The sequence below is a fragment of the Curvibacter cyanobacteriorum genome, assembly GCF_028649475.1.
Lineage (GTDB): Bacteria > Pseudomonadota > Gammaproteobacteria > Burkholderiales > Burkholderiaceae_C > Curvibacter > Curvibacter cyanobacteriorum.
This window is the reverse complement of the sequence record NZ_JAQSIP010000016.1, coordinates 1-53,694: the sequence shown is the minus strand read 5'-3', so window position 1 is coordinate 53,694 and position 53,694 is coordinate 1. Positions and strand designations below refer to the sequence as shown.

The 53,694-nt window shown below is 67.3% G+C and carries 44 protein-coding genes and 1 tRNA gene; 15 read left to right on the top strand and 30 right to left on the bottom strand.

Annotated elements, in window-relative coordinates; translation table 11 throughout:
• Position 1 precedes the first annotated feature (1 nt).
• From PSQ40_RS21295 to PSQ40_RS21275, 5 genes are all read right to left on the bottom strand, one after another.
• Complete coding sequence (locus tag PSQ40_RS21295; RefSeq protein WP_273953916.1) at positions 2-463, bottom strand: helix-turn-helix transcriptional regulator; 462 nt, start codon at positions 461-463, stop codon at positions 2-4.
• A gap of 349 nt (positions 464-812) precedes the next feature.
• Positions 813-2,021 (bottom strand): tyrosine-type recombinase/integrase, encoded by a 1,209-nt coding sequence (locus PSQ40_RS21290; RefSeq protein ID WP_273953915.1) that lies wholly within the window; start codon positions 2,019-2,021, stop codon positions 813-815.
• A 415-nt stretch (positions 2,022-2,436) separates the two neighbouring features.
• Complete coding sequence (locus PSQ40_RS21285; protein ID WP_273953914.1) at positions 2,437-3,195, bottom strand: 3-hydroxyacyl-CoA dehydrogenase; 759 nt, start codon at positions 3,193-3,195, stop codon at positions 2,437-2,439.
• Positions 3,196-3,322: 127 nt separating this feature from the next.
• The gene (locus PSQ40_RS21280; RefSeq protein WP_273953918.1) at positions 3,323-4,360 is read right to left on the bottom strand and encodes an extracellular solute-binding protein; all 1,038 of its coding nucleotides are present in this window, start codon (positions 4,358-4,360) and stop codon (positions 3,323-3,325) included.
• Between the two features lie 271 nt (positions 4,361-4,631).
• Positions 4,632-6,248 (bottom strand): ABC transporter permease, encoded by a 1,617-nt coding sequence (locus PSQ40_RS21275; RefSeq protein WP_273953913.1) that lies wholly within the window; start codon positions 6,246-6,248, stop codon positions 4,632-4,634.
• A gap of 136 nt (positions 6,249-6,384) precedes the next feature.
• Between PSQ40_RS21275 and PSQ40_RS21270 the strand changes: the two genes are divergently transcribed.
• Together PSQ40_RS21270 and PSQ40_RS21265 are read left to right on the top strand one after the other, a co-directional pair.
• Positions 6,385-7,458 carry an ABC transporter ATP-binding protein gene (locus PSQ40_RS21270; protein WP_273953912.1) on the top strand — a complete coding sequence of 358 codons (1,074 nt, stop codon included), beginning with the start codon at positions 6,385-6,387 and terminating at the stop codon, positions 7,456-7,458.
• Positions 7,459-7,489: 31 nt separating this feature from the next.
• Entirely contained in the window at positions 7,490-8,470 is a 981-nt protein-coding gene (locus PSQ40_RS21265; protein WP_273953911.1) for a patatin-like phospholipase family protein, read from the top strand.
• 188 nt (positions 8,471-8,658) lie between these two features.
• On the opposite strand, the gene fahA is transcribed toward PSQ40_RS21265, so the two are convergent.
• From fahA to PSQ40_RS21245, 4 genes are read right to left on the bottom strand one after another with little or no spacing between them, the layout of a single operon-like run.
• Entirely contained in the window at positions 8,659-9,981 is a 1,323-nt protein-coding gene (fahA, locus tag PSQ40_RS21260) for a fumarylacetoacetase (protein WP_273953910.1), read from the bottom strand.
• Positions 9,978-10,514: a VOC family protein gene (locus PSQ40_RS21255; RefSeq protein WP_273953909.1), complete on the bottom strand. Its 537-nt coding sequence runs from the start codon at positions 10,512-10,514 to the stop codon at positions 9,978-9,980. Before PSQ40_RS21255 ends, fahA begins: the two co-directional genes overlap by 4 nt.
• Positions 10,515-10,551: 37 nt before the next feature.
• Positions 10,552-12,897 carry a cytochrome P450/oxidoreductase gene (locus tag PSQ40_RS21250; RefSeq protein ID WP_273953908.1) on the bottom strand — a complete coding sequence of 782 codons (2,346 nt, stop codon included), beginning with the start codon at positions 12,895-12,897 and terminating at the stop codon, positions 10,552-10,554.
• A gap of 52 nt (positions 12,898-12,949) precedes the next feature.
• Positions 12,950-13,768 carry an IclR family transcriptional regulator gene (locus PSQ40_RS21245; protein ID WP_273953907.1) on the bottom strand — a complete coding sequence of 273 codons (819 nt, stop codon included), beginning with the start codon at positions 13,766-13,768 and terminating at the stop codon, positions 12,950-12,952.
• Positions 13,769-13,870: 102 nt separating this feature from the next.
• Between PSQ40_RS21245 and PSQ40_RS21240 the strand changes: the two genes are divergently transcribed.
• Entirely contained in the window at positions 13,871-14,848 is a 978-nt protein-coding gene (locus PSQ40_RS21240; protein WP_273953906.1) for a Bug family tripartite tricarboxylate transporter substrate binding protein, read from the top strand.
• 247 nt (positions 14,849-15,095) lie between these two features.
• Here PSQ40_RS21240 and PSQ40_RS21235 read toward each other — a convergent pair whose 3' ends face one another.
• Positions 15,096-15,650 (bottom strand): phasin family protein, encoded by a 555-nt coding sequence (locus PSQ40_RS21235; RefSeq protein WP_273953905.1) that lies wholly within the window; start codon positions 15,648-15,650, stop codon positions 15,096-15,098.
• 182 nt (positions 15,651-15,832) lie between these two features.
• On the opposite strand from PSQ40_RS21235, the gene PSQ40_RS21230 reads away from it, so the two are divergent.
• A complete protein-coding gene (locus tag PSQ40_RS21230) occupies positions 15,833-16,774 on the top strand; it encodes a histone deacetylase family protein (RefSeq protein WP_273953903.1) in 942 nt (313 codons plus the stop codon).
• A 130-nt stretch (positions 16,775-16,904) separates the two neighbouring features.
• On the opposite strand, the gene katG is transcribed toward PSQ40_RS21230, so the two are convergent.
• The 5 genes from katG to PSQ40_RS21205 form a co-directional block, all read right to left on the bottom strand.
• The gene (katG, locus tag PSQ40_RS21225) at positions 16,905-19,118 is read right to left on the bottom strand and encodes a catalase/peroxidase HPI (protein ID WP_273953902.1); all 2,214 of its coding nucleotides are present in this window, start codon (positions 19,116-19,118) and stop codon (positions 16,905-16,907) included.
• A gap of 747 nt (positions 19,119-19,865) precedes the next feature.
• The gene (locus PSQ40_RS21220; protein WP_273953901.1) at positions 19,866-21,008 is read right to left on the bottom strand and encodes a DUF1624 domain-containing protein; all 1,143 of its coding nucleotides are present in this window, start codon (positions 21,006-21,008) and stop codon (positions 19,866-19,868) included.
• Between the two features lie 8 nt (positions 21,009-21,016).
• Positions 21,017-23,089, bottom strand: a complete 2,073-nt coding sequence (locus PSQ40_RS21215) for a TonB-dependent receptor (RefSeq protein ID WP_273953900.1) — start codon at positions 23,087-23,089, stop codon at positions 21,017-21,019.
• A 132-nt stretch (positions 23,090-23,221) separates the two neighbouring features.
• The gene (locus PSQ40_RS21210) at positions 23,222-23,605 is read right to left on the bottom strand and encodes a hypothetical protein (protein ID WP_273953899.1); all 384 of its coding nucleotides are present in this window, start codon (positions 23,603-23,605) and stop codon (positions 23,222-23,224) included.
• 113 nt (positions 23,606-23,718) lie between these two features.
• The gene (locus PSQ40_RS21205) at positions 23,719-24,309 is read right to left on the bottom strand and encodes a histidine phosphatase family protein (protein ID WP_273953898.1); all 591 of its coding nucleotides are present in this window, start codon (positions 24,307-24,309) and stop codon (positions 23,719-23,721) included.
• 275 nt (positions 24,310-24,584) lie between these two features.
• Between PSQ40_RS21205 and PSQ40_RS21200 the strand changes: the two genes are divergently transcribed.
• Entirely contained in the window at positions 24,585-25,934 is a 1,350-nt protein-coding gene (locus PSQ40_RS21200) for a sensor domain-containing protein (protein ID WP_273953896.1), read from the top strand.
• Positions 25,935-26,169: 235 nt separating this feature from the next.
• Here PSQ40_RS21200 and PSQ40_RS21195 read toward each other — a convergent pair.
• Positions 26,170-26,254: transfer RNA gene (locus PSQ40_RS21195), tRNA-Leu, on the bottom strand.
• Positions 26,255-26,292: 38 nt separating this feature from the next.
• Here PSQ40_RS21195 and cysM point away from each other — a divergent pair.
• The 3 genes from cysM (at position 26,293) to PSQ40_RS21180 (ending at position 28,186) form a co-directional block, all read left to right on the top strand.
• Entirely contained in the window at positions 26,293-27,195 is a 903-nt protein-coding gene (gene cysM, locus PSQ40_RS21190; RefSeq protein WP_273953895.1) for a cysteine synthase CysM, read from the top strand.
• Positions 27,196-27,353: 158 nt separating this feature from the next.
• On the top strand, positions 27,354-27,887 hold the full coding sequence (locus tag PSQ40_RS21185) for an NUDIX domain-containing protein (RefSeq protein ID WP_273953894.1): 534 nt from the start codon (positions 27,354-27,356) through the stop codon (positions 27,885-27,887).
• Between the two features lie 71 nt (positions 27,888-27,958).
• Positions 27,959-28,186, top strand: a complete 228-nt coding sequence (locus tag PSQ40_RS21180; protein ID WP_273953893.1) for a sulfurtransferase TusA family protein — start codon at positions 27,959-27,961, stop codon at positions 28,184-28,186.
• Between the two features lie 149 nt (positions 28,187-28,335).
• On the opposite strand, the gene galU is transcribed toward PSQ40_RS21180, so the two are convergent.
• The 3 genes from galU to PSQ40_RS21165 form a co-directional block, all read right to left on the bottom strand.
• On the bottom strand, positions 28,336-29,226 hold the full coding sequence (gene galU, locus PSQ40_RS21175) for a UTP--glucose-1-phosphate uridylyltransferase GalU (RefSeq protein ID WP_273953892.1): 891 nt from the start codon (positions 29,224-29,226) through the stop codon (positions 28,336-28,338).
• A 1-nt stretch (position 29,227) separates the two neighbouring features.
• Entirely contained in the window at positions 29,228-32,185 is a 2,958-nt protein-coding gene (locus PSQ40_RS21170) for a valine--tRNA ligase (RefSeq protein WP_273953891.1), read from the bottom strand.
• Between the two features lie 145 nt (positions 32,186-32,330).
• Positions 32,331-32,981 carry a VOC family protein gene (locus PSQ40_RS21165; protein WP_273953889.1) on the bottom strand — a complete coding sequence of 217 codons (651 nt, stop codon included), beginning with the start codon at positions 32,979-32,981 and terminating at the stop codon, positions 32,331-32,333.
• Positions 32,982-33,264: 283 nt separating this feature from the next.
• Here PSQ40_RS21165 and PSQ40_RS21160 point away from each other — a divergent pair, with 283 nt between their 5' ends.
• The gene (locus tag PSQ40_RS21160; protein WP_273953888.1) at positions 33,265-34,359 is read left to right on the top strand and encodes an adenylate/guanylate cyclase domain-containing protein; all 1,095 of its coding nucleotides are present in this window, start codon (positions 33,265-33,267) and stop codon (positions 34,357-34,359) included.
• A gap of 55 nt (positions 34,360-34,414) precedes the next feature.
• Here PSQ40_RS21160 and PSQ40_RS21155 read toward each other — a convergent pair whose 3' ends face one another.
• Positions 34,415-35,038 carry an FMN-binding negative transcriptional regulator gene (locus PSQ40_RS21155; RefSeq protein WP_273953887.1) on the bottom strand — a complete coding sequence of 208 codons (624 nt, stop codon included), beginning with the start codon at positions 35,036-35,038 and terminating at the stop codon, positions 34,415-34,417.
• Between the two features lie 87 nt (positions 35,039-35,125).
• Between PSQ40_RS21155 and pdxR the strand changes: the two genes are divergently transcribed.
• On the top strand, positions 35,126-36,709 hold the full coding sequence (gene pdxR, locus PSQ40_RS21150; RefSeq protein ID WP_273953917.1) for a MocR-like pyridoxine biosynthesis transcription factor PdxR: 1,584 nt from the start codon (positions 35,126-35,128) through the stop codon (positions 36,707-36,709).
• A 167-nt stretch (positions 36,710-36,876) separates the two neighbouring features.
• Here the strand turns inward: pdxR and PSQ40_RS21145 are convergent, their stop codons facing one another.
• From PSQ40_RS21145 to hemC, 7 genes are all read right to left on the bottom strand, one after another.
• Complete coding sequence (locus PSQ40_RS21145; RefSeq protein WP_273953886.1) at positions 36,877-37,452, bottom strand: YceI family protein; 576 nt, start codon at positions 37,450-37,452, stop codon at positions 36,877-36,879.
• 74 nt (positions 37,453-37,526) lie between these two features.
• Entirely contained in the window at positions 37,527-38,105 is a 579-nt protein-coding gene (locus tag PSQ40_RS21140) for a YceI family protein (protein ID WP_273953885.1), read from the bottom strand.
• A gap of 81 nt (positions 38,106-38,186) precedes the next feature.
• On the bottom strand, positions 38,187-38,762 hold the full coding sequence (locus PSQ40_RS21135) for a cytochrome b (RefSeq protein ID WP_273953884.1): 576 nt from the start codon (positions 38,760-38,762) through the stop codon (positions 38,187-38,189).
• A 168-nt stretch (positions 38,763-38,930) separates the two neighbouring features.
• Positions 38,931-40,211 carry a heme biosynthesis protein HemY gene (locus PSQ40_RS21130; RefSeq protein ID WP_273953883.1) on the bottom strand — a complete coding sequence of 427 codons (1,281 nt, stop codon included), beginning with the start codon at positions 40,209-40,211 and terminating at the stop codon, positions 38,931-38,933.
• Positions 40,212-40,224: 13 nt separating this feature from the next.
• Positions 40,225-41,364, bottom strand: coding sequence for a uroporphyrinogen-III C-methyltransferase (locus tag PSQ40_RS21125; protein ID WP_273953882.1), 1,140 nt, complete (start codon positions 41,362-41,364; stop codon positions 40,225-40,227).
• On the bottom strand, positions 41,361-42,245 hold the full coding sequence (locus PSQ40_RS21120; RefSeq protein WP_273953881.1) for a uroporphyrinogen-III synthase: 885 nt from the start codon (positions 42,243-42,245) through the stop codon (positions 41,361-41,363). The genes PSQ40_RS21125 and PSQ40_RS21120 overlap by 4 nt, the downstream gene beginning before the upstream one ends.
• 74 nt (positions 42,246-42,319) lie before the next feature.
• Positions 42,320-43,255, bottom strand: a complete 936-nt coding sequence (gene hemC / locus PSQ40_RS21115; RefSeq protein WP_273953880.1) for a hydroxymethylbilane synthase — start codon at positions 43,253-43,255, stop codon at positions 42,320-42,322.
• Between the two features lie 125 nt (positions 43,256-43,380).
• On the opposite strand from hemC, the gene ppc reads away from it, so the two are divergent.
• A complete protein-coding gene (ppc, locus tag PSQ40_RS21110; RefSeq protein WP_273953879.1) occupies positions 43,381-46,203 on the top strand; it encodes a phosphoenolpyruvate carboxylase in 2,823 nt (940 codons plus the stop codon).
• 88 nt (positions 46,204-46,291) lie between these two features.
• Entirely contained in the window at positions 46,292-48,685 is a 2,394-nt protein-coding gene (gene yccS, locus PSQ40_RS21105; RefSeq protein WP_273953878.1) for a YccS family putative transporter, read from the top strand.
• 124 nt (positions 48,686-48,809) lie between these two features.
• On the opposite strand, the gene PSQ40_RS21100 is transcribed toward yccS, so the two are convergent.
• Together PSQ40_RS21100 and PSQ40_RS21095 are read right to left on the bottom strand one after the other, a co-directional pair.
• Positions 48,810-49,784 carry a Bug family tripartite tricarboxylate transporter substrate binding protein gene (locus PSQ40_RS21100; RefSeq protein WP_273953877.1) on the bottom strand — a complete coding sequence of 325 codons (975 nt, stop codon included), beginning with the start codon at positions 49,782-49,784 and terminating at the stop codon, positions 48,810-48,812.
• 220 nt (positions 49,785-50,004) lie between these two features.
• On the bottom strand, positions 50,005-51,021 hold the full coding sequence (locus PSQ40_RS21095) for a 1-aminocyclopropane-1-carboxylate deaminase (protein ID WP_273953876.1): 1,017 nt from the start codon (positions 51,019-51,021) through the stop codon (positions 50,005-50,007).
• A gap of 204 nt (positions 51,022-51,225) precedes the next feature.
• Between PSQ40_RS21095 and PSQ40_RS21090 the strand changes: the two genes are divergently transcribed.
• The 3 genes from PSQ40_RS21090 (at position 51,226) to PSQ40_RS21080 (ending at position 53,089) form a co-directional block, all read left to right on the top strand.
• Positions 51,226-51,735: an Lrp/AsnC family transcriptional regulator gene (locus PSQ40_RS21090; RefSeq protein ID WP_273953875.1), complete on the top strand. Its 510-nt coding sequence runs from the start codon at positions 51,226-51,228 to the stop codon at positions 51,733-51,735.
• A gap of 107 nt (positions 51,736-51,842) precedes the next feature.
• Positions 51,843-52,556 carry a hypothetical protein gene (locus PSQ40_RS21085; RefSeq protein ID WP_273953874.1) on the top strand — a complete coding sequence of 238 codons (714 nt, stop codon included), beginning with the start codon at positions 51,843-51,845 and terminating at the stop codon, positions 52,554-52,556.
• On the top strand, positions 52,553-53,089 hold the full coding sequence (locus tag PSQ40_RS21080; protein WP_273953872.1) for a FlgO family outer membrane protein: 537 nt from the start codon (positions 52,553-52,555) through the stop codon (positions 53,087-53,089). Before PSQ40_RS21085 ends, PSQ40_RS21080 begins: the two co-directional genes overlap by 4 nt.
• A 394-nt stretch (positions 53,090-53,483) precedes the next feature.
• On the opposite strand, the gene PSQ40_RS21075 is transcribed toward PSQ40_RS21080, so the two are convergent.
• The coding region (locus PSQ40_RS21075) for a FlhC family transcriptional regulator (RefSeq protein ID WP_273953871.1) at positions 53,484-53,694 on the bottom strand (211 nt) is incomplete at its 5' end.

Sequence of the window (53,694 nt, the reverse complement as noted above, 5' to 3'; positions counted from 1 at the left end):
GCTACCGACTCAAGGAGGCCGCCGCGCGGCTGGCCATCACGCCCGACCCGGCATAATCACCATGTCCTGCCTGGAGCAGTTTGACTGGCCAACTGTGGAGCAGTTTGGGGTGGCCATCGGGGGCATCGCAGGCCCCTTGCGAGTTCTGGCTTGGCTTGCCTGCCAAGGCACTCATCAGAACGTTGAAGGGGTCACTGGCGAGTTGAGCCAGCTTTTCAGCCTGCTCGGCGCGGTGTTGTACGACCTGATCGGCAATGAATTTTTCGATTTCAGATGCCAGCCAGTAATTCGTTCGGCCTCCGCAGATTTTGATGGGGTGAGGGAATTTTCCGTCGCGCATCAGATCGGCGCGGCGAGTCTTGCGCACGCCAGTCAGCTTTTGAACCTCGGCATCGCGCAAGAGGCGATCATTTTTCAGAGTCAGGGCGTTTTGAACATCTACTTTCAGTGTGTTGATGGACATGGATCATCTCCAAAAGAGAGCCACGACCCACGGGTAAAGACAAATAAACGTCTCGGGCAATGGTTCCTGTTTCAGAGGGGTTTGACCAAATCATCTACACACAGAGAAGCCCGGTTTGCTCGGCTTTCTTTGTGCATGGTCGCCTGCTCGTTGGTGGCGACTGATGCACCTCTTTATTGCCAAGGAACTTGGCTCAAGAGGGGTGGCGGAGGTGACGAGGGAGCTGTGCGTCACACCCGACAGTTCATCCGAACTGTAGAACTGCTGTACCCGCTACTTGCAGTTCATGGACGAAATTCTATAGCACAGTTTTGGTCAAGGGCAATCGGCGGTCGATCCCGGCGGATGTCTAACCGGACATGCAGAAGTTGGCCCACAAGGTCATCAGTTCTCGGCGCTTTTCAAGGTAGTCACCGCGCTGGTAGGCGGCTTCCGTTTTGTCTTGCAGTGCATGCGCCAGCGCAGCCTCCGCCACTTCACGGGGAAAGTCGGTTTTTTCCGCCACGAAGTCGCGGAAGGTGCTTCTGAAGCCGTGCGGAACAATGTCGGTGCGGCCCATGTGTTTCAACCGCATCAACATGATGGCCTCCGATGGATGCTTGCCCCAGGTCTGGCCGTTGAAGACGTACTTCGACGGCGTGGGGTGTGCATCGTTGATGGCCTTCATGTAGCGCAGAATTTCCATCGCTGGCTCTGACAGCGGAACACGGTGTGGGCGTGATGCCTTCATGCGTTCAGCCGGAATGCACCACAGGCGTTCCTCCATGTCGATTTCCGACCATTCTGCGGCTCGCGTCTCGGTCGTTCTCGTGGCGGTCAGGATCAAGAAGCGCAACACCCATGCCCCTCGACCTGAGGTGTTTTCCAGCAGGCGCATGAAGGCAGGTAGCTCCAAATACGGCAGTGCAGGATGATGCTTCACCTTGCGCACAGCAGCCCGCTTGGGGAAGATTTCGCTGAGGTAGCCTGACCATCGTGCCGGGTTGTCGCCAGTTCGATAGCCATGTACGGTAGCCCATGCCAAAACCTTCTCGATGCGAGACCGGACTCGCTCAGCGGTTTCATTCTTGTCGAGCCAGATCGGGTCGATGATCTTCGTGACGTGTGCCACTTTGATGTTCTGTACCGCCAAGTCTCCGATAGTGGGGTAGGCATAGGTTTCCAGCGTTGCCGACCACTGGGCTGTGTGCTTTGCGGACTTCCAGCCTGCTTCGTGGCTGCGAATGAACTCTGCTGCGCACTCCTTGAAGGTTTTGCTCAGGGCTTGCTCTGCCTTCTTGTGGTCGCGTTCGGCCAGTGGGTCAATGCCGTCATCCAGCAGCACGCGAATCTTGCGTGCCCGCTTGGTGGCTTCGTCGAAGGAGATGCGATGCACGGGGCCAAGTCCCATGACGCGGGTCTTGTTGTTCAGGGTGTAGCGATAACACCAGGACTTCACCCCCTTGGGCGTGACTTGCAACAGGAACTCAGCGCCGTTGATGCGGTAGAGCTTGCGGGACGTGCCACAGGCGGCCTGGTCGATTTGGTCTTGGATAGTTTTGGGGTTCTTGGCTTTCATGGGGTCGATTGAACTCACAATTCGACTCACAGAAAACCTTGCTACAATAGCGGAAGTTTCCGGCGGAAAGCGGCTGGCTCAATGAGCTAACCCGTTGTCAGCATTAGGCTTTTGGCCGTTGCTGGCGGCTACCGGGCTGCGACGCTTCTCGCGTCCACTCCGCCAAATAAAACGGCTCACAGAGTTTTCTGTGGGCCGTTTTTCTTTGTCCGCTCGCAGGCGCTGAATGGCCCACTGACTGGCCCGTTTCGGTGCCGACACCTTCACCCGTTTGGCCCTGAGTTCGCTCGGGGTGGGCTGAGCCCCCTGTTCACCCGGACTCCCTGGGCCTGGCGGGCACAAAAAAGCCAGTGCAGGGCACTGGCGGGTGGGGCAGGGCCGGCAACTCAGGCCGGCCCCGATGGGGGCGCGATGCTCAGCGCGGTGCCAGTCGGATGGCGCCGTCGAGGCGAATCACTTCGCCATTGAGCATGTCGTTCTCGATGATGTGTTGGGCCAGGCGGGCATAGTCGTTGGGCGTGCCCAGGCGCGACGGGAAGGGCACGCTGGCGGCCAGCGCATCCTGCACTTCTTGCGGCATGCCAAACAGCATCGGGGTGCCAAAGATACCAGGGGCGATCGTCATGTTGCGGATGCCGTTGCGCGCCAGGTCGCGCGCAATGGGCAGGGTCATGCCCACCACGCCGCCCTTGGACGCGCTGTAGGCCGCCTGACCGATCTGGCCGTCGTAGGCAGCCACCGAGGCGGTGGAGATCAGCACGCCGCGTTCGCCCGTGGCTTCGGGTTCGTTCTTGCACATGGCATCGGCCGCCAGGCGGATCATGTTGAAGGTGCCCACCAGGTTGACCATGATGGTCTTGCTGTAGACGGCCAGCGCGTGCGGGCCGTTCTTGCCGACCGTCTTTTCAGCCGGGGCGATGCCGGCGCAGTTGATCAGGCCCACCAGTTTGCCCAGCGACACGGCTTTGGCCACCACGGCTTGGCCGTCGGCTTCCTGGCTCACATCGCACTTCACAAACGCGCCGCCCAGTTCACGCGCCACGGCTTCGCCTTTTTCGGCTTGCATGTCAGCGATCACGACGGTGGCACCGTTGGCTGCCAGCATGCGGGCCGTGCCTTCGCCCAGGCCCGAAGCGCCGCCGGTGACGATGAAAACGCGGTCTTTGATTTGCATGGTGTCTCCTGTGTATGACGTTTACGTAAACGTCAATTATGGCAGTGGAGTTGCGCTCACCGCAAGCGTGAAAAAAGGCCTCGCGCTGTGCAGCGGGAGGCCTGGGTGGCGGGGCAGGGGGGGGCGCTCAGCGGAAGCCGACGCGGTCCAGCATCTGCTGCACCTTGATCTGGTTCATGCCCACGGCGCTGATCGGGATCAGTTCGCTTTTGAAGCTGCCGCCGGTCATGGCCTTGAGCGCGGGGTTGTCGAACTGCACGCCCTTGGCCACCGGCCACTCGTTGTTGCCGTTGGCAAAGTGGTTCTGGGCTTCGGGGCTGATCAGGTACTCCAGAAAACGCACGGCGTTGGCCTGGTTCTTGGCGTAGCGGGCCACCGCGCCACCAGCCACGTTGACGTGGGTGCCTTCACCGGCCTGGTTGGGGAACACCACGCCCAGTTTGTCGACCATCGCGCGGTCGTCGGGGTTGTTCGAGCGCATCAGGCGCGCCAGGTAGTAGGAGTTGGTCACCGCCACCGCGCATTCGCCCGAGGCCACGCCCTTGATCTGGTCGGTGTCGCCCCCCTTGGGGCTGCGCGCGAGGTTGTCGTTCAGGCCCTTGAGCCAGGCTTCGGTTTTGACCGGGCCCAGGTGCTCGACCATGGCGCCAAACAGGCTCAGGTTGTAGGGGTGCGAACCCGAGCGAATGCAGATGCGGCCTTTGTTGACCGGGTCCGCCAGCTTTTCGTAGGTGTCCACCTCCGAGGCCTTCACGCGCTGCTTGTCGTACACCACGATGCGGGCGCGGGTCGACAGGCCGAACCAGGCGGTGGCCCCCTTGTCGTCGGGCTTGGCGCGCAGTTGCGGCGGGATGGCGCCGGTCAGCACCTTGGACTGGATCGGTTGGAACAGACCGTCGACTTCAGCGCGCCATAGCCGCGCCGCGTCGACCAGCAGGATCACGTCGGCGGGCGAGGCCTGACCCTCGGTCTTGAGCCGGGCAAGGATGCCTGCGTCATCGGCATCCACGCGCTGGATGCGGATGCCCGTGGCCTTGGTGAAGTTGCTGTAGAGCGCTTCGTCGCTGGGGTAGTGGCGCGCCGAATAAAGGTTCAGCACCTGGTCTTGCGAGAACCCCGGGACCGCGTTCAGCAAGGCCCAGGACAAGGCAACAGTCTTCAGCACAGTTTTCACAGCATTCCTTTGGCAGCGCCACTTGTCTCAACTTAAAAAATCAGTATATCAATGAATGCGAATCATTCTTGTGATCATGGGCATCTCCCGGTGGTGCCGCAAGACGTGCGGAGCATGCAGGATGTGCGCTCGCAGGTGCTCGGCCACACGGGCGATGCAAGTGGTGGTCCTGGCGGGGCCAAGGTGCTGGTGTGGCCCCCCTATCGCTGCGAGCTGCCAGAGCGCGTGGCGCCGGCGGGGGCAGGTCTGTGGGTGGGCCGGCTCAGTCGCCCTGGCGCCGCAGCGTGCGGCTCAGCAGCAGCACAGGCCCCAGGCCCACCAGCACCAAAGCCAGGCTGGGCAGGGCGGCTTCGCCGAGGCGCTCGTCGCGCGCCAGCTGGTAGGCCACGACGGCCAGGGTGTCGGAGTTGAACGGCCGCAGCACCAGTGTGGTGGGCAGTTCTTTCATGACGTCGACAAACACCAGCAGCAAGGCCGCGGCGGCCGAGCGCTTGAGCAGGGGCGCATGCACCCGCCTCAGCAGGCCCCAACCGCGCACGCCCAGCAGGCGGGCCGACTCGTCGAGGCTGGGCGGGATGCGGGTGTAGCCGCTCTGCACCGTCTGCAAGGCCACCGAGGTGAAGCGCACCAGGTACGCCAACACCAAGCCCAGCACCGTGGCACTGAGCCAGTAGCCTGCCTGCGACGCCGGCCAGCGTTGCTGCAACCAGCCAAAAGGCAGCAGCAGCCCCACCACCACCACCGCGCCGGGGATGGCGTAGCCCAGCCCGACCAACTGCGTCACCGCGCGCGAGGCCCGGTCCGGTCGCTGGCGTTGCACGAACGCCAAGCTCAATGCCAGCCCGACGGCCAGGCCGGCGCTGAGCAGGCCGAGTTGCAGGCTGTTCAGCGACCAGGCCCAGAAACGTGCCCACGGCAGCTCGGTCGGTTCGGCCAGCAGCGGCCGCAGCATGAACAGCACCGGCAGCACAAAGCCCAGCAGCACAGGGGCGCCGCAGACCAGCCAGGCCAGCGCCAGGCCGGGGCCTTTGAGCGTGGTGGGGCGGGTGGCGACCGCGTCCTGCCGGTCCGGCTTGTTTTGGCTGAAGCGCAGGTGGCGCCGTGCCCGCCGCTCCAGCCCCAGCAACACCAGCACCACCAGCAGCAGGCAAGCGGCCAGTTGGCCGGCGGCGACCCGGTCGTCCATGGCCAGCCAGGCTTTGTAAATGCCGGCGGTGAAGGTCTGGATGCCGAAGTAGCTCGACACCCCGTAATCGGCCAGCGTCTCCATCAGCGCCAGGGCCACCCCGGCGGCAATGGCTGGCCGGGCCATGGGCAGGGCAATGACACGGATGCGGCGCGACAGCGGTGCGCCCAGCAGGCGCGCGGCCTCCATCAGCTGACTGGCGCGTTCGCTGAGCGCGGCCCGTGTCAGCAGGTAGACGTAGGGGTAGAGCGCCAGCGTGAACACCAGCGCCGCACCGCCCAGGCTGCGGATCTCTGGCAGCACGCGCCCCTGCAAGCCCAGGTGCTGGCGCAGGGCGGTCTGCAAAGGGCCACTGAACTGCAGGAAGTCGGTGTAGGCGTACGCCACCACGTAGGCCGGCATGGCCAGCGGCAGCAGCAAGGCCCATTCGAACCAGCGTCGGCCCTTGAACTCGAACAGGCTCACCGCCGTGGCCGTGCCCAGCCCCACCCCACTGACCCCGAGGCCCACCATCAGGCACAGCGCCAGCGAGGTCCAGGCATAGTCCGGCAGCACCGTGCGGGCCATCTCGGCCAGGATCTGGCTGCTTTGCGCTGAACCGTGCAGGCAGAACCACAGCACCGACACGATGGGCAGACACAGCAGGGTCGCCAGCAACAGCAGCAAGACAGCGCGTGACCAGGATCGGAGCATGAAGTGGGGTCGGTGAAGGAAGCGCGCATTGTAAGAGGGGGGCCATGGCCCACCGGCCGGCGGGGCGTTGCAAACGCTCCGCTGCGCTCCCTGCGTGGCCTGGGGGGGCATTCGGGGCTCTCTACAATCCAGGTCTATGTTTTTAGAGCTGTCTCAGCTGGATGTTCGTTACCCCGGTCGCCCGCGTGCCGCCGTGGCCCAGGTGTCGCTGGGGCTGCGCGCCGGGGACATCGGCGTCTTGTTGGGCCCGTCGGGCTGCGGCAAGACGTCCTTGCTGCGCGCTGTCGCAGGGCTGGAGCCGGTGGCGGCCGGCACCATCCGCTTGTCCAAGCGCGTGGTCAGTGCCGTCGGCGCCGTGGTGCCCCCGGAGCAGCGCCGCATGGGCATGGTGTTCCAGGATTACGCCTTGTTTCCGCACCTGAGCATCGCCGACAACGTTGGCTTTGGCCTGGCCGCACTGTCGCGGGAGGCCCGCAGCAGCCGGGTGCGCGAGGTGCTGGACCTGGTTGGCCTGGACGGCGCCCAGGCCCGCTTCCCGCACGAGTTGTCGGGGGGCCAGCAACAGCGCGTGGCCTTGGCCCGCGCGTTGGCGCCCAAGCCCGACCTGCTGCTGCTGGACGAGCCGTTTTCCAACCTGGACGTCGAGCTGCGCGAGCGCCTGGCGCACGAGGTGCGCGGCATCCTCAAGCAGGCCGGGGCCACCGCGCTGATGGTCACCCACGACCAGCTGGAGGCCTTTGCCATCGGCGATGTGATCGGGGTCATGCAAGAGGGGGCGCTGCACCAATGGGACGACGCCTACACCCTGTACCACCGGCCCGCGACGCGCTTTGTCGCCGACTTCATCGGCCACGGTGTGCTCTTGCCCGCCAGCCTCAGTGGCAGTGGGGCCGCATTGCGCGTGCACACCCCTCTGGGTGACCTGGAGGACCTGAGCGAGTGCCCGCTACCCACCGCGTACCCGGGCGGGCTGTGCGATGTGCTGTTCCGCGCCGATGACATCGTGCACGACGACGCCTCCCAGGTGAAGGCGCGCATCCTGCGCAAGGCCTTCCGGGGTTCTGAGTTTCTCTACACCCTGAGCCTGGCCACTGGCGAGACGGTGCTGGCCCATGTGCCCAGCCACCACGACCACGCGGTGGGCGAATGGGTGGGCATCCGCCCCGAGATGGACCACGTGGTCACGTTTGCCCGGTTGCCGGCCGCCTGAGGGGGCCGCGCCTTTTTTGTTCAGATTCACCATGCGTTTTTTTTCCTCTCGGTCTGACCGGGCGTCCCGCGGTGCGCGCTGGGGCGCCGGCTTGGCTTTGGCCCTGTTTCTGCAAGCCTGCGGCACGCCGCCCCCCCTGACCCCCAGCACCGGCGGCGCGGTGGCCACCTCGGGGGCGGGGAGTGCTGCGACGGGTTCGACCGCCGCCACGCCGGCCCCGGTGCCGGCACCGCGTCCGCCGCTGAAGATCGGCCTCGCCCTGGGGGGCGGTGCCGCGCGGGGCTTTGCCCACATTGGCGTGATCCAGGTGCTTGAAGAGGCCGGCATCAAGCCCGACTTCGTGGTGGGCACGTCGGCGGGCAGTGTGGTCGCTGCGCTGTACGCCAGCGGCAAGACCGGTGCCCAGCTGCAGCAGGTGGCCGAGACCATGGAAGAGGCCGCCATCACCGACTGGACCCTGCCCATCTTCAGCCGCGGCATGCTCAAGGGCGAGGCCCTGGGCCGCTATGTGAACAACCTGGTCGCCAACCGCCTGATCGAGGACATGCGCCTGCCGCTGGGCGTGGTGGCCACCGACTTGCAGAACGGCCAAGGCGTGTTGTTCCAGCGTGGCAACACCGGCACGGCGGTGCGCGCATCGAGCGCGGTGCCCTCGGTGTTCCAGCCGGTCAGCATCGCGGGCCGCGACTACGTTGACGGTGGCTTGGTGTCGCCGGTGCCGGTGCGCTTTGCGCGCCAGATGGGGGCCACCTATGTGGTCGCGGTGGACATTTCGAGCCCGCCCGAGGGCAACTCAGCCAACGACTCGCTGCAGATCCTGTTGCAGACTTTTGCCATCATGTCCAAGAGCATCAACGCCTGGGAGCTCAAAGAGGCGGAATTGGTCATCAAGCCCGCTTTGCCGGGCATCAAGAGCGCTGATTTCGGCGCCCGCCGCCGCTCCATCGAGGCGGGCCGGGTGGCCATGCTGCAAGCCCTGCCCACGCTCAAGGCCGCTTTGGCCACGCGTTGAATGCGCCCGCCCACCCGCCCCCGCTCACGGCGGGCGCGCCTGCGCGCGCGGGGCTGAGGGCGGCCCCAAGGTGGGGCGCAGGCCCCGTGGCCGGCCTCAGGCCCTGGGGGCACGCACCGCGGCGTGTGTGGCGTGGTGCGTGGTGCGTGGTGCGTGAGGCCTGCCGAGGGTCTGCCCCCGGTCTGATGTCAGAGCGCGCGCGCCGGCAGGATGCTGCCTTCGCAGGCGCCAAAGCCGATGCGTGCCGCGCCGGGTTTTTCGCACCAGCCGCGCAGCACCACGCTGTCACCGTCTTCCAGGTAAACGCGTTGCTCGCCTTGGGGCAGGGTGATCGCTTGCTTGCCGCCCTGGGTCAGCTCGATCAGCGCGCCCGCCTGGTCCAGCGTGGGGCCCGACAGGGTGCCGCTGCCCAGCAGGTCGCCGGCTTGCAGGTTGCAGCCATTGACGGTGTGGTGCGTCACCATCTGGGCCAGCGTCCAATAGGCGTGGCGGTAGCTGGTGCGGCAGATGCTGGTGGGCGGCAGGCCCGCGTCCCGCATCGCCGGGGTCTGCAGGCCCACGTCGAGCTGGATGTCCAGTGCGCCCTCGGCGCGGTTGGCTGCCGAGTCCAGGTAGGCCAGCGGTTGCGGGTCACCGGCAGGGCGCTCGAAGGCGGTGCGGTAGGGGGCCAGGGCCTCGAGCGTCACGATCCATGGCGAGATCGTGGTCGCGAAGTTCTTGGACAGGAAGGGCCCCAGGGGCTGGTATTCCCAGCCCTGGATGTCGCGCGCCGACCAGTCGTTGAGCAGGCACAGGCCAAACACGTGCTGCTCGGCGTCGGTGATGTCGATCGGCTCGCCCAGCGCATTGCCCTGGCCCAGGAAGATGCCCAGCTCCAGCTCGATGTCCAGCCGCTTGCAGGGACCAAAGACCGGCTCGGACGCGCCGGGCGGCAGGGTCTGACCCACCGGGCGGCGGAAGCGCTGGCCCGACACCCCGATGCTCGAGACGCGGCCGTGGTAGCCGATCGGCACCCACTTGTAGTTGGGCAGCAAGGGGTTGTCCGGGCGGAACTGACGGCCGATGTTGGTGGCGTGGTGCACCGAGGTGTAGAAGTCGGTGTAGTCGCCGATGCGGGCCGGCACGGTGAACTCGGCCTGTGCTTGCGGCACCAGGCAGGTCGCCACGGTGGCGGCCTCGGCGGCGCCTTCGCGCAGCAGGCGCGACAGCGCCAGCCGCAGCGCGCTCCAGGCCGGTGCGCCCAGGGCCATCAAGGCGTTCAAGCTGTCTTGCGCACCGGCTTGCAGGGCCGTGCCCGCGTCACCGCTGACCAGCCCGGTGCGGGCCAACGCGGCGAGGTCGATGATCTGGTCGCCCAGGGCCACGCCACCCCGATAGGCCTCTTGGCTACCGGTGCGGCGGAACACTGCAAACGGCAGGTTCTGGATCGGGAAGTCGCTTTGCGGCGCCTGGGCCGATGCCAGCCAGCTGCGCAGCGCGGGGTCGTGGGTTTCGTTCAGCAGGGTGCTCATGCCTGGAACTCCGACGCGTGCATCCAGGCCGCGTGCTGGGGGGCGCGCTTGGTACGGCTCCACTCTTCCAGCATCTCCCACTTGACCGCTGCAGCCTTGCTCAGCAGCTCGGGCGTGCTGGTGTCGGCGGCCAGTTCGAGCCGGTGGCCGTTGGGGTCAAAGAAGTAAATCGACTTGAACAGGGTGTGGTCGGTGACCCCCACCACCTCGATGCCGTCGGCTTGCAGGCGCGCCTTGATGCGCTCCAGCGTGACCACCGAGTCGACCTGGAAGGCGATGTGCTGCACCCAGTCCGGGGTGTTCACGTCGCGGCCCATCTCGGGTTGCTTGGGCAGCTCGAAGAAGGCCAGCACATTGCCGCCGCCGGCGTCGAGGAAGATGTGCATGTACGGGTCCGGGGCCTTGGTCGAGGGCACCTGGTTCTCGGCAAACGCCAGCTGGAAATCCATTTCGAGGTACTTGGTGTACCACGTCACGGTTTCCTTGGCGTCTTTGCAGCGGTAGGCCACATGGTGGATTTTTTCGATCAGCATGTTCGTCTCCTGAGTCGGGGGGTCGAGGGTTGAAAGTTCAGAGGGCCAGCACAATGCGCTGGCCGACGGCGCGCGAGCAGCAGGCCATCATCCGTTGGTTGGCTTGGCGTTCGCTCTTGGTCAGCACCTTGTCGCGGTGGTCGATGTCACCGCTGAGCACGTTCACCTCGCAGGTGCCGCACAGGCCTTCGCCGCAGTCGCAGGGCACGTCGACGCCAGCCGCTTGCAGGGCCTGCAGCAGCGTCTGGTGCCGCGGCACTTCGACGCGCAGGCCGGAGTCCTGCAGCTCGGCCACAAAGGCGTGTTCTTTCTCGGGGTCCAGGGCGGTGGCTTCGGCGCTGAAGTGCTCGAAGCGCAGGGTGCCCTCATGCCAGTGCTCGGCCAGGGCCTCAAGCTGGGCGATCAGCCGGTCGGGGCCGCAGGCGTACACCCGCGTGTCGGCGTCCACCGCGCTCAGCAGCTGGGCCAGGTCCATGCGTTGGCCCTCGGCCTTGATGTGCAGGCGCAGGCGGTCGGCGTGGTCGCGCTGGACGCGGGACAGCCAGGCCATGTGCTGGCGGGAGCGGCCCGCGTAGTGCAGCTCATAGGACAGGCCCAGCGATCGCAGGCGGTCGGCCATCGCCAGGATGGGCGTGATGCCGATGCCGGCCGCCACCAAGATGTGCCGGCCGGCACTCTCGTCGAGGCGGAACAGGTTCTTGGGGCCGGCCAGCTGCAGCGTGTCACCGACCTGCAGCGTGTCGCAGAAATAGCGCGAGCCGCCGCGGCCCTCGGCCTCGCGCTGCACCACCACCTCGTAGCAGCCCGGGTGCTCGGTGCCGCCGCACAGCGAGTACTTGCGGCGAAAGCCCCCCGCGATCAGGTCGACGTGCGAACCCGCCGTCCAGTGGGGCAGGCGGCCCGGGCCCACCGGGGCCAGCACGAAGCGGTGCAGTTGCTCGCCTTCGGTGTGTTTGGCCAGCACCCGCACCGTGCGCGCCAGACCGTCCTTGGGCGGCGGGCCGACCTGAAAGTCCGCCAGCGGCGTGAGGGTTGCACCGGCCTGGCGCTCGGGGTTGTGTTGCGGTTCCCACTCGACCCACAGCGCCGACGGGCCACGGAAGGAGGTGTTGGACAAGAAGTCGAAGGTCTGCGGCTGCACCAGGCGCAGGTGCGGCAGGCGGCGCACAAACTCCTCCAGGAACACGCGCATCTGCATGCGCCCGATGTTCTTGCCCATGCACTGGTGGGCCCCGTAGCCAAAAGTCAGGTGCTCGACGGCGTTCTCGCGGTACAGGTCCACGCGGTCCGGGTCTTCAAAGTGGGTCGGATCGAAGTTGGCCGAGGCCTGCACCAGCAGCAGCTTGCCGTCTTGCGGGATGGTGACGCCGCCCAATTGGGTTTCACGCGTGGCGCGCCGGCGCCACGCCACGATGGAGCCCGCGACGCGCAGGCATTCCTCGACCGCGTTGGGGATCAGGGCCGGCTGGGCGCAGATGGCTTCCCAGCTTTCGCGCTGGGTCAGCAAGGTCATGAAGGCGTTGGCCGTGGCATTCGAGGTGGTCTCATGCGCCGCGGCCAGGATGGCCATCATCATCGAGCGCAGGTAGGACAGTGTCACCACCTCCGGGTGCAGGTGGTGCTGGCGGATGCTTTCGTACATCCAGCCTTCGCCATCGGGCTGGGCCATCATCCCGTCAAGGATGTTTTGCGCGGTCTGCCAGAAGCGGCCCACGTTGTGGGCGATGGCCTGTTGCTCCTCGGGCGTGGGGCGGCCCCAGGTGTTGAGGGTGTGGGCGACGGCAAACTGGCGCAGTTGCTCGGCGCCCTCGTCGGGCACACCCAAAAAGTGCAGCGCGATGGTCAGCGGGATCTCATAGAACATCTCCGCCACCAGGTCGGCCCGCCCTTTGTCGATGAAGCGGTCCATGTACTGGCGAGCCAACTGGCGGATGGCGGGCTCGTAGCGCATCAGGCGCTCGGGCAGGAAGGCGTCGGTCAGCAGGCGGCGGCGGGCCATGTGCTCGGGCTCGTCCTCGTTGACCATGGTGCGGTTCATGGCAAAGCCGTAGCCCTGCAGGATGGCCATCACCTCGGGCGAGGCGGGCGTGATCTTCTCCAGCGCAATCGAGGGCGAAAACAGCAGGTTGTCGCGGAACACCGCCTTCACGTCCTCGTAGCGCGTCACCACCCAGTAGCCCAGTTCGGGGCTGTAGAAGACCGGCTCCTCTTCACGGGCCCAGCGCAGCGTGGCCGCAGGGTCTTGCTGGTAGCTGGGGGCAAAGGGGTCAAAGGCCGCCGCCCGGGCGCTCACGGGGCAGCCCGTGGGGCTCAGGGCGGGGGCCGGGGTCGCCGAGGTGAACGGGCAGCGACCTGCGGTGGTGGCGGTGCTGGGTGACGTCATGTTGATCTCCATTGCGTAAATGTATTACGCAAATAGAAATCGCAAATACGTACTATTCCCTAGCGCTCACGGCCTGGTGGCCCATGGCGCGGCTGATGACACGGGCCTCGTGCAGCAAGGCGGGGCAGATGGCCCCGTCGGGGTGCAGGTCAAAACCGCCTGTGGCACCCAAGGTGGCCAAGGTGGCGCAGACCTTGCCCGTGGCGTCAAAGATGGGCGCCGCCAGGGCGCTGATGCCGCGCAGCATGGCGTCCTGCACCACGGCGTAGCCGCGTGCCCGCACCTGCTGGCGCAGCAATTCGATGGGGCGGGGACCGCTGAGCTGGGCGCGGCGCTCGGCGCTGGCCTGGCTGAACTCCTGCTCGGCCATCTCCATCACCAGCCGGTCGTCCGAGAAACCCAGGAACACCCGGCCCGCGGCCGACCACAGCGTCGGCATGACCGAGCCGGCCCGCATGTTCACCGTGACGGGCAGTGTGGGCTCTTCGATGCGCAGCACCGTGGGCCCCTTGTTGCCCATGACGGCCAAGAAGGCGGTCACCTCCAGCGATTCGCGCAGCCGCACCAGCGACGCTTCACCGAGGCGGATCGGGTCGCACTGGCGCAGGGCCGCGAGCCCGATCGAGATCGCCTCCTGCGCCAGGTAGTAATGCTGGTTGACCGGCGACTGGTCCACAAAGCCTTGCTGGCACAGGCTGGCCAGGTAGCGGTGCACCTTGGCCGGACTCTCCTCGACTTCGGCCGCGGTGGCGGTCAGGCTGGCGGCGCCCCCCAGGCGCGCCAGGGCCTTGAGGATGCTCAAGCCCATTTCGGCGGATTGAACCCGCTGGCGACGGTCGGCAGGGCGGGCGGTGGGTGAGGTGTCGTTCATGGGAGGAGCGCGGTTTCTAAGGGAAAACGTGAATCTTTGTTTTTACGCATAGCGTATTAACATCACGCCAATATACCCAATTGATTGGATGGTGAGAACATGATGAAAACACGACGTCTGGTGGCCAGTTTGCTGGCAGTGCCCGCCTTGTTGGCCTGGGCCTTGCCGGTCAGCGCCCAAAGCTACCCGGCCAAGCCCATTCGCTGGCTGGTGCCTTACCCAGCGGGCGGCGGCTCTGATTTTCTAGCGCGCACCGTCGGGCAGCAACTCTCGACGCAAATCGCCCAGCCGGTGCTGGTGGACAACAAGCCCGGCGGCAACACCGCGATCGCTGCCACCGAGCTGGCCCGCTCCACCGCTGACGGCTACACCATCCTGTCGGCCGACAACGGCACCATGGTGTTCAACTCGGCGCTGTATTCCAAGCTGTCGTACAACCCGAGCAAGGACTTGCTGCCAGTCACGCTGATGGGCAAGTTCCCGATGATCCTGGTGGCCAGCCCGGCATCGGACATCAAGGACGCCAAGGACCTGATCGCCCAGGCCAAGGCCAAGCCCGGCAGCATCAACTTTGCCTCGGCCGGTGCGGGCAGCCCGCACCACCTGGCCATGGAACTGCTCAAGGTCGATGCCGGCATCTTCATGACCCACATCCCTTACCGCGGCGCCGCGCCGGCCCTGACCGACCTGGCCGGTGGCCAGATCCCCGTCATGATGGTCGACCTGGCTGCCGGTGGTGCCTTCATCAAGGCGGGCAAGGTGCGCCCGCTGGCGGTGGCCAGCGCCAAGCGCCTGCCCCAGTTGCCCGAGGTGCCCACCTTCGCTGAACTGGGCTACAAGAACGTCGAGGCCTCGGCCCAGGTGGGCATCGTGGCCCCGGCTGGCACGCCGGCCGATGTGGTGGCGGCCCTGCAAAAGCAGGTGGCCGGCGCCATCAACCAGCCAGCAGTGAAGCAAAAGCTGATTGAGTTCGGCATCGAGCCGGTCGCCAGCACGCCGCAGCAGTACGCCGACCTGATCCGCACCGAGACCGTGCGTTGGCACAAGCTGATCAAAGACCAGCGCATTTCGCTGGACTGAGGGGCGCCCCTGCGGCGTTCAAGCCACGGGGCCTGCGGGCCCCGTTTTTTTTGGCGCGGGCGCCGGCTCGCCACTTGCAGACCAGCGCCCCGGCCAAAAAAAAGCCCAGTCAGTGACTGGGCTTGAAAGGATCCCTGAGCCAGAGGCGTCGAAAGGATCCAGGAGACAAGGGGTCAGGTGCGTCAGCCCCACGGGACTGGGCACCCCACCCGGACACCATGGGCGCCGGGTGTTGAGATCGGACCGATCAGCGCTTCTTGGCGGCGCTGGTGGTGGTCTTGGCGGCGTTCACGGCGCTGGCCGCGACGGCGTTGAAGTTGGCTTCAGCCACGTCGGTGGCTTGCTTGACCGCCTTTTGCACCGATTCGAAAGCATTGTTGGCGGCGGTCACGGCGCTCTTGATGGCGGCCACGGCAGTTTCAGAACCGGCGGGGGCGTTCTTGGCAGCGCTTTCCACCAGGGTGGCCACGGTCTTTTGCACTTCGGCGGTCTTGCCTTCAACGGCCTTGCCGAATTCGGCGCTGGTGCCCGAAGCGATGTCGTACAGGTGGCGGCTGTAGGCGGCTGTCTTTTCAGCCAGGGGCTGGAACAGGCCGGCTTGCAGAGCCAGCAGCTCTTGGGCGTCCTTGACGCTCAGCACGGCCTGGGTGTGGCTGGCGGCTTCTTGCAGGGCGGCGCGCGAGGCGGTCACATTCAGTTCGACCAGCTTTTCCAGGCCTTCGAAGGCCTTGGTGGTCAGACCAAACAGGGTTTCAACATTGGCTTTGTGGGCGGCCAGAACTTGCTCGGGGGTCAGCGACATGGTGGACTCCTAAAAAATGAAGGTGAACTGAGAACGTCTCTGCTCTGAACCGATCAAGTCATGTTGCAGTGCAGCATGGGTGAAGTATGCGCCGCCTTTTGGGGCTTGGCAAGTGTTTTTTGTTGCAGTGCAGCAAAACCCGGCGCCGCACCTGCCTGAGGCCCATCCGCCACAATTTGCCGATGCAGGCTTTTTACGCAGATCACTTTGTCTTGCCCTTGCCCTCGGGGCATCGGTTCCCGATGCAGAAGTACCGCCTGTTGCGCGACCGACTGCTGGCCGAATTGCCCCAGGTGCAGCTGCTGGAAGCCCCGCGCGCCAGCGACGGCGAGCTGGCCCTGGCCCATGCCCCGGCCTATGTCGAGGCGATTCAAAACGGCACCCTGGAGCCCGCCCACCAGCGTGAGATCGGTTTCCCCTGGAGCCCTGCGATGGCCGAGCGTTCTCGGCGCTCGGTCGGCGCCACGGTGGCGGCCTGCCGGGCCGCTTGGCGGGACGGGGTTGCCGCCAATCTGGCGGGCGGCACGCACCACGCGAGCGCCGACCGTGGTGGCGGGTTTTGTGTGTTCAACGACCTCGCGGTGGCCGCGCGCCTGATGCAGGCCGAGGCCTTTCGGACCCAGCGCCGGGCGCTCAAGGTGCTGATCGTTGACCTGGACGTGCACCAGGGCAATGGCACGGCCAGCATCTTCGCGCGCGACGACTCGGTGTTCACCCTGTCCCTGCACGGCGAAAAGAACTTTCCGTTCCGCAAAGTGCCGGGCGACCTCGATGTGGACCTGCCCGATGGCTGCACCGACGACGCGTACCTGCACGCGCTGGAGTTGGCGCTGGAGGCGGTTGAACAGCGCTTCGCGCCCGATTTTGTGCTCTACCTCGCCGGGGCCGATCCGCACGAGGGCGACCGCCTGGGCCGCCTCAAGCTCAGTGACGATGGCCTGGAGGCGCGCGACCGCCGGGTCCTTGACTGGGCCTGGCAACGGGGCTTGCCGCTGGCGTTTGCCATGGGCGGTGGCTACGGGCATGACCTCAGCAGCACGGTGCGGGTGCAGTTCAACACCTACCGCGTGGCCGCGGATTACCACGCCCGCTGGCAGGCCCGCCTGGCTGCGCGCGTGGCCTGAGCCGGGCACAGAAAGCAAAAAGCGCGACCTCCAGACTGGGAGGCCGCGCTGACCCCCGCACGGGGGCGGGGCGAGGAGGGGGCGATGGGGTGAGGCGCGGTGAGCTCGGTGGGGGCGCCTCAGGCCAGCATCACTTCTTCAGGTCGAAGCGGTCCAGGTTCATGACCTTGGTCCAGGCGGCCACAAAGTCACGCACCAGCTTGGCTTCGGCGCCGTGTTGGGCGTAGACCTCGGCCAGCGCACGCAGCTGCGAGTTGGAGCCGAACACCAGGTCCACCCGGGTGCCCGTGCGCAGCACGGCACCGGTCTGGCGGTCGCGGCCTTCGTAGACCAGGGCGTCGCTGGCGCTGGGCTTCCAGGCGGTGCGCATGTCGAGCAGGTTGACGAAGAAGTCATTGCTCAGCGTGCCGACGCGTTGGGTCCAGACACCGTGCTGGCTGCCGTTGGTGTTGGCACCCAGGACCCGCAGGCCGCCCACCAGCACCGTCATTTCGGGGGCGCTGAGGGTCAACAGCTGGGCCTTGTCCACGAGTTGCTCTTCCGGCGACACCTTGTAGGCCTGCTTCTGGTAGTTGCGGAAGCCATCGGCCACCGGTTCCAGCACCGAGAAGGACTCGGCATCGGTCTGTTCGGCCGTGGCATCGGTTCGACCCGGCGTGAACGGCACCTCGATGGCCTGACCCGCGGCTTGGGCGGCGGCCTCGACCGCTGCGCTGCCTGCCAGCACGATCAGGTCGGCCAGCGACACCTTCTTGCCACCGCTGGCGGCGGCGTTGAAGGCTTGTTGGATCGATTCGAGGGTCGACAACACCTTGGCCAGCTGGGCCGGTTGGTTGGCTTCCCAGTCTTTTTGCGGTGCCAGGCGGATGCGGGCCCCGTTGGCGCCGCCGCGCTTGTCCGAGCCACGGAAGGTCGAGGCTGAGGCCCAGGCCGTGGACACCAGTTCACTGATCGTCAGGCCCGAGGCCAGCACCTGCGACTTGAGCGCCGCGATGTCCTGGGCGTCGATCAGCGGGTGGTTCACCGCCGGGATCGGGTCTTGCCAGATCAGGTCTTCGGCCGGGACTTCGGGGCCAAGGTAGCGCACCTTGGGGCCCATGTCGCGGTGGGTCAGCTTGAACCAGGCGCGGGCGAAAGCGTCGGCAAAGGCCTGCGGGTCCTGGTGGAAGCGGCGCGAGATCTTTTCGTAGGTCGGGTCGAAGCGCAGCGACAGGTCGGCCGTGGTCATCATGGGCGCGTGCTTCTTGCTCGGGTCGTGCGCGTCCGGGATCATGTGCTCGGGCTTGACGTTCTTGGCCACCCATTGGTGCGCACCGGCCGGGCTCTTGGTCAGCTCCCATTCGTAGCCGAACAGGGTGTCGAAGTAGCCGTTGTCCCAGGTCGTGGGGTTGGGTTTCCAGGCCCCTTCGATGCCGCTGGTGGTGGTGTCCCCGCCCTTGCCTGTGCCGAACTGGTTGATCCAGCCCAGGCCTTGGGTTTCGATGGGCGCACCTTCCGGTTCAGGGCCAACCAGCTTGGGGTCGCCAGCGCCGTGGGCCTTGCCGAAGGTGTGGCCACCGGCCACCAGGGCCACGGTTTCTTCGTCGTTCATGGCCATGCGGGCGAAGGTTTCGCGCACATCGCGGCCCGAGGCAACGGGGTCGGGGTTGCCGTCCGGGCCTTCGGGGTTCACGTAGATCAGGCCCATCTGCACGGCCGCGAGCGGGTTGGCCAGCTCACGGTCGCCCGAGTAGCGGCTGTTAGGTTTGTCGCTGGTGGCCAGCCATTCTTTTTCGCCGCCCCAGTAGATGTCTTCTTCGGGCTGCCAGATGTCGGCGCGGCCGCCACCAAAGCCAAAGGTCTTGAAACCCATGGTTTCCATGGCCACGTTGCCGGCCAGCACCATGAGGTCGGCCCACGACAGGGCGTTGCCGTACTTTTGCTTGATCGGCCAGAGCAGGCGGCGGGCCTTGTCGAGGTTGCCGTTGTCGGGCCAGCTGTTCAGCGGGGCGAAGCGTTGGTTGCCGGTGCCGGCACCGCCACGGCCATCGGCCGTGCGGTAGGTGCCGGCGCTGTGCCAGGCCATGCGGATGAACAGACCACCGTAGTGGCCCCAGTCGGCGGGCCACCAGTCTTGCGAGTCGGTCATCAGGGCGGCGAGGTCCTGCTTGAGGGCGGCGAGGTCAATCTTCTCGAATTCGCTGGCGTAGTCGAAGTCGGCGCCCAGCGGGTTGGAGGCCGGTGCGTGCTGGTGCAAGATGCCCAGGTTCAGTTGGTTGGGCCACCAGTCCCGGTTGGACTGAGCTCCCTGGGTGGCACGCGCGCCCTGACCGGCTGCGAAAGGGCATTTGGGTTCGTTGGACATGGCTTTCTCCTGTTGAGGTTGAACATCACTTCGCTGGCGAAGTGCGGGTAAGGCAATTACCCATCAAGACACTGGTCGCTTGCTGCGGGCTGCATCAAGGCATGGGGTGAATGATACGGACTGCTTTGCGCAAAAGCACGTGAATGGGCCTCAAATCCGATGGGTTCTGCCAATCACTCAAATAGGAGATTCCAATCCGCCAAGAAAATGTGATTCAAATTGCATTTTGATGAAACTTTTTTGTAAAAGTTGGTGGCTGTCGCGACAGGCCCCCCCCGCTGCCTGCCGTGCGGCCCCGGCGCAGCCTGTGGCCGCCGGATGGGGGGAGCCGCCTTGCCTGGCTTGGGCTCTTGCGCGGCTGGCCTTTGGGTGGTGGCCTCGCCAAGCCGCCGTGTCTGGAGCTGGGGGGCGCCGCCCGGTGGGGGGCTGGGGGGCTGGGCTGAATATTTTCAAAGACCGCGATTGATAATTTCTATGGCGGTGTTTTGAAAATCAAAAACTGTCTTTATTTCGACGTCTGCAGGCGTTTGCTGGTTTATTTTGGAGCGGCTGGCAGGGGTTTGTCCTGATTTTCAAATGAATATCAGGTGGGCGCCTGGTCAAACTGGCTGGGGGCCTCGGGTGCCCACCCGGGCACGGTCCCCGGTGGGCCCCGGGGCCAGGGCCCGGGCCGTCGGCAGCGCATGGGCCGTTGACGGGGGGGCGGGCCTGCGCGGCCGGGTCTATTGACACCGGCCGCAGCCCGTTTCAGAAGTAGCTCAGCCAGCGGGCCTGGCTGCGCTGTTTGAGCTGGGCCAGGGCCCGGCAGGGGCCGGCCATCAGCCACAGCACCCCCGCGGCCAGTGCCCAGACCTGCCACACCGCGTCCAGGCCAAAGCGGCCCGCGTGGTGGGTGCCAAAGACCCATGCCATCCACTGGTAGAGGGCCTGCAACAGGTACAGGTGGCCGAGGTAGAAGAACAGGGGCACGGCGCCGATGCGGTCCAGCCAGGCCCCGGCTTTCAGGCGTTCCAGGCCAGCCAGGGCCAGCCAACCGAGCCCCAAGGTCAGCAAGATGAACTGCAGCGACGGGGGGTACTTGGTCAGGTTCAGGAAGGAGCGGACCGACTCCAGCAGCGTGGCACCTGCGACCCAGGGGTGGTCGCCATAGCGGTTGACCAGGCGCAGCACTGCGAAGGTCAGCAGGGCCCCCACGCCGCCCCACACCAGCCACCGTTGCCGCCAGGCCGCGGCGACGCCGGGGCGGTAGAGCGGCCCCATCAGGTAACCCGCCAGCATGATGCCGATCCACGGCAGCACGGGGTAGGAAGTGCGCAAGGTCAGGCTGGGGCTCAGCTCGATCAGGCTGCGGTCGTGCAGGATGGCCCAGGGGATGAAGCCAGCTTCTTGCGGCGTGAACTGCAGCGGGTCCAGCAGGTTGTGCCCCGCCATGATCAGCACGGCCAGGGCCGCCTGCACCGGCCGCGGCAGCCACAGCAACGCCGACAGGGCCAGCATCGACAGGCCAATGGCCCAGATGACCTGCAAGTAGAGCTTGGGCGGGCTCAGGCTGAGGCTCCAGGCAAAGTTCACCACCGTCAACTCGAGGGCGATCAGGATCAGGCCTCGCTGGGCCAGGAACACCGCCGTGTCCCGCCGGGTGCGGCCGTTCTTTTGGCCGTAGAGCCAGGCCCCGAGGCCCGTCAGCAGCACAAACACCGGGGCGCAGAAGTGGCTGCTCAGGCGCGTGAAGAACAGCTCGACCGAGGTGGAGTTGAGCACCATCGGGTCGCTGACCTGTTGGTGCAGGAAGAAATACTCGCGCACATGGTCCACCAGCATGAGGGCCATGACAGCCCCCCGCAGGCGGTCGATGCTGCTGAGTCGAACGCGGGTCACGTCAGGGGGCATGCGGGGCCTCACATCTTCAGGTTGAGGGCGATGAACGCCGTGCGACCGGCCCCGGGCGACGCCATGGGCTGGGCGCTGCCGGCGGGCCAGAAGAAGTTGTCGTACCAGACATAGGCCTGGCGGCGGTCGGCCAGGTTCTTGATCTGGAAGTCCACACTCACCTGCGGCGACACGGTGTAGCGCGCGCTGGCGTCGAAGGTCAGCAAGGCGCCGAACTTGCCCTGGGCATTGAGGTCGTCAATGAAGTAGTCGCTCTGGGCGCGCCCTTGCAGGCCCAGGCGCAGCTTTTCATGGGCTTGGTACTCGAGGCCGGCCGTGCTGATGCGGCGCGGCGTGGCAAACACCTCTTTGCCGGCCAGCGACACGCCTGCCGCGGTGAAGGCGCTCACCACCCGGGCCTCTTGCAGCGAGTGCGAGGCCCAGACCTTGAGCTGCGGGCCCAGGCGCGTGCCCGCCTGCAGGTCCAGGCCCTTGCGCAGCGTCTGGCCCAGGCCTACCGTGGTGCCGGTGCTGGGCATGTTGGCGACCTCGTTGGTGGCCTCTTGTCGCCACAGGGCCACCCGCAGGTCGGTGTGCGGTGCGGGCTTGAACTTGACCCCCAGCTCGGTGCCAGTGTTCATGGACGGCGCAAACTGGGCTTGAGCGCTGCTGGTCAGGTAGGCCGGCGCCCGCGAACCCGTCAGCACCTGGAAGGTGCGGCCCCAGTTGGCGTACAGGCTGGTTTCGGGGTTGAGGCTGTAGACCAGGCTGAACTTGGGCTGCTGGATCCAGCCGTAGCCCTGCAAGCGGCCGCGCACGCCGCTGGTGCGGATCAGGGTGTCACCGCTGAACTGGTCCAGGCGCAGGCCGGGCACCAGCTTGAGTTTGTCGGTGGCCTGCACGATGGCCTGCACATAGCCGCCCACGTTGTTCAGCGTGTACTGGTCGTCGTTCGACGTGGTGGTGGGCTGGCTGAAGTTGGTGGGGATCGCGTAGGCGTAACGGTAGCGCTGGTAGAGGTTCTTTTGGCGCTCCACATTGAGGCCACCGTCCACCACCAGGCCCGCCTGGCCGCGCCAGGTCAGGGTGCCCATCCAGCCGGTCTGGTTCTCGTCCCAGAAGCGGCGCTGGCGCGGCAGGTTGTTCAGGCTGGCGGCCGGGCTGGCCGTGAAGGTGACGCGGCGGTCGTCGCTGTAGTGGTTGAAGTACAGCTTCTGGCTGGCCAGCCATTGCGGCGTGATCTGCCAGTCCAGGTGGGCGCTGAGGTGCTTCATGTCGCGCGAGTCCCCGTCGTTGGCGTTGTGGGCGCCCGATTGCTGGGGGTTTTGGGCCCACTGGGCCAGCGTCAAGAAGCCGGGCTCCTGTGCCTGGTTCGAGTACAGGCGCGCCACGATGCCGGCTTTGATGGTCTGGTCGGGCGAGGTGATGAACCACTTGCCACCCAGCGTGTACTTTTGGTAAGCCGAGTGGTCGCGGTAGCCATTCGAGTCCTGCTTGGCGATGAAGTAGTTTTGCGCAAAGCCCTGGGTTTCACGGCCCAGCGCCCACTGCACTTCGCGGGTGGCATGGCTGCCGTAGCTGATGCGGCTGTCGTTGTAGTGGCCGCCCTGGCGGGTGGCGAAATTGATGTTGCCACCGATGTTGTGCAGGCCATAGCGCGGGTCGTTGGTGCCGCGCACCACCTCGATGTAGTCCAGCTCCAGCGGGAAGATCATGTCAATGAAGCGCTGGTTGCCGCTGTTGACGTTGCTGGGGATGCCATCGATCAGCACCTTGATCCCGTTGATGTAGCCCTCGCCATTGAAGGCCCGGAAGGTCGGCTTGCCGGACTCGGCGCCCATGCGGGTTTCGGTCAGCTGGATGCCGGGCAGTTGGCCCAGCAGCTCCCAGCTGTTGTTGACGTTCTGGTCTTCGATCTTGTCGGCGCCCAGCAGGTCGACCGAGGTCAGCAGGCTGCTGGGGGGCAGGGCGCCTTCGGTCCCTGAGCTCACTTTGACCTCGCCCAAGGTGATCAGCGAATCACCCGCCGCGTGGGCCGGGCTTTGCAGGCAGGACAAGGTCGAGGCCACCGCGAGGGGCCACAGGTTTTGTTTGAACAACACACGTTTCTCCAGGGGCGCGGCTGCGCCCCAATGCTCTGTTGGAATGCCGGCGCCAGCCTGCTGGCTGCACCCATGGCAGGCAGGCCAGCGCCAAGCCCGCGTGCCGGGCACGCGGGACTGAAAATCAAGGGGTCAGAGGGAGAAAGCGGCAGGGGGAGCGCGCGGCGCGGGCCGCAGCCAGGCCACTTGGGCGGCAGGCTGTGCCGGGGGCGTCGCAGCCACCGCTTGGGGCCGTGGCTGCAGGCTCGGCAGGCGCACGGGCGCTTCGGGCAGGCTCAGGTGCTGGCTGCCCAGGTGGGCGCAGACCAGGCAAAAGCCCACTTCGGCGTCGCTGGGCGCGTGTTCCTCAGCGCTGCCCGGATCGGCCAGGGTGGCCGGGGTGGCGAGGGCGCTGCTGCCCACCAGCACCGGCAAGCCGTGCCGGTGCGACAGGTCGTGCGCCAATGGCAAGACGGCCGTGCCAAGCGAAGCCAGCCACAGCAGCCAGGCAAATCGAAGAATCCACGGACGGCGCATGGCGAGAGTTTAACGGAGCCAATGCGAAGAATTCGCAACAGATTCGGGTGGCGTCAACCCCGTCTGTCGCGCGTTTCGGCCGTCGGGGCGGCGGCAGCGCGGCCTCGGGCGCCTCAGCGCAAGGGCAGGACTTGGTGGTCCAGGCTTTGCCCCTGGGCATTGACCCGGGCCAGCACCATCTCGCCCGAGCGCACCGAGGCGCCCGTGAACGCCCGGATGTTGACGTCGTGGGTGACCAGGATCAGCGCTTGGGTTCCTTTGCGGGCCAGGCGTTCAGCGATCAGCCGTTGCAGTGCGGCAGTCTGGGCGCCGGCTTGCTCGGGTTGGTCAAAGAACGAGGCCAGGGCCGGGGTGTTGAGTGGTGTCCCCAGGCCCAGTCGCTCGGCGGTTTGCAGGCAGCGGCACCACGGGCTGCTGTGCACTTCGGCCTGCTGCACTCCCTGCTGGCGCAGCCACTGGCCGGTGCGCGTGGCTTGCGCCTTGCCCTCGTCGTTGAGCACACGCTGGGTTTCGCAGCGGCCCAGCACATAGCCCGTGGGGTCGCCAATGCCAGGCGCGTAGGCATGGCGCATCAGCAGGACATGGTCGGCCGAGGCCAGGCGTTGGGACAGGTCGTTGGCCTGGGCGGAGCCGCCCCAGGCCAGCAGGGCGATCAGACCGCAGCGGGTCAGCCAGGTGAGGAGGAACCGTGAAAAGAAGATCATGGTGGGTGGGGGCTGTGGTGTTGGGTGCGTCGGGTGCGACAGGGGCGGAGTGAAAGGGGCGGTGTCAAAGGGGCTGTGTCAAAGGGGCGGTGCACATGGTGCGCCGGGTCGGCCGAAGCGGTGAGCCCCCAGGCGCAAGGTCGGGCCCGCCTCAGGGGTTTGCTTGACAGTTCGGGGCTGGGAGCTGCGCTGAGTCCTCGGCAGTGACGCAAAATTCAGCTACGCTAGGCGCACGATTCAAGTCACAGTGCGCGAGGCACACAGCACAGCCTTTCATGGACAAAATTGCCGATCTGTTGCTTGACGCGATCTGCGTGGTCGACGCCCAGGGCGTCTTTGAGTACATCAGTCCAGCGGGGGAGCGTATTTTTGGTTACCCGCCCGAGGAGATGATCGGGCGCCGCATGACCGATTTCGTCGCCCCGTTCGACCTGGAGCGCACCCTGCGCGCGGCCCAGCGCGTGATGGACGGTCAGCCCCACCTCCACTTTGAGAACTGCTACGTTCGAAAGGATGGCCAGCTGGTGCACCTGATGTGGTCGGCCCGTCGCACGGACCCCGGTCAGAAGCGTGTGGCCGTGGCGCGCGACGTCAGCGCCCTGAAGCAGGCCGAGGCCTCGCAGGCGGCCTTGTTCGCCATCTCGGAAGCCGCCCATGCCAGCAGCGATGTGGACGAGCTGATTGCCAAGGTGCACTCCATCGTGGGCACCTTGATGCCGGTGCAGCATTTCTCGGTCTGGGTTCAGGACACGCCGCAGGGGCCTCCCCGGCTGGCCTACCAGGTGCGCGACGGCCAGCACCCGGCGCTGGACGACCCCCTCGAAGCCCAGGCCGATCAACGCCTGTACGAGGCCATTCCGGCCGCCGGGGCGCCTTTGATGTTGACGCCCGACGACCTCGCGCAGCAGCCCGACGCCACGCGGTTGGCGTTTCGGGCCGACTGGGCTGCGTGGTTGGGGGTGCCACTGAACACCCCACGGGGCCGCGTGGGGGCCTTGGTGCTCAAGCGTTACCAGGGCGACGCCCCCTGGTCCAACAAGCACCTCACGCTGCTGCAGTACGTGTCGACCCAGATCGCCATGGCGATTGAGCGCACCGCGCTGTACGCGCGCTTGCAGCAGATGGCGCAGTTCGACGCCCTCACGGGGTTGCCCAACCGCTACCTGCTGGACGACCGCTTGCGGCGCGCCCTGGCCCGGGCCGAGCGTGCGCAAGGGCGGGTCTCGTTGTTGTTTCTGGACCTGGACCGCTTCAAGCAGGTCAACGACCGCCTGGGACACGCCGTGGGCGACCGCCTGTTGCAGACCGTGGCACAGCGCCTGCGTGACGCCGTGCGGGAGACCGACACCGTGGCGCGCCTGGGCGGGGACGAGTTCGTGGTCCTGCTCGAGTCTGTGCAGACCCCGGACAACGTGCAGGCCGTGCTCGAGAAGGTCCAGGCCGCCTTGCAGCAGCCCGCGCTGATCGATGGCCACGCCCTGCAGATCGTGCCAAGCATCGGCGTGGCCCACTACCCCGACGATGGTCTGAGCCCGGACCAGTTGCTGCGCCGCGCCGACGACGCCATGTACGCGGTCAAGCGCGGGGCCCGCATCGCTTTCTTTGACCCGCCGCTGGCGCCCTGAGGGGGCGGCTGGGTTCGGCCGCCCCGGTGACCCGGTGCGAGCGGTGGGCTCGGTGAGTGGTGGTGGTGGGAACCATCAGGTGGGGGCCACGGCGGGGGGGGAGACCTGCACGCAGACAAAAAATAACCGCCTCGGAGGCGGTTGTCTTGCTGGCTGGCAGCGCATCACGGTGAACGGATGCGGAACGTCTTTTTGCTCTTACCTATCAATCGAACGTGAGTCGTTGATTTGTAAGTGGTGCCCGGGGCCGGAATCGAACCGGCACGCCTTGCGGCGGGGGATTTTGAGTCCCCTGCGTCTACCAATTTCACCACCCGGGCAAAAAACGCTAGACCGAAATTATGGCACAGTGTTGGGCATGAAATACCCAACCATTGAAGACGCCGTCGGAAAAACGCCCTTGATCGCGCTTCAGCGCATCGGGGTCGCTGACAACCAGCGACGCGGCAACGTGGTCTTGGCCAAGCTGGAGGGCAACAACCCGGCCGGTTCGGTCAAGGACCGACCCGCTTTGTCGATGATCCGCCGTGCCGAAGAACGCGGCGACATCAAGCCTGGCGACACGCTGATCGAGGCCACCTCGGGCAACACCGGCATTGCGCTGGCCATGGCCGCTGCCATCCGGGGGTACCGCATGGTTTTGATCATGCCCGAGGACCTGTCCATCGAGCGCGCCCAGACCATGAAGGCCTTCGGGGCCGAATTGCTGCTGACCCCCAAGAGCGGCGGCATGGAATACGCCCGCGACCTGGCCGAGCAGATGCAAAAGGAAGGCAAGGGCCGCGTGCTGGATCAGTTTGGCAACGCCGACAACCCCCGCATCCACTACGAGACCACGGGGCCGGAGCTGTGGGAGCAGACCGGGGGCCGCATCACCCACTTTGTGAGCGCCATGGGCACCACGGGCACCATCACGGGCGTGGCGCGTTACCTGAAGGAAAAGAACTCCGCCGTGCGCATCATCGGTGCACAACCGAGTGAGGGGTCGCGCATTCCTGGCATCCGCAAGTGGCCCGAGGCTTACCTGCCCAGCATTTACGACGCCAGCCTGGTGGACCAGTTGGTGTACGTGTCGCAAGACGATGCCGAGGAAAGCTGCCGCCGACTGGCCCGTGAGGAAGGCATCTTTGCCGGCATCTCGGCCGCTGGCGCTTGCTGGGTCGCGCAGGAGATTGCGCGAACCTGCGAAAACGCCACCATCGCGTTTGTCGTGTGCGACCGCGGTGACCGTTACCTGTCGACTGGGGTGTTTCCGGCCTGACCGGGCGCGCCTGGCGCACCGGGCCCTGGCGAGCCGGGCCCCGCAGAGGGGCTGGCGTGTCGGGCCGGGCAGGGGGGCGTGGCGTGTACCGCGCTGCCCCCGCTGGGGCACACGGCGGTCTTTGTTGAATCCCCAACCCTTGCCCCAGGAGTGCAAGCATGAGCGCCCATTTTCGTTTTTGTCCTCAGTGCGCCAGTGCGCTGTCCGAGACCACTCAGATGGAAGACGGGGGCGAGAAGACCCGACTGCGCTGCCTGGTCTGTCAGTGGACGCACTGGAACAACCCGACCCCGGTGCTGGCTGCCATCATCGAGTACCGTGGGCAGGTGCTGCTGGCGCGCAATGCGGCTTGGTCGGGGCGCATGTTCGCGCTGATCACCGGCTTCATGGAGGCCGGCGAATCGCCTGAAGAAGGCATCGCGCGCGAGATCAAAGAAGAAACCAACCTCGACACCCTGTCGCTCAACCTGGTGGGGGTGCATGCCTTTCAGCGCATGAACCAGGTGCTGATCACCTACCACGCGGTGGCCGACGGTGACATTCGCCTCTCGCCCGAGCTGGTGGAGTACAAGTTGATGAACCCCGAAGACGTGATGTGCTGGCCGGCGGGCACGGGCCTGGCGCTGGCCCAGTGGCTGCGGGGCCGTGGCATCGAGCCGCGCTTCATGGAATTTCCGCGGCGCGAGGACTGAGCAGCGCCCGCAGGGGCCGCTGCGTTGGCTGGCGTCCTGCGTAGAATCGCAGCAGACGCGAGGAAATCCAGATGGACATTCAAAAAGAAATCGACACCCGGGGCCTGAACTGCCCCTTGCCCATCCTGAAGGCCAAGAAGGCCCTGACGGACATGATGAGCGGCCAGTTGCTCAAGGTGGTGGCCACCGACCCGGGTTCGTTGCGCGATTTTCAGGCCTTTGCCAAGCAGACCGGCAATGAGCTGGTCGAGCAAGAAACGCTCGGCACCGACTTCATCCATGTGCTGCGCCGCCGCTGAGGTCTGAGGTCGCCGCGCAAGCGGGGCCGCCCGATGCCCTGTGCGTGGGCCCGCCGTGGTGCACGACCATGGGCACTAAAAAGCCGTCCGAGAGGACGGCTTTTTTCATGGGGCCGCCCACGCGCACGCGGCGCGCAGGGGCTGTCGCCTCACAGGCTCAGGGTCTTGAGGTAGCTGCGGAAGCCCGCGCCCACTTCGGGGTGTTGCAGGGCCAGTTCCACCGTGGCTTCCAGGAAGCCTTCCTTGCTGCCGCAGTCGTAGCGCTTGCCTTCGTACTGCCAGGCGTAGACCGACTCGCTGGCCATGAGGCGGGCAATCGCGTCGGTGAGCTGGATCTCGCCGCCCGCGCCCTTGGGCTGGGTGCGCAGCATGTCGAAGATGGCCGGGGTCAGCACGTAGCGGCCTGCCACGCCCATGCGCGACGGTGCCACTTCAGGCATCGGCTTCTCGACGATGTGGCTGACCTTGAGCGTGCGCTCACCGGCCGGTTCGCCCACCACGATGCCGTAGCGGCGCACATGTTCCTTGGGCACTTCCTGCACGGCCAGGATCGAGGCGCCGAGCTTGGAGAACTGCTCGGTCATCTGCGCCATGATGGCCTGGCCCCCTTGCGGTGCGGCCATCAGGTCGTCGGCCAGCAGCACGGCAAAGGGCTCGTCGCCCACCAGGTGGGACGCGCACAGCACGGCGTGGCCCAGGCCCAGCGAACGCGGTTGGCGCACGTAGGAGAAGGACATGCCCGCGGGTTGCAGCGAACGCACCAGGGCCAGCATTTCGAGCTTCTGTGCGGCTTCGAGCTCGGCTTCGAGTTCGTAGGCGGTGTCGAAGTGGTCTTCGATGGCGCGCTTGCTGCGGCCCGTCACAAAGATCATGTGCTCGATGCCGGCCGCGTGGGCCTCTTCGACGGCGTACTGGATCAGGGGCTTGTCGACCACCGGCAGCATTTCCTTCGGGCTGGCCTTGGTGGCCGGCAGGAAACGCGTGCCGAGGCCCGCCACCGGAAACACCGCCTTGCGCACGGCTTGAATCGTTTTACTCATTTCAGCTCATCCTCCGTAATTGATCTTGAATCCCGGCCAGCTTGGTGGAGAAGTCAGCCACGCGCTTCTTCTCCTGTTCGATCACGGCCGGCGGGGCCTTGGCCACAAAGGCCTCGTTGGACAGTTTGCCGTTCGCCTTCGCGATTTCACCTTCCAGGCGAGCGGCCTCTTTGCTCAGGCGGGCTTTTTCAGCCGCGACATCGATTTCGACAAACAGGCACACGCGGGCTTGGCCCACCACCGCCACCGGGGCGGCTTGGGCGGCGGTGGCCCAGGCGGCCTCGTCGTCGAACAGCTTGACTTCGCTGAGCTTGGCCAGTGCTTGCAGTATTTGTGCCGACTGTTGCAGGAATGTGGCTTCGTCGGCGTTGTTGGCCAGGGCCAACAGCGGCAGGCGGGTGGCGGGCGACACGCCCAGTTCGCCGCGCAGGTTGCGGCAGGCGTCCACCAGGTCCTTCAGGCGCGCCACGTAGGCGATGGCCTCGGGGTCGATTTTGGCCGGTTGGGCCTCGGGGTAGCGGGCCACGCTGATCGATTCACCCGGCAGGCCGGCCACCGGGGCCACGGTCTGCCACAGCTCTTCGGTGATGAAGGGGATGATCGGGTGCGCCAGGCGCAGGATGGCTTCGAGCGTGCGGATCAGAGTGCGGCGGGTACCACGCTGCTGGGCTTCGTTGCCGGTCTGGATCTGCACCTTGGCGATCTCCAGGTACCAGTCGCAGAACTCGTTCCAGACGAAGTCGTAGAGGCGGTTGGCCACGTTGTCGAGGCGGTAGTCCTCGAAGCCCTTGGCGATGTCTGCCTCGACCTGCTGCAGCACCGAGCTGATCCAGCGGTCGGCCTGGCTGAAGTGCATGTAGCCATGGGCCTTGCCGCCCACCGAGCAGTCGGCCTTGGTGTGTTCCATCAGGCCGCAGTCCTGGCCTTCGCAGTTCATCAGCACGAAGCGGGTGGCGTTCCAGAGCTTGTTGCAGAAGTTGCGGTAGCCCTCGCAGCGCTTGCTGTCGAAGTTGATGCTGCGGCCCAGCGAGGCCAGCGCCGCAAAGGTGAAGCGCAGGGCGTCGGCACCGTAGGCGGGAATGCCTTCGGGGAACTCTCTTTGCGTGTTCTTGCGCACCTGCGGGGCGGTTTCGGGCTTGCGCAGGCCGGTGGTGCGCTTGTCCAGCAGGGGCTCGAGCGAAATGCCGTCGATCAGGTCCACCGGGTCCAGCACATTGCCCTCGGACTTGCTCATCTTCTTGCCCTGCGCGTCGCGCACCAGACCGTGGATGTAGACGTGTTTGAACGGTACACGGCCCGTGAAGTGGGTGGTCATCATGATCATCCGGGCGACCCAGAAGAAGATGATGTCGTAGCCTGTGACCAGCACGCTGCTGGGCAGGTACAGGTTGAAGTCGTCTTCGGCCGCGCCGGTCTGCTGGGGCCAGCCCATGGTGCTGAAGGGCACCAGTGCCGACGAGTACCAGGTGTCGAGCACGTCTTCATCGCGGCGCAAGGTCTTGCCCGGGGCCTTGGCCTGGGCTTCGGCTTCGTTGCGGGCCACGATCACGTTGCCGTCTTCGTCGTACCAGGCCGGGATCTGGTGACCCCACCACAGCTGGCGGCTGATGCACCAGTCCTGGATGTTGTTCATCCACTGGTTGTAGGTGTTGACCCAGTTCTCGGGCACGAACTTGACCTCGCCGCTGGCCACGGCGTCGATGGCCTTCTGGGCGATCGAGCGGGTGTCGAGTGCCGGATCGGACCCGGTGCCAGCCCCCTCGGGGGGCTGCGAACCACACGCCGTGGGCAGCGTGGGGGCCTTGTTCATGGCGACAAACCATTGGTCGGTCAGCATGGGCTCGATCACCTGGCCGGTGCGGGTGCAGCGCGGCACCATCAGCTTGTGCTTCTTCACCTCAACCAGGGCACCAGCGGCTTCCAGGTCGGCCACCACGGCCTTGCGCGCCACGAAGCGGTCCAGGCCCTGGTATTTGGCGGGGGCGTTGTCGTTGATCTTGGCTTCCAGCGTCAGCACGCAGATCATGGGCAGGCCGTGGCGTTGGCCCACGGCGTAGTCGTTCTGGTCGTGGGCGGGCGTGACCTTGACCACACCGGTGCCGAACTCGCGGTCCACGTAGTCATCGGCAATCACCGGGATCTCTCGGTCGGTCAACGGCAGCTTGACCTTCTTGCCGATCAGCGCGGTGTAGCGCTCGTCCTCGGGGTGCACCATCACGGCCACGTCGCCCAGCAGGGTCTCGGGGCGGGTGGTGGCCACGGTCAGGCTGCCCGAGCCGTCGGCCAGCGGGTAGGCGATGTGCCACAGGCTGCCGTCTTCTTCTTCGCTTTCGACTTCCAGGTCGGACACGGCCGACATCAGCACCGGGTCCCAGTTGACCAGGCGCTTGCCGCGGTAGATCAGGCCTTGCTCATACAGGCGCACAAAGGTCTCGGTCACCACGCTGGACAGCTTGTCGTCCATGGTGAAGTACTCACGGCTCCAGTCCACGCTGTCGCCCATGCGGCGCATCTGGGTGGTGATGGTGTTGCCGGACTTTTCTTTCCACTCCCAGACCTTGCTGACGAAGTTCTTGCGGCCCAGGTCGTGGCGGCTGAGCTTTTGCTCTTGCAGCTGGCGCTCCACCACGATCTGCGTGGCGATGCCGGCGTGGTCGGTGCCGGGCACCCAGACCGTGTTGTGGCCCTTCATGCGGTGGTAACGCGTGAGGCTGTCCATGATGGTCTGGTTGAAGGCGTGGCCCATGTGCAGCGTGCCGGTCACATTGGGCGGCGGCAGCTGAATGGCGAAGGAGGGCGCTTGCGCGTCGGGCACGCCCGTGCCGCGCACGCCGGCCTTGCCGTAGCCGCGCTGCTCCCACAGAGGGCCCCAGCGCTGTTCGATGGCGGCAGGTTCAAACGACTTGGAGAGGCTGTTCAGGCCGGGCTGGGGCGCGGCGTTGTCCGGGGTGTTGCTCATGGGCTGGGAAATGAAAACGGCACCCTGAGGTGCCGTCTGGTGACTGTTGCAGGATGGCGCCGATTTTAGCGGCCCCGGGCTGGGCTTCGGCCTGCGGCGTTAGAAAGCGCCGGGGGCCGACGATGCCGCGCGGTGCCGTTCCGCCTCAGGTCGGGCCCGGTCCGTACTCCGGGCGGTCGTTGTGCTGAGGCTTCAGCGGGGCGGCCAACTGGCCGGCGGCCCGTTCCTGGCGCCATTGTTCTTTGCGGGCGGTCCACTCGCGCAGGCGCTGGTGTGCGGTGGTGCTTTCACGCGCCATGTCGGCGTCGTTGGCCAGTTGGGCGCTGAGTTCGAGGCGGATGCCGTTGGGGTCGAAGAAGTAGATGCTCTTGAAGATGTGGTGGTCGGTCACGCCCAGCACCTCGACGCCATGGGCTTGCAGGCGGGCCTTGGTGTTCTCGAGCTCCTGCACCGTGTTGACCCGGAACGCGATGTGGTTGACCCACAGCGGGGTGTTGGGCGAGGGCTCGGGCTTGACGTCGTCGCCGAGGTCGAAGAAGGCGATGAACGAGCCGTCCTGCAAGCGAAAGAAGAAGTGTGTGTAAGGGCAGTACTCGCCCGTGCTGGGCACGTAGTCGCTTTGGATGATGTGGTAGAGCGGCAGGCCCAGGATGTCTTCGTAGAAGTGGCGCGTTTCCTCGGCGTCACGTGCTTTGTAGGCGTAGTGGTGCAGCTGCTGGATGGGGGCCGGGGCGGGCAGGTTCGGCAGGCGGGTCGGGTGGGGGGCTTGGGTCGCTTGGGGGGAGGGCGTGGCCATGGTGTCGGTGTCTCCGAAAAAGGGGCCTGGGCGAGGCGGTGTGGGTTTGTTGATTTAACTATTCGTAATTTGTTTACTTTATCGTAATTGCGCGGGGGTGCCAAGGGCGTGTCTGCGGGGGCCGAGAGCAGGACGCTGGTTCCGCTCCTTGTGGCCCGGCAGCGCCTGCGGCCGGCAGGGGTTTGCAGGCGGGGCCCCGGGGCTCCGATAATGGGCAAAATGAAACCGCGAGACCCGTGTGTCTCGATCGACTCCAGATGCATCCGACGCCCCAGAACCCGGCATGACCCCTTTGAACCCCCCGTTCCCATCTGCACCCGCTGACCTGGACCAGCGCCTGCAGGCCTTGCTCTTGCGCGAAACCGGGCAGGCCTTGTCGCCCTCGGCCCTGAACGAATTGCTGGCCCTGACGGGGCACCTGGTGTCGGGGGTGGGCGCGCCGGCGGTGGCGCAGCGCGAGGTCACGGTGCTGCTGGCCGATTTGCGCGGCTTCACGGCGCTCACCGCCACGCAACCCGCGGGCGTCATCATTGCCTTGCTGAACCGCTGCCTGGGGGCCATTTGCGAGGTGATCCTGCGCCACGGTGGCACCATCGACAAGTTCATGGGGGACTCGGTGATGGTGCTGTTTGGCGCCCCCGAAGGGCGTCCCGATGACGTCGACCGCGCGCTGGTCTGTGCCGTCGAGATGCAGCAGGCGATGGAGCGCCTCAACCAAGAAGACCGCCACCTGGGTCTGCCCGAGCTGTACATGGGCATCGGCATCAACACCGGGCAGGTGATCGCGGGGCGCTTTGGGTCGGCCGCCTATTCGCAGTACACGGTGATTGGCGACGAGGTGAACCTGGCCTCGCGCATCGAGTCCTTCAGCCTGCGCGGGCAGGTGTTGATCAGCGAACACACCTTCGAGCGCTGTCAGCACCTGGTCGACACCTCGGGCCCCATGGAGGTGCATGTCAAAGGCAAGAGCGAACCGGTGCGGGTGCGCGAGGTGGTGGCCATCCCCTCGCGGGGCCTGCGCGTGCCGCGCACCGAGGGGCGCCGCAGCCACCGGGTTGAGGTGAACCTGTCGTGCATGCTGCACGAGTTGCAGGACAAGGTGGTGGTGCCGCGGGTCATCTCGGCCACCATCCTGGACATCGGCTACCACGGCCTGCAACTGGAGCTGGACCAGCCGCTCGAACCCTTCGCTGAGCTCAAGCTGGAGTTCGGCCTGCGCCTGCTCGACTTCCGGGCCTCCGATGTCTATGCCAAGGTGGTCAAGTGCCGCCCCCACCAGGGTCGCTGGCGGGCCGGCCTGGAGTTCACCGCCATCGCGGTCGACACCAGTGCCCGCTTGCAGACCTTTGTGCAGATGCTGGTGGCGCGCGGCGCCTGAGTCGCGCGCGGTGCCGGTGCGGGCCCGGTGGCTGCCCGGTCACCCGGTCACCAGCTCAGAGCGTGCGGCGCATGGCCTGGGCCAGTGCGGGCTGCTGCCGCGCCTCAAGGGCCTGCACCGCACCCAGCCGGTCGCGGGCCTCCTTGTTCTGACTCAGCTTGAACTTGCCGACCAGAGAGGTCAGGATGATCTCGATGCCCACAATGTGCTTCAGCAGGCCATCGATGAACTCAGGCGCCGAGTCGCCCATCTTCCAGGGTTGGGGCTCGGGGGCTTCGTGCTGGCGTGTCAGGGTGGCCACCAGGCCACGCACAAAGCGTTCGTCGTCGCGCACCGCCAGCGTGCCATGGGCCTGCACCACCTCGTAGTTCCAGGTCGGGACCTGGCGGTGGGTTTCGTGCTTGCTCGGGTACCAGCTGGGCGACACATAGGCCTCGGCACCGCGGAACACCACCATCACCGCCTGCCCCTCGACGGCCTCTTGCCACAGCGGGTTGGCCCGCGCCACATGGGCGCGCAAGGTGCCCTGGGGCCCGGTGTGGGGGTCGAAGGCGAATGGCAGCGGGTTGACGTCAAGGCCAGCCCCGCCATGGGTGACCAGCAGGCCCAGGGGGTGCTCGCGCATCACGCGGTGCAGTTCGTCGAGGCGGGGTTCGGCAAAGTGGGCGGGGATGTACATCGGTTCGCTGGGGTGGGTGAGAGGGGCTGGGCCTCCACTGTCGCCGCCAACCGGTACCATCAGAAGAGCCAGTTTTTGAGAGTTTTGATGGGCCAGTTCGAGCACCCCAACCCTGCACCCGCCGCACCGGCCCCCACCGGACCGGGTCGACGGCTGTACGAGCTGTTGCGCAGCCAGATCACGGACGGCGGGCTGCCTGCCGGGGCGCGTGCGCCATCGACCCGGGCGCTGGCCGCGGAATGGGGGGTGTCGCGCACCACGGTCACGGCGGTGTACGAGCAGCTCGCGGCCGAGGGCTACCTGCACACGTCGGCGGGGCGCGTGGCGCGTGTGGCCAGCCTGTCGGTGGCGGCGGGCGCCCGGCGCACCGAGGCCGCTGTTCCCAGGGCGGCTGGTGCGGCCCCGCCCGCCGGGATGGCGGTGCCCGGGATCACCCCCATGGCGGCGGGGCCTGGGCCCAGTGGGCCTCGCCTGTCCGACTGGGGGCGCCGGGTGCAGGCCATGGCCCTGTCGTCCCTGCCCGCAAGCGAGCCTTTGCCTTTCGACTTTCTGTACGGGGCGCTGGCGCCGCAGGACTTCCCGGTGCTGGCCTGGCGGCGGGCCAGCAAGCTCGCGGCGCTGCAGCCACCCGCGCGCCTGTCTTACGCGGCGCCCGAGGGGGACCCGGCCCTGCGGCGCGCTTTGCAGGGCTACCTGCGCCGGGCGCGGGGTCTGGTCTGCGATGCGGAGCAGATGCTGTTGGTCCAGGGCTCGCAGCAAGGCATTGACCTGTGCGCGCGCCTGCTGCTGCAGGCTGGTGACCGCTTTGCCTTTGAAGACCCCGGCTACCTGATGGCGCGGCGCTGTTTTGAGGCCACGGGGGCGCACGGGACCGCGGTGCCGGTCGATGCGCAGGGCCTGGACCCCGCGCAGCTGCCGCAGGGCCGCCCGGTGCGGCTGCTCTACGTCACGCCCTCGCACCAGTTCCCCCTCGGGGGGGTGTTGCCGGTCACCCGCCGCCAGGCCGTGCTCGACTGGGCCCAACGGCAGCAGGCCTGGGTGGTGGAGGACGACTACGACGGCGAGTTTCGCTACGGGCAGCGCCCCATGGATGCGCTGCAGTCGATGGACCCCGACGGCCGGGTGATCTATGTCGGCACCTTCTCCAAGGCCTTGTCGCCGCAGCTGCGCCTGGGTTACCTGGTGCTGCCTGCGGCGCTGGTGCCGGTGTTCCGGCAGGCCAAGCGCCTGAGTGACCGGCATGCCCCGGTGGAGGCGCAGCGGGTGCTCGCCACGCTGATCGACAGCGGGGCTTACGAGCGGCATGTGCGGCGCGTGCGGCGCGACAACGAGCGCCGCCGTGCCGCCTTGCTGGCGGCGCTGGCACGCGAGTTGCCCCAAAGTGCTGAGGTGACGGGCGCGGCGGCGGGCCTGCACCTGGTGCTGTGGCTGCCGCTCTGGCGGGCCGCCGACGAGCCGGGCCTGGCCGCGGCCGCGCGCGCCGTGGGCGTGGGGCTGTACCCGGTGTCGCCGCTGTATGCCTCGGGGTTGGAGGGGGCGGGTGCCACCCACCGGCCGGCAGGCTTCATCCTGGGCTACGCCAGCCTCACGGTGGCGCAGATCGAGGAGGGCGTGCGCCGCCTCGGGGCCTTGTTGCGTGCGCGTGGCGGTGCCAGGGGGGCGGTGGTCTGAGGCCGCAGTTTGTCGCCTGGGTGAGGTGCGCGCCCGGTGGTGGCTCCGGCGTGCATGAAAAAAGCCCTTGTGCCTTCCGGGGGAGGCACAAGGGCTATGGGGCCGGTGGGGCTGTGGGGCCTACCGGCGGCTGGGCCACCGGTGGGCGTCCGCCCGTGGGCTGACCCTTACTGCTTGACGGCTTCGACTTGCAGGCGCAGCAGCACGTTCTTGGCGAAACCCCAGTCCACGCCGTAGTTCATGCCCCATTGGGTGCGGTCGATGGTGGCTTCGAAGTCGCCGCCGCAGACTTCGCGCTTGAGCATCGGGCTTTGGTAGCAGTTGAACTGGTTGGCCTTCAGGGTGACGGGGTTGGTCTTGCCCAGCAGGGTCAGCGTGCCAGCCACTTCGGTGACTTTGTCGCCGTTGAAGGTGAACTTGTCGCTGACGAACTTGAAGGTCGGGAACTGGGCCGCGTTGAACAGGTCAGCGCTTTGCAGGTGCTTGTCAAAGCCCGGGGTGCCGGTGTTGATCGAAGCGGTTTCGAAAGTGATTTCCACCTTGCCGGTCTTGGCGGCCTTGTCCAGCTGCACCGAGCCTTCCTTCTTGTCGAAACGGCCCCGGTTCATGGCGGCGCCAAAGTGGCTGATTTCGAAGTTGGCAAAGGTGTGGGTCGGGTCGATCGCATAGGTCGCGGGTTCGGCTTGGGCCACGCCAGAAGACAGGGCGGCCAAAGCGGCCAGAGCGATGAGGGTAGAACGCATGGTTGAAACTCCAGTTGAGGACAAAGAACAGCAGGGGAAAAAAACGAAACCGATCACTCGGGGCGGGTGGGGGCTCAGAACTTGCCCACGCCGCTCAGGGCGAACTTGAACTTGACTTGCACGTCGTCGGCGACCATGCCGGTGTCGGCCCATTCGCCTTCACCAATCTTGAAGGCCAGGCGCTTGATCGGCAGCACGCCGGTGGCCACCGTGTTGGCGCCACTTTGGGTCAACGTGATCGGGAAGCGCACGTCCTGTGCGTTGCCCTTGATGGTCAGCTTGCCCGCGATCTCAAACTTGCCGCCGCCCAGGCCCTTGGCCGAGGTCGACTGGAAAGTGGCTTGCGGAAACTTGGCGGTGTTGAACCAGGGGGCCTTGGGCAGTTCGGCGTCGCTCTCCGGCACGCCCAGCGTGGCGCTGGCGATGTCCACCGTCATGGCGATCTTGGCGGCTTCCGGCTTGGCCGGGTCGAACGCGATCTGGGCGTCGAACTTCTTGAAGCGGCCTTCGACGGGCACACCCATCTGCTTGCTGACGAACACGATTTCGCTTTGCGCCGGCACCAGCTTCTGGTCGGCGTGGGCGGCTTGGCCCAGCAGGCCAAAGCCCAACAAGGCAACGGTTGCGGCAGTGCGCAAGGGGATCAAGGTCATGACAAGACTCCTGTGGCGGCCTCAGCAGGCCGCGTGAATGAAAAGGTCAAGAAAGGGTGGGATGGGCCAGTGGGCACGGCGTCAGCCGCGGCCTGGCAGCATGCGGCTGATGAGGCCGTCGCGGTCGATGATCTGGTGCTTCAGCGCGGCCGCAATGTGCAGACCGGCCAGGGCCGCCAGGGCCCAGGCGCTGGCCGCGTGCCAGGGTTTGATCAACTCGGCCAGGGCCTTGTCGGCACCAATGAAGTCCGGCAGCGGGAACTGGCCAAACAGCACGATCGGGAAGCCGGCAGCCGAGCTGTAGGCCCAGCCCAGCAAGGGCACGGCAAAGAACAGCCCATACAAGAGGTGGTGGGTGCCATGGTGGGCCGCACGTTGCCAGGCGGGCATGGCGTCTTCCACCGCGTGGGGCAGGGCCGGCGGGCGGTGCGTCAGGCGCCACAGCAAACGCAGCACCGACAGTGCCAGCAGCGTGATGCCAGCCCATTTGTGCCAGTTGTAGAGCTTCAGGCGTTGGGGGGAGAAGGGCAGCTCGGTCATGTAGAGACCGACGCAGAACAAGCCGATCAAGGCCAGGCCCAGCACCCAGTGCAGGAGCATGGCCACACCGCTGTAGCGGGCGGCAGGTTGGAGCGAATTTGAAACGCTGGCAGTCATGGAGAACCTGTTGTTTACATTTTCGGAGTGGGACTCGTTGATGTGCAACAAGTTCCTGAACTGCGCTCAGTGTAGAAAACCGCCCCGGGCCGGGGTTTCAGCTTGATTGACGCTTCGATTCAAAAAAATTGAATTGATGGAGCGCCCGCGGGCAGGGGGCGGTCCGCGTCAGGGGCCGCTCAGGGCGGCCAGTTTCCAGGCCTGGGCCGCGGCGTCGGCGTCGTCGCGCTGCTCGGCCAGCAGGGCCAGGGCGCGCCAGGCGTTGCGGCGCAACACGCCGGCTTCGAGGTGGTGGGTGGCTTGGGTCAGCAGCTGCTGCGATTTGCCCCACAGCTGGCGCTTCAGGCAGGCCATCCCCGCCAGGTACTGCAGTCCTGCGTGGCGTGGGTTGGCCTTGTGGGCGGTTTCGATGCGGGCCAGCCAGTTCGCGTCCAGGGATTCCATGCTGGACTCCAAGGCCTCGATCAGGCGCTGTTGCAGGTGCTCGGGCAGCGCATCGGGCAGGCTCACCATGCGCTCCCACACCGGCAGCAGCCAGGCCCGGGCAAGGCCGTCGTCGCCACCCAGGCGCGTCAGGCGCTGCGCGGCGTGCAGGGCCAGTTCGGGCATTTGGCGCTCTTGTGCATCCAGGTCTTGCCAGACTTGTTGCAGTTGGGTCGGGTCGTGGGCGCCGTTGAGCAGGTCGGTGGCCAGGCCGCGCACGATGCTTTGCGCCGCGCTGGCCGAGAAGGCGCGGTGCTTCGCCAGCAGGCGGGCGGTTTCCAGGGCTTCGCGGTTCTGTCCGGCCAGCCGGGCGGCTTTGAGTCGGGTGCGCAGCGCGATGGTGCGGCGGGCCGCGCCGTGGGGCAGTTCCTCGAGTCGGGCCAGTGCGCCCGTGGCGTCGCGGTCGTCGAGGGTCCAGCGCGCGCTGCGCAGCAGCGCGCCTTCGTGCAGCTCGGCCGACTGGGCGTTCTGGCGCGTCGCGGTCTCGGCCAGGGCTTGCACCAGGTGCTCGTCACGGCGGCTGCGGTCTTGCAGCGCATGCGCGCCATCGGCGGCCACCAGGTGGGCCAGGGTGCGCAGCTGGGTGCCGGGGCCGTTGTATTGGGCCGTGCCTTGCAGCGATTGCTCTTGGGCCAGTGCCGCTTCGGCGGCCTTGCTGGCGCGCACAAAGCGGCCCGACAACAGGTGGGTCAGGCCGTCGAGCAGGGCGCCATACATGGCGCGTTCTTTCTGTTGCAGGCGCCAACGGCGGGCCTGTTGCGGCATCTCGAACAAGGCGGCCAGGGCTTGCAGGGCCGCGTGCAGGACAACAAAACTGCCCACCAGCAGGAGCAGCACCATGTTGAGCGACAGGTCAACGCGGTAGGGCGGCCAGAACACGGTCACCGTGCCCTGGTTGTTGCCGGCGAACAGGGCCACCGCGACGGCCACGCCGAACAGGGCCAGGAACCAAAGGGCTGCGCGCATGGGGCGGGCCTCCTCAGCGGCCCGCGGCGGCGGTGGCCAGCGCGGTCAGGGTTTCATCGAGGCGCGGCAACTCGACCGCGCGCAACTGGCCCTGCAGCTGCTGCAGCAAGGTGGCGGCCACCTGGGTGCGGCGCGAGGCGGGGTCAAAGTACTTGTTGATCAGCACCGACGCCGCGGCCAGGTCGGCGCGGGCCGACTCGGTCTGCCGGGCCAGCACGCCCAGGCGCGCATTCAGCAGCTTGAGCTTGAGGTTCTCGCGCAGGAAAAAGCTTTGTTCGGGGGCCAGCAGTGCGGCCTCGGGCTGGTCGATGCGGCTGACCCGCACCAGGTTGCGCAGCTCGTCGCGCACCAGGCCCCAGCCCTTGTAGAGCGCGTTTTCCCACCAGTCCTGGGCCGCACTGGCAGCCCCGGTGCCGGCGGGCTTGGCCGCACCCGCGGCGGCGCCCGGGGCGGGCGGCGCGGACAGGGGGCGGTTGCCCGGCACCTGGGCCACGGCGTTGAGCACCGGCAGCTCGTCCACCAGGCGGGCCAGTTCGTCCAGGCGGGACAGCAGGCCGGGCGTGTCGGTGACGCTGGCGGTCTTGATGCGGTCGGTGTCGTGCTGGATCGCCCGTTGCAGCGGCGCCAAGCGCGGTTGGGCAGCACGCGCGATGCGCTGTTCAGCGGTCTTGAGGGCCGCCAGCAGCGGCTCGACGCTGCCGGTCAGCTGGGCTTGCTGTTGGGCCAGGCGCAGGGCGGACTCGATGTCCACCACCAGGTTTTCGTCGCGCGAGCGCGACAGGCTTTGCATCAGCTCCTCGAGCTGGGTGCGCTGCAGGGCAACTTCGCTGAGCCGGGTTTCGTTGAGCGTGACGCGGGCGGTGGCGTCGCGTGCCAGTTCTTGGGCCTGGCGTGCCAGGGTGCGCGCTTCGACCGCCTGGCTGCCGCTGTCTGCGCTTTGGCGGGCCAGTTGCTCTTGCAGGTGGCCCAGGCGTTGCCACAGCGACACGCTGGCCAGCAAGGCGACACCGGCCACAGCCAGGGCGGCCCAGGTCAGCGGCTGACCCAGGCGCTGGGGCGTCGCGCTGCCGGCGGGGGGCACGGTCGGCGCGGGGCTGGCAGCGGCCTCGGGGGCGGGGCTGGGCGAAGGGGCGATCGAGGGCTCGGAACTCATGCTGTGGATTCTATCGACGCCGCCACGTCTTCCAGTGTCGGACGGGTGGCTTGCACCTGGGCAAATCCGGCGGCCGTGGCGGCCTCGCCAATGCGCGGGTGGGTGACCAGGGCCCGGGCCGACCCCCAGCGTTGTCCGGGCAGCCAGGCCTGCAGGTTGCGCACCGCCTCGGAGCTGCTGAACAACCACCAGCTGCCATCGCTGGCCGCGGCCCGTGCCAGCGCTTGCCGGGCGGGGTCTGCGGCCGGCGGGCGGCGTTCATAGACCACCTGGTGGGCCACCTGGCCACCGGCCTCGCGCACGCGCTGGCTCAACCATTCACGGCCCGAGCCGCTGCCTGCGCGCTCGGCGGGCAGCGGGCTATCGGCCTCGGCCGGGGCATCCACACCGCGCACGATCAGCACCTGGTCGCCGGGCTGGACCTGGTGCTGGACCTGTTGCCACAGGTGCTCCGAGTCGAACTGGCGTGCCTCGGCGTTGGGGGTGTCGATCAGGTGTTCGGGCACGCCGGCGGCCCGCAGGGCCCGCGCCGTGCCCGGTCCGGGGGCCCAGCAACGGCGCTCGGCCAGCGCGGCCAGCGCGCCGGGCGTCGACTGGAAGTAATGCTGCACCGCGTTGCCGCTGACAAACATCAGCGCGCGCACCGGGGCGCTCAGGGGCGCGCCAGCGGGGACGTTGGCAGGGACATTGGTGAGGGCATTGGCTGGGGCGCCGGCGCAGCCTTGGGCCGCAGGCTGGCGCGGCGCGGCGATCTCGATCAGCGGCAGGGCGACCGCGTCCAGGCCCCGCTCAAGCAGGGCGCGCGCCCAGGCGCTGGCCTCGGGCTCGGGCCGCGTGACGAGCACACGGGGCCGGGCGCGGGGCGCGGGGGGGGCGGTCATGGGCGGGGGCCGGGGATTCGGGGCCGGGTCGGCTGGGGCTGCAACGTGCGTGGCGGCGACCGGCGCACCGCCGCTCAGGCGTTGGGCGTGGCGCGGCGGGCACCGGCGGCCAGCAGCAGCTCGGCGACTTCGTCGCCCAGGTCGGCCGCGCTGGCGAGGTCGGTCACGGGTCGGCGGCTGCTGGCGCGGATCAGGGCCGTCGAGGCGCTGTCGGGTTCGCCCCAGGCGGCCCGCAGCACCAGCTCCTCGCCCTGCCATTGGCCGTGGGCGGCCAGCGGCATCGAGCAGCTGCCCCCCATGGCACGGCTGACCGCGCGCTCGGCGGTCACGGTGAGCCAGCTGGTGGTGTCGGCCAGCGGTGCCAGCGCGGCGCGCAGTTCAGGTCGGCCACTGCGGATCTCGATGCCCAGAGCCCCTTGGCCCGCGGCGGGCAGCATGCTGTCGGGGGCGAATTCGTGGCGGATGCGGGCGCCCAGGCCCAGGCGTTTGAGACCCGCTGCGGCCAGCACGATGCCGGCGTAGTGGCCGTCGTCGAGCTTCTTGAGGCGGGTGTCCAGGTTGCCCCGCAGCGGCTCGATGCGCAGGTCGGGGCGCAGTGCGCGCAGCAGCACGGTGCGGCGCAGGCTGGAGGTGCCGACCACGGCGCCCTCGGGCAGGTCCTGCAGCGTGGCGTACTGCGGCGAGACAAAGGCGTCGCGCGGGTCTTCGCGTTCCATCACGCAGGCGAGTTCAAAGCCTTCGGGCAGGTCCATGGGCACGTCTTTGAGCGAGTGCACGGCGATGTCAGCACGGCATTCTTCGAGTGCCACTTCAAGTTCTTTGACGAACAGGCCCTTGCCGCCGACCTTGGACAGCGAGCGGTCCAGGATCTGGTCGCCCTTGGTGGTCATGCCCAGCAGGGTCACCGGGTGGCCCAGCGCTTGCAGTCGCGCCTTCACATGTTCTGCTTGCCACAAGGCCAGTCGGCTCTCTCGGGTGGCTATCACAATGGGGAAGGCTGGCTTGCTCAAGGTCGTAACCTTTTTGTAATCTTGGAGGGGCCTTGGATGCTAGCATGCCCCGCACCACGCCAGCCCCGCCCGAGCCCCGGCGTGGCCCGCCATTGAGCGCCCGCTACACCCATGGAGACCGACGCATGAAACGTTCCGACAAGGACCAGCCCCTGATTGACGACATCCGCCTGTTGGGGCGCATTCTGGGGGACGTGATTCGGGAGCAGGAAGGCGTCGAGGCCTATGAGCTGGTCGAACAGGTGCGCAAGCTGTCGGTGGCCTTCCGGCGCGACGCCGACCAGGACGCCGACCGTGCGCTCAAGAAGCTGCTCAAGTCGCTCAGCGGCGACCAGACCGTGAGCGTGATCCGCGCCTTCACCTACTTCAGTCACCTGGCCAATCTGGCCGAGGACCGCCACCACATCCGCCGGCGCGCCGTGCACGAGCGCGCGGGCGACACCCAGGAGGGCAGCATCGAAGTCGCCCTGGCGCGCCTGCGCTGGGCCGGCATCGCGCCCAAGACCATCTCGCAGACGCTGGCGCAGAGCTATGTGTCGCCGGTGCTCACCGCGCACCCGACCGAAGTGCAGCGCAAGAGCATCCTGGACGCCGAGCGCGACATCGCCCAGTTGCTGACCGCGCGCGACGACATCAAGGTGCGGGCCCAGCTCTACAACACCTCCAAGGACGCGCTGACCCCGCGCGAGCTGGCCGCCAACGAGGCCCTGCTGCGCGCCCGGGTGATGCAGCTGTGGCACACGCGCCTGTTGCGCTTCTCCAAGCTCACCGTGGCCGATGAAATTGAAAACGCGCTGAGCTACTACGAAGCCACCTTCCTGCGCGAGATCCCCAAGCTCTACGCCGACCTCGAGCGCGAACTGGGCAACCACCCGGTGGCCAGCTTTTTCCGCATGGGTCAGTGGATTGGCGGCGACCGCGACGGCAACCCCAATGTCAGCGCCGCCACGCTGGAGTACGCACTCAAGCGCCAGGCCGAAGTGGCCTTGCGCCACTACCTGACCGAGGTGCACTACCTGGGCGGCGAACTGTCGATGTCGGCGCGCCTGGTCGGCGTCACGCCCGAGATGCAGGCGCTGGCCAACAGCTCGCCCGACAGCAACGAACACCGCCTCGACGAGCCCTACCGCCGTGCCCTGACCGGCATTTATGCGCGACTGGCCGCCAGCCTGCGCGAGCTGACCGGGGGCGAGGCCGCCCGCCACGCCGTGGCGCCGCAGAACGCCTATGTCAACGCGGCGGCTTTCCTGGCGGACCTGCGCGTCATCGAGGCCTCGCTGCGCGCCCACCACGGCGAGTCGCTGGTCAATGGCCGTTTGCACCCGCTGATCCGCGCGGTCGAGGTGTTTGGCTTCCACCTGGCCACGGTCGACCTGCGCCAGAGCTCGGACAAGCACGAAGAAGTGGTGGCCGAGTTGCTGGCCACGGCGCGCATCGAACCCGATTACAGCCGCCTTGAGGAAGCCGCCAAGCGCGCCTTGCTGGTCAAGCTGCTCAACGACGCGCGCCCGCTGCGCGTGATGGGAGCCCAGTACTCGGCCCACACCCAGGGCGAGCTGGCCATCTTTGAGGCCGCCCGCCGCCTGCGCGAGCGCTATGGCCACGAGGCCATCCGCCACTACATCATCAGCCACACCGAAACCGTCAGCGACCTGCTCGAAGTGCAACTGTTGCAAAAAGAGGTTGGCCTGCTGCGCGGCCTGTTGCAGGACCCGTCGGGCGAGCCCGGCACGGGCGCGGTCAGCGACCTGATCGTGGTGCCGCTGTTCGAGACCATCGACGACCTGCGCAATGCCGCGCCCATCATGCGCGAGTTCTACGCGCTGCCCGGCATGGCCGAGCTGGTGCAGCGCAGTGGCGCCGAGCAAGACATCATGCTGGGCTACTCGGACAGCAACAAGGACGGCGGCATCTTCACCAGCAACTGGGAGCTGTACCGCGCCGAGATCGCGCTGGTCGACCTGTTTGAAGAGCTGTCGGGCAGCCATGGCATCCAGCTGCGCATGTTCCACGGCCGCGGCGGCACGGTGGGGCGTGGCGGCGGCCCGAGCTACCAGGCCATCCTGGCGCAGCCGCCCGGCACGGTGCGCGGGCAGATCCGCCTGACCGAACAGGGCGAGGTGATTGGCTCCAAGTACGCCAACCCCGAGATCGGTCGGCGCAACCTCGAAACCCTGGTCGCGGCCACCCTGGAGGCCACTTTGCTGCAGCCGACCAAGCCCGCCACCAAGGCCTTCCACCAGGCCGCGGCCGAGCTGTCGCAGGCCAGCATGGGGGCTTACCGGGCCCTGGTGTACGAGACCCCGGGCTTCACCGATTACTTCTTTGGCTCGACCCCGATCCGCGAGATCGCCGAGCTCAACATCGGCTCGCGTCCGGCCTCGCGCAAGGCCAGCCAGCGCATCGAAGACCTGCGCGCCATCCCCTGGGGCTTCAGCTGGGGCCAGTGCCGCCTGACCCTGCCGGGCTGGTATGGCTTTGGTTCGGCGGTGGAGGGTTTCCTGGCCCGCCCCGCGCCCGCCGGCAAGGACGGCCGCAAGGAGGCCCTGGCCCTGCTGCAGAAGATGTACCGCCAGTGGCCATTCTTCCGCACCCTGTTGTCCAACATGGACATGGTGCTGGCCAAGAGCGACCTGGCGCTGGCTTCGCGCTACGCCGAGCTGGTCAGTGACAGCCGCCTGCGCAAGAAGATTTTCGCGGCGATCGAGAGCGAATGGCACCGCACGGCCGAGGCGCTGACCCTGATCACCGGCGACAAGCAGCGCCTCGCGCACAACGAGGCGCTGGCGCGATCGATTCGCCACCGTTTCCCTTACATCGACCCGCTGCACCACCTGCAGGTCGAGCTGGTGCGGCGCTACCGCGCGGGGGGCGGCGACGAGCGTGTGCAGACCGGGATCCACATTTCCATCAACGGCATTGCCGCGGGCCTGCGCAACACCGGCTGAGCGGCGATACTGGCGCATAACTTGCAAAGAAACAGAACAGGCCTCGCGGCCTGTTCTGTTTTTGGGATCTCGTGGAAGGTGATGAATCATGGTCGGGCCGGTGTGGCAATGGGGTTGGCAAAAGGGCTGGACGTCGGCGTGGCCCTCGCACTGGCAGCACCACTTTTTGCTGCGGGGGGTGCGCCCGCTGATCGCGCTGGCCTGTGTCATGGGCCTGGCCTGGTGGCAAGACGACGCGGCGCTGGTGATCCCGCTGGTGCTGGGCGTCAATGCCAGCGCGCTGGCCGAAACCGATGACAGCTGGCGCGGGCGCCTGCGCGCCCAGCTGACCACCCTGTTGTGCTTCACGGGCATGGCGCTCGCGGTGCAGCTCACGCTGACCCACCCGGTGGGCCTGATGCTGGTGCTGGCGCTGGCCGCCGTGGGCCTGGCCTTGCTGGGGGCCCTGGGCGAGCGGTACCGGGCCATCTCCTCGGCCACGCTGATCCTGGGCCTGTACGCCGCGCTGTCGGCGCAGGCCGCGGCGGACGGTCAGCCCGAGGTGGGCGACCATGTCAGTGGGTCCTTGCTGCTGCTCGCGGGGGCGGCCTGGTATGGCTTGATCTCGGTGCTGTGGGCGGCGCTGTTCCCGCGGCTGCAGGTGCGGCAGAACCTGTCGGCGCTGTACGAGGCACTGGGCGAGTACCTGCGCCTGAAGGCGCGCCTGTTTGAGCCCGTGCGGGGCGTGGACCTCGAGCGCCGCCGCATTGGTCTGGCCTTGCAGAACGGCCGCGTGGTGCAGGCCTTGAACGAAACCAAGGAAAGCCTGTTCAGCCGCCAGCCCCCGGGGGCCGGTGCCCAGGACGGACCGGTCTGGCTGCGCCAGGCCTTTGCCCAGTACCTGGTGGCGCAGGACCTGCATGAGCGGGCCAGTTCCTCGCACGCGCACTACGAGCGCCTGTCCCAGGTGTTTTTTCACAGCGATGTGCTGTACCGCTGCCAGCGGGTGCTGGGCCTGGTGGGCCAGGCCTGCCTGGGGCTGGCGCAGCACCTGCGCGAGGCCAAGCCCGCCGAACCCGGCCCCGAGTTGCCGCGTGCGCTGGAGGACCTCGAGGGCGCCATCGCCCGCCTTGAGGCCCAGCCCTGGTCGCGGGTGGCGGCGCTGGCGCAGGCCGATTCGGCCGAGGTGGGGCTGGCGGGGGATGGCGCCGAACTCAGTGACCCGCTGCGCACGCTGCGTTCGCTGGCCGCCAACCTGGCGGGCATGGGGCAGGTGCTGGCCGGCGCGCTGAACCCCGCGGGCAGCCCGCAGTCACCGACCGACACGCGGCTGCTCGACCGCAACCCCCGCGACCTGGCCGATGCCTGGGACCGGGTGCGCAGCCAGGCCCGCTGGGCCTCGCCCCTGCTGCGCCATGGCCTGCGCCTGGCGGTGGCCCTGGTGGCCGGCTTTGCCTGGATGGAGTGGACGGGCGACGAGCACGGCTTTTGGATCCTGCTGACCATCGTCTTTGTTTGCCGCCCGTACTACGGTGACACGCTGCGCCGTCTGGCCGAGCGGGTCACGGGCACCGTGCTCGGCCTGGTGGTGGGCTGGGCCTTGCTGACGCTGTTTCCGGGCGTGCTGTTGCAGTCGGCGTTCACGGTGGTGGCCGGCGTGGTGTTTGTGGCCACCCGGCAGATCCGCTACACCGTGGCGTCGGCGGCCATCACGGCGCTGGTGTTGCTGGCCTTCAACCAGGTGGGCAATGGCTTTGACCTGATCGTGCCGCGCCTGGTGGACACCTTGATCGGCAGCCTGATCGCGGGCCTGTCGGTGTGGCTGGTGCTGCCCAGCTGGCAGTCGCGCCAGCTGCCACGCCTGGCCGCGCGGGCGCTGCGCAGCCAGGCTGACTACCTGCGTGAGATCAGTGCCCAGTACCAGTCGGGCAAGCAGGACCACCTGGCCTACCGGCTGGCGCGGCGCAATGCCCACAACGCCGATGCCGCGCTGTCCAACGCGATGACCGAGGTGTTTGTCGAGCCTGCCTACCTGCGCCGCCATGGCAAGGCGGGCATGCGCCTGCTGGTGCAGTGCCACACCTTGCTGAACTACCTGTCGGCCCTGGGCGCCCACCGCCACAAAGGGCATGCGGCCTCGTTCCACGGCGCCCCGGAGCAGGCCGTGGCCTGGATCCTGCAGTCGCTGGACCAGATCGCACGGGCCCTGGAGGGGCAGGGCCCGTGGCCGCCCCAGCCCGACCCCGCGCTGGCGCCTTTGTTGCAGGCCTTGGCCGCGGCGGCATCTGCATCGGCCTCGGCGGGTGAGGCCGGTGGGGCCGCCATGGCTGGCATGGCCGACCGCGAGTCGGCCTCCGACCCGGCCCCCACGGCGCAGGCCCAGGCGGCCAGCCAGGTGCTCAGTTCACAGTTGTCCCTGGCCTTGCGTTTGCTGCCCACCCTGGCGGAGCATGCCCAGGCGCTGCGGGTGCGGCCCGGCGGCAGCGCGGTGCGAGGTCGCTGAAGCACCTGTTGACGCGCTGGTTGGTGCGTTCGTTGACGTGCTGGTTGAGGCGCTGGTTGAGGCGGCCGCACCTGACAAGGGCCCCGGCGCAGGCCGCGCGGGCCGGATGCCGGGGCGGCCTGGCTTACTCGGCGCGGATGTTGGCGCGCACGGCAACGGCGCGCATGCGGGGGAGTTCGTCGTCGATCAGGTTGGCAATGGCCTGGGCCGAGGCCCATTCCTTTTGCACCCCGGCGTTGTTCAGCTGGTCCCGCAATTCGGGGTCAGCCAGCGCCTCGGCCAGGGCGGTTTGCAGGCGGTTGCGGGCGTCCGCGGGCAGGCCGCGCGGGGCCATCAGGGCCAGCCAGGAGTCAAAGGCAAAGTCGGGGCTGCTGGACTCGGCCACGGTGGGCACCTCGGGCAGCAGCGGCGATCGTTTCGGGCCGGTGACGGCCAGCGCCTTGATGCGCCCGGCTTTCAGTTGCGGCAGGGCCGCGGCCACCGTGTCCACGGTGAAAGGGATCTGCCCGCCCATCAGGTCGCTCATGGCCGGGGCGCTGCCCTTGTAGGGCACATGCAGCATCTTGATGCCCAGCGACTGCCACATCAGCTCGGCCGCGAAATGCGAGGTGGTGCCGGTGCCGAACGAACCGTACACGTATTTGTCGGGGGCCTGGCGCACGGCACTGACCAGTTGCTTGAGGTTCTGCACCGGCACGCTGGGGTGGGCCAGCAGGATCAGGGGCACCCGGGCCACACCGCCGATGGGCTCGAAGCTGCGCACCGGGTCGTAGGTCAGTTTCGGGTTGAGCGCCGGGTTGAGGGTGAAGGTGGAGCCCGAGCTCAACAGCAGAGTGTAGCCGTCGGGGGCGGCATTGGCCACGGCGGTGGCACCCACCACGGTACCGGCACCGCTTTTGTTCTCGATCACGATGGGCTGCCCCAGGCGGGGCCCCAGCTTTTTGGCCAGCAGGCGCCCGACCACGTCGGTGGCACCGCCGGGCGGGAAGGGGATCACCAACTGCACGGGCTTGCTCGGGTAGGCGTTGGCCCGGGCGGCCTGCCAAGGCAGCATCGAGGCGGCCAGGGCTTGCACGAAATGGCGTTTGCTCAGAGTCATGGTTAGCTCCACATCAGAGAAAAGCCGCTCTGGGGCGGCGTTGACGCCGGCCCACGCGCGGGGCGCGCGGCCTGGCTGCGGGGGTGAGTCGGTCTCCTTTGTGGTGGGTGTGGCCTGGGCAAGCCACGCCCCCAGTGGACAGGGCCTCTGCGGGCCCTTGGGCTGATCGCCTGCTCAATGTCTCGCCCAACCCGAGGGCGACTTTGAGCAGGCTGTGGGATCAGCCGTTGCGGAACAGGAAGCTGTAGGCGTTGAGGGCCGGCACGCCGCCCAGGTGGGCGTAGAGCACGCGCGAGCCTTCGGGGAACTCGCCGTTGCGCACCATGTCGATCATCCCGTGCATGGACTTGCCTTCGTAGACCGGGTCGGTCAGCATGGCCTCCTGGCGTGCGCACAGGCGGATGGCTTCGAGCGTGCCTTCGCTGGGCAGGCCGTACTCGGGGCCCCCGTAGCGGGTGTCGAGCACCACGTCCTCGGCAGTGATCTCCTGACCCAGTTCCACCAACTTCGCGGTGTTCTGGGCGATGCGCAGGATCTGCGCGTGGGTCTGCTCCGGCTTGGCCGAGGCGTCGATGCCGATCACCTGGCGCGCGCGGCCGTCGGCGGCAAAGCCCACCACCATGCCGGCCTGGGTGCTGCCGGTCACCGAGCAGACCACGATGTAGTCGAACTTGAAGCCCAACTCGGCCTCCTGGGCGCGCACTTCTTCGGCAAAGCCCACAAAGCCCAAGCCGCCGTAGGGGTGCTCGGAGCAGCCCGCGGGGATCGGGTAGGGCTTGCCACCGGCTTGGCGCACGTCTTCCATGGCCTGTTCCCAGGAGGGACGGATGCCAATGTCAAAGCCGGCGGCGTCCAGGCGCACATCGGCGCCCATGATGCGCGACATCTCGATGTTGCCGACGCGGTCGTACACGGCGTCGGAGTAATTGACCCAGTTCTCTTGCACCAGCACGCACTTGAGGCCCAGGTGGGCCGCAACGGCCGCCACCTGGCGGGTCTGGTTGGACTGGATGCCACCGATCGACACCAGGGTGTCGTAGCCACCGGCCAGGGCTTCGGGGATCAGGTACTCGAGCTTGCGGGTCTTGTTGCCGCCGAAGGCCAGGCCGCTGTTGCAGTCTTCGCGCTTGGCGTAGAGCTGAACCTTGCCGCCCAGGTGGGCGCTCAGGCGCGGCAGGGGCTGGATGGGGGTCGGGCCGAAGGTCAGCGCGTGGCGGGGAAATTTCTGCAGGTTCATGGTCGTCAGGGGCAGGTGGTAAGGGTCAAGGGCCAGGCCATCGGTGGCACCGGGGAACCGGGGTTCACAGGGGGCTTGTCTGGGCTGCTGGTGTGACAATCCTATGAAAATGTTGTGTTAACAGGGTTGCGAAATTCGATCAAAAAATGAGTTCTAATTCTTCATAAATTAATTTGTATGGGTTTTGAATGTTTGGAGATTTGAATGTGCGCAACAAAAGTTCGTGATGAATCGGGCGAATCGGAGCGCCCTGTCAACGAGCTGGACCGCACCGACCGGGCCCTGCTCAAGCTGCTGCAAAAAGACGCCTCGCTGTCCAATGTGGCGCTGGCCGCGCAGGTCCACCTGAGCCCCCCGGCCTGCCTGCGCCGGGTTGAGCGCCTGCGCCAGGCAGGGCTGATCCAGCGCACCGTGGCCTTGCTCGACCCCAAGGCCCTGGGCGCGGGCATGGTGGTGCTGATCGGCGTGGTGCTGGACCGCTCGACGCCCGATTCCTTTGCGGCCTTCGAAAAGGCCGCAGCGCGCATTTCGGGGTGCATGGAGTGCCATGTGGTGACCGGCGAATTCGACTACTTCATGTTGGTGCGCACCCGCGACAGCGAGAGCTTCAACCAGTTGCATGCCGAGCAATTGCTGTACCTGCCTGGGGTGCGGCAGATCCGCTCGTTCATGGGGCTCAAGCAGGTGCTGTCCACCACCCAATTGCCTTTGTGAGGCCTGGGCGAGCGAACAAGGCCGCGAACGGCCCTTTGTTCGGGCGATGGTCGCCCGGGCCGCGCAGTAGCATCAGGGCGATGTATTTCGTGGAAAGGTGCGCACGCATGAACCAAGCCTGTTGGATCCCGCTCCTGCTGGGTGGCGCTCTGCTGGGCGGCTGCAGCACCCTCGATGTGCCGCGCGCCGACAACTACCCGGTCAGCAGCCAGAAGAAAGCCCGCTCGGTGCACCACTGGGACGTGCTGGCGGACGACGTGGCCAAGCGCGTGGCCGACAAGATTCGCAGCTACCCGATGGCGCTGCCGCCGGTGTACTTGGTGCAGGCCCCGTCGGGCTCGTTCAACCAGAGCTTTCGCGAGCTGCTGTTGACCCGTCTGGTCAACCATGGCGCCATCGTGTCGCGTCAGCCCGGCCCGCTGGTGTTGCGCTTTGAGACCCAGCTGATCGAACACGGCAGCGAGGTGGGCAACAGCAACCCCTTGCCGCTGGTGACCCTGTCAGCGGGGGTGTCGGTGACCCGCGACCTCTACAACTACGCCCACAGCACCACCAGCTACGTGGGCAGCGCCCTGGGGCTGGCGGCGCTGGCCGATCTGGGGCGCCTGGCGGCGGATGGCCCGGCTGCGGGTGGGCCCACCCGCAGCGAGGTGCTGATCACCACGTCGCTGGAGCGCGAGGACACCTTCCTGGCGCGCACCGCGGACGTCTACTACATCGAGCGCGACGACACCCGCCTCTACCTGCCGGTGCCTGACCTGCCCCCAGTCACGCCGCCGGCCGCCCCCCCCACGCGCAACTGGAAGGTGGTGGGCCAATGAACCGCGCACGCCGTCAATGCCTGCAATGGGCCCTGCTGGGGGCTGCGCCGGTCGGTTTGCTCGCGTGTTCGTCCACGCCGCCCGTGGACCCCGATGTGCGTACCGATGTGATCGACGCCAACTACCGTGCCGCCGATGCGCTGCTCGAAGGCCTGATGCTGGATCGCAAGCTGCCCTTGCTGGTGGCAACCTTTGTCAACCTCGAGGTGTTGACCGAATCGTCGCGCCTGGGGCGCTTGTTCTCCGAGCTGGTGGGCAGCCGACTGGCCCAGCGCGGCTACCTGGTCAAGGAACTGAAGCTGCGCGAGAGCCTGTTCATGAAGCAGTCGCAGGGGGCTTTGCTGCTGTCGCGCGAGGTGCGCGAGATCAGCCAGAACCAGGAGGCGCAGGCGGTGATCGTGGGCACCTACACGCAGTCGAGCAAGATGCTCTACCTCAGCGTCAAGCTGGTGCTGCCCGAGGGCAATGTGGTGCTGTCGGCCCACGACTACGCGATGCCCCTGGACACCAACCTCAAAGGCCTGTTGCGCTGACCCGGCGCGCGCCGAAGCGAGCGGTGCGTCCGGTGCGTCCGGGGCGCCCCATGTGCGCATGGTTGTCGGGCCCTGGGCCGGCCGGCGGCCCTGCGCCAAGTGCCAAGTGCCAAGTGCCAAGTGCCGCTGACGCGACCCAATCCATCGAAGAGGGGCGCGGGAGACGAGGCGGGAAGCCGCAGGCGGTCCCGGCGGTGCCACCCGGCGAGGCAACGACGTCTCAAGGGGGTTGGCTGCGGTTCAGGGTGCCTAGCGCCGAGCGCGCTCGCCGCGCCTGTCATGCCCATCTCCTGATCAGCCACAAAAAAAGAGCCCCGGCACGCGCTCGCGTCCGGGGCTGTGGGCTGGGTCGTCAGCGCGTCCCACTTGGGGGCGGCGCGGGCCGCAGGCCGGTTCAGTGAACCATCAATGCACCGCTGGCCTTGCTCTTGCCGGCGCGGGCGGGCGGGTTGCACAGGCCGCACAGGAAGTGGCGGGCGTTCTCATAGGGTTCGGTGACGAACTTGCCGCCGCACTTGGAGCAGGCGGTCATGGTGAGCATGTCGGCGTCGACGAACTTGACCAGGCGCCAGGCGCGGGTGAAGGACAGCAGGGGTTCGATGTCG

Excerpts from the sequence above, each read along its gene's own strand:
- PSQ40_RS21295 (WP_273953916.1), bottom strand. The coding sequence starts at position 463 with ATGTCCATCAACACACTGAAAGTAGATGTTCAAAACGCCCTGACTCTG.
- PSQ40_RS21290 (WP_273953915.1), bottom strand. The coding sequence starts at position 2,021 with ATGAAAGCCAAGAACCCCAAAACTATCCAAGACCAAATCGACCAGGCC.
- PSQ40_RS21285 (WP_273953914.1), bottom strand. The coding sequence starts at position 3,195 with ATGCAAATCAAAGACCGCGTTTTCATCGTCACCGGCGGCGCTTCGGGC.
- PSQ40_RS21275 (WP_273953913.1), bottom strand. The coding sequence starts at position 6,248 with ATGCTCCGATCCTGGTCACGCGCTGTCTTGCTGCTGTTGCTGGCGACC.
- PSQ40_RS21270 (WP_273953912.1), top strand. The coding sequence starts at position 6,385 with ATGTTTTTAGAGCTGTCTCAGCTGGATGTTCGTTACCCCGGTCGCCCG.
- PSQ40_RS21265 (WP_273953911.1), top strand. The coding sequence starts at position 7,490 with ATGCGTTTTTTTTCCTCTCGGTCTGACCGGGCGTCCCGCGGTGCGCGC.
- fahA (WP_273953910.1), bottom strand. The coding sequence starts at position 9,981 with ATGAGCACCCTGCTGAACGAAACCCACGACCCCGCGCTGCGCAGCTGG.
- PSQ40_RS21255 (WP_273953909.1), bottom strand. The coding sequence starts at position 10,514 with ATGCTGATCGAAAAAATCCACCATGTGGCCTACCGCTGCAAAGACGCC.
- PSQ40_RS21250 (WP_273953908.1), bottom strand. The coding sequence starts at position 12,897 with ATGACGTCACCCAGCACCGCCACCACCGCAGGTCGCTGCCCGTTCACC.
- PSQ40_RS21245 (WP_273953907.1), bottom strand. The coding sequence starts at position 13,768 with ATGAACGACACCTCACCCACCGCCCGCCCTGCCGACCGTCGCCAGCGG.
- PSQ40_RS21240 (WP_273953906.1), top strand. The coding sequence starts at position 13,871 with ATGAAAACACGACGTCTGGTGGCCAGTTTGCTGGCAGTGCCCGCCTTG.
- PSQ40_RS21235 (WP_273953905.1), bottom strand. The coding sequence starts at position 15,650 with ATGTCGCTGACCCCCGAGCAAGTTCTGGCCGCCCACAAAGCCAATGTT.
- PSQ40_RS21230 (WP_273953903.1), top strand. The coding sequence starts at position 15,833 with ATGCAGGCTTTTTACGCAGATCACTTTGTCTTGCCCTTGCCCTCGGGG.
- katG (WP_273953902.1), bottom strand. The coding sequence starts at position 19,118 with ATGTCCAACGAACCCAAATGCCCTTTCGCAGCCGGTCAGGGCGCGCGT.
- PSQ40_RS21220 (WP_273953901.1), bottom strand. The coding sequence starts at position 21,008 with ATGCCCCCTGACGTGACCCGCGTTCGACTCAGCAGCATCGACCGCCTG.
- PSQ40_RS21210 (WP_273953899.1), bottom strand. The coding sequence starts at position 23,605 with ATGCGCCGTCCGTGGATTCTTCGATTTGCCTGGCTGCTGTGGCTGGCT.
- PSQ40_RS21205 (WP_273953898.1), bottom strand. The coding sequence starts at position 24,309 with ATGATCTTCTTTTCACGGTTCCTCCTCACCTGGCTGACCCGCTGCGGT.
- PSQ40_RS21200 (WP_273953896.1), top strand. The coding sequence starts at position 24,585 with ATGGACAAAATTGCCGATCTGTTGCTTGACGCGATCTGCGTGGTCGAC.
- cysM (WP_273953895.1), top strand. The coding sequence starts at position 26,293 with ATGAAATACCCAACCATTGAAGACGCCGTCGGAAAAACGCCCTTGATC.
- PSQ40_RS21185 (WP_273953894.1), top strand. The coding sequence starts at position 27,354 with ATGAGCGCCCATTTTCGTTTTTGTCCTCAGTGCGCCAGTGCGCTGTCC.
- PSQ40_RS21180 (WP_273953893.1), top strand. The coding sequence starts at position 27,959 with ATGGACATTCAAAAAGAAATCGACACCCGGGGCCTGAACTGCCCCTTG.
- galU (WP_273953892.1), bottom strand. The coding sequence starts at position 29,226 with ATGAGTAAAACGATTCAAGCCGTGCGCAAGGCGGTGTTTCCGGTGGCG.
- PSQ40_RS21170 (WP_273953891.1), bottom strand. The coding sequence starts at position 32,185 with ATGAGCAACACCCCGGACAACGCCGCGCCCCAGCCCGGCCTGAACAGC.
- PSQ40_RS21165 (WP_273953889.1), bottom strand. The coding sequence starts at position 32,981 with ATGGCCACGCCCTCCCCCCAAGCGACCCAAGCCCCCCACCCGACCCGC.
- PSQ40_RS21160 (WP_273953888.1), top strand. The coding sequence starts at position 33,265 with ATGACCCCTTTGAACCCCCCGTTCCCATCTGCACCCGCTGACCTGGAC.
- PSQ40_RS21155 (WP_273953887.1), bottom strand. The coding sequence starts at position 35,038 with ATGTACATCCCCGCCCACTTTGCCGAACCCCGCCTCGACGAACTGCAC.
- pdxR (WP_273953917.1), top strand. The coding sequence starts at position 35,126 with ATGGGCCAGTTCGAGCACCCCAACCCTGCACCCGCCGCACCGGCCCCC.
- PSQ40_RS21145 (WP_273953886.1), bottom strand. The coding sequence starts at position 37,452 with ATGCGTTCTACCCTCATCGCTCTGGCCGCTTTGGCCGCCCTGTCTTCT.
- PSQ40_RS21140 (WP_273953885.1), bottom strand. The coding sequence starts at position 38,105 with ATGACCTTGATCCCCTTGCGCACTGCCGCAACCGTTGCCTTGTTGGGC.
- PSQ40_RS21135 (WP_273953884.1), bottom strand. The coding sequence starts at position 38,762 with ATGACTGCCAGCGTTTCAAATTCGCTCCAACCTGCCGCCCGCTACAGC.
- PSQ40_RS21130 (WP_273953883.1), bottom strand. The coding sequence starts at position 40,211 with ATGCGCGCAGCCCTTTGGTTCCTGGCCCTGTTCGGCGTGGCCGTCGCG.
- PSQ40_RS21125 (WP_273953882.1), bottom strand. The coding sequence starts at position 41,364 with ATGAGTTCCGAGCCCTCGATCGCCCCTTCGCCCAGCCCCGCCCCCGAG.
- PSQ40_RS21120 (WP_273953881.1), bottom strand. The coding sequence starts at position 42,245 with ATGACCGCCCCCCCCGCGCCCCGCGCCCGGCCCCGTGTGCTCGTCACG.
- ppc (WP_273953879.1), top strand. The coding sequence starts at position 43,381 with ATGAAACGTTCCGACAAGGACCAGCCCCTGATTGACGACATCCGCCTG.
- yccS (WP_273953878.1), top strand. The coding sequence starts at position 46,292 with ATGGTCGGGCCGGTGTGGCAATGGGGTTGGCAAAAGGGCTGGACGTCG.
- PSQ40_RS21100 (WP_273953877.1), bottom strand. The coding sequence starts at position 49,784 with ATGACTCTGAGCAAACGCCATTTCGTGCAAGCCCTGGCCGCCTCGATG.
- PSQ40_RS21095 (WP_273953876.1), bottom strand. The coding sequence starts at position 51,021 with ATGAACCTGCAGAAATTTCCCCGCCACGCGCTGACCTTCGGCCCGACC.
- PSQ40_RS21090 (WP_273953875.1), top strand. The coding sequence starts at position 51,226 with ATGTGCGCAACAAAAGTTCGTGATGAATCGGGCGAATCGGAGCGCCCT.
- PSQ40_RS21085 (WP_273953874.1), top strand. The coding sequence starts at position 51,843 with ATGAACCAAGCCTGTTGGATCCCGCTCCTGCTGGGTGGCGCTCTGCTG.
- PSQ40_RS21080 (WP_273953872.1), top strand. The coding sequence starts at position 52,553 with ATGAACCGCGCACGCCGTCAATGCCTGCAATGGGCCCTGCTGGGGGCT.